The following is a 57,671-nucleotide window of genomic DNA, read 5'->3' as shown; positions in this document are numbered from 1 at the left end:
GAATCACATAGATAAAGTCCTCGACATGGTTTTTGACCCAGCGACCCGATTCCTTACCGGCCTTTTGCACTTGCTGCAGACCGCCGATGAGGGAGCGGTTCGTCACCAGCAGAGCTCCGCTAAGAGCGGTGACAATGAGTACCACATAGCCCCCGGAAATACCCACTGAGCTTTTCAGAGCCATAGTCAGGAGGGCACCGATTGCTCCTCCTCCATGTCCCAGCAATCCTTCATCGAGGATCGTTTCATTAGAATAATCACTAAGGCCCGGGAGCTGGAAATGCAATAGCCCTTCAAAAGCCAGCCATAGTAAAAGAACTCCCACCGTTCTCCACTGGTTATTGATATGTTTACGATTCATATAAGCGATTCCCCAGGCACCCAGCATAAGCAGCAGCCAGACCCGGCCGTTGCCGGCCAGTATGGTTAAGCCTTCTTTGATCTTGCCGCCTACCACACCATTGCTGCCGGAATATAGGGCCACAATGCCCAATACCGCCAATCCCAAGGCCACAATGCCGATCAGTTCATGGCGGACATTATCTTTAAGAAAACCTTTTTTCTTTACCGTCATCCTCTTTTTCTTCCTAGCCAAAAAACATCCCTCACATCATTCTTTACTCAACCGCTTCTTGCCAAGCCTTATGTAGTGTCTATTTCTACACAAAGGAAATTTTTCCCTTCTAAATCACTTGCAATTTTCCTTCGGTTCCAATAGGCTTGCCGCTCCCATTTGGCTGTTTCTCCGAACCTTTGACTCATCCACACTGTGGGTAAAAATTAATTCTTCTGATAGTATAGCAAAAAATCGGCTCTTCAGCCGATTTTATTGTAAATTTAACTTTCACGCTTTGCCGCGATCAGGCGCTTTAGTTCTCCATAGGCTTCCTTCAAGCCTCCGACAGCGTCAATCAGCCCTATATCCACCGCATCCTGTCCGATTAAAACAGTCCCGATATCCTGGGCCAGTTCACCGGTGGCAAACATGAGCTTTTTCAGCTGATCCTCTGTGATCTGGGAATGTTGGATAATAAAGCTATTGATTCTCTCCTGCATTTTTTGTAAATAGTCAAACTGCTGATGGCCGTTGATCACCAACCCTGTATAGCGTATGGGGTGCAAGGTCATGGTCCCCGTTGGCGCAATAAAGCTGCGCTCGCAGCTCACAGCGATGGGAATGCCAATGCTGTGCCCGCCTCCCAGAACGATGGAGACACTGGGTTTGCTTAGGCTGCTTACCAGCTCGGATATGGCTAAACCCGCCTCCACATCCCCTCCGGCCGTATTTAAAATCAACAATATCCCTTCTACTTTAGGGTTTTGCTCGACGGCAAATAATTGCGGAATGACATGTTCATATTTGGTGGCCTTCGTTTGCGCGGAAAGGACTTGATGTCCTTCGATTTGTCCGACAACAGTCAGACAATAGATGCTCTCCGAAGGCTCAGGGATACGAATCTGGCCCAGCTCTTTTAAGGTTTGGACCTCCGGATTTATGGGTTCATTTTGATTTTCATTTTCACTTCTCACAAGGTGCACTCCTTCCGATAACGTCTGCATTTCTTAGCCGATTCCTGAAAACTGAGCGACACATCTTCTACTATTATGGGGATTTGCCCATAAAAAAATGCAGGTCACTCTTCCTGCACAAAGTTATCTTCCGAAAATGATAAAAGACCATCTAATATTGACGGCCTTTTATCGGTACTTAACCGGAGACTACTTGCTTTCATATTCTCACTTGTTGTCAAATTCCGGGGGACGTTTGGCAATAAAAGCACTTGATGCCTCCTTGAAGTCGTGGTAGGGATGGTACGCCACAGTTGCATTTAAGTTATTGTTAAACTTTTTGGGTAGATCATGCTCATAGTTCTGATTCAAGCACAGCTTCCACTGAATAAGCGCACGGCGAGCATTCTGGGCAAGCTCATTCGCAAGTTTATAGGCTGCGTTCATAAGCTCCCCTTTAGGAACGACCTGATGAATCCCTCCATGTCTGTAAATCTCCTCGGCGGTAAGCGGATTGCCGGAAAGTGCCATATAACGAAGTACCTTCTCAGGCACCATCAGGGAGGCAAAGCCGTCAGCCCCTATAATGCCGACCTTGATTTCCGAAAGGGCGAATTTTGCCCCCTCCACTGCCACAAGTAAATCACAGCAACCCGCAAACGCACAGCCCGAGCCCACCGCCGCACCGTTTATAGCACCGATTACCGGATATTTACAGTTCTTGACCGAAAGGTATCCGTTGCGGATGATGTCGTAATACGTTGTGCAAGCTTTTCTCTCCATCATTTCAGGGAATTCGTCAAACTCATTGCCCGCCATAAATATTTTGCCCGCCCCAGTCAGGACGACCACCTTCACATCGTCCCGCTCCTCCAAGCTGTAAAATGTGTCGCGAATTGCAATATAAGTCTCTTTGTTTAAAGCATTGGCCGGAGGTCTGTTCACGGTTACTGTCGCTATGTAATTTTCTATCTTTAATTCGATTCCTGACATTTTCATTTCTCCTTTTTCAAACCTGCTGTACGTTCATTTATTTCGCAGAAATCATCACTCTGTGGTACGATCACATGACATGAACTTCCAGTCCATAGGACCCTAATATTTTGACCGCCCTGCTGATACTATCCTTTGCCAAATTGGGCAGATCCCCAAGTGAATAGTTCATCCCAAGAGCATCATATTTATTTTCGCCCAACCGGTGATAAGGGAGTATATCGATTCTGTCCATACCCCATGATTCCATAAACCAGCCCATAACCTTAATATTATTTTCATCATCATTGTAACCGGGAATTAAAGGCAATCGAATAATCATTCTGGTCCCCATTTGTTTTATCTTTACCGCATTCTCTAAAATCAGTTCATTCCCCACTCCTGTGAGTTCTTTATGCTTCTCTGTATCCATGTGTTTTATATCGAATAAAACCAGTTCTACCTTGGGCAGGATTTTCTCCAATACACTCCAGGGAGTATACCCGCAAGTATCAATACAGGTGTGAATGGCCCTGTCATAACATCTGTCCAATAACTCCCCTACAAATTCCGGTTCGGTTGTGCACTCTCCGCCACCGAGCGTTACACCGCCACCCGAATTGATGTAATACAGAGAATCCTTTTGAATGATGTCAAAAACCTCATCTACCGTCATCTTTTTCCCAGACATCGACCGGGCATCAGCCAGGCACACCTTTACGCAAACACCACAATTCGTGCACACACTGCGGTCCACCCATACAGAACCATCGTCTTTAATTTTATTAGCGCCATTAGGGCAAGCCTTCACACAAGCATAACATTGCACACATGTTTTGCTGAAATACATCATCTGGGGCTTAGCTTGCTGTGATTCCGGATTACTGCACCACAGGCAGCTGAGGGGGCATCCTTTAAAAAATACGGTCGTTCTTACCCCTGGCCCGTCTTCAGTTGAATATCTTTGTACATTAAAAATAACTGCTTTTTTCCCGGAATTCGCCTCTGCGTTAGTCATTCATTATTTTCCCCCTTTGGGCCAGAACCCCCCTCATTAACCACGGAGGGAGGTTCTGGTTAGGCCCAGGTTAATCCATGCTCAAATTCAGTTGAAACTCAATTCTGTTCTCTTGATAATCTCAGCCTGCACACCAGGATCCAGTCTGGTAAAGTAGGCACTGAATCCGGCCACTCTGACGACCAGGTCTTTATATTTATCAGGCTGTACCTGAGCATCCTTCAGGGTCTTGCTGCTGACGACGTTAAACTGAATGTGGGAGCCGCCCTGATCCATATAGGTTTTGACCAGGGATAGTAAGTTCCTCACACCTCGTGGACCATCAAGGGCTGCGGGATGGAACTTCATGTTAAAGTGATTAGAGTTGAACCGTACTGTGTCAAGGGCCTTAGCCGCCGAATTAACAAGGGCTGTGGGTCCGTTGACATCGCTGCCCGGCATAGCCGATACACTGCCGTCCGTCAGCGCCAGGCCGGCTTCTCTGCCTGTAGGCAGTGCACCCATGACGGCGCCAAACAGATTGTGCAGACTATTTGAGTAAGCTTCCGGTTTGCCTTTTTTACCGCAATAGTTGCGGCCGGCTTTGTAATAAGCTTCCCATACAACGTCATAGCACTTGTGAACAAATTCATTCATCACTTCATCGTCGTTCCCGTGTTTGGGAGCGTCCAGGCACATCTTCTGAATATCCTCATGGCCCCCAAAATTCGCGGCAAGAGCTTCCTTAAGCTGGGCCATGGTCAGTTTTTTATCATCATAGACCAGGGTTTTAACAGCCATCAAAGAATTGGCGGCATCAATGGTGCCCACATTGATCAGCAGGTCAGCGGTATATTTTGCCCCATCATCCCAGCAATCTCTTCCTGTTTCCAGGCATCCATCGGTAAGAATGGAACGCATCGGCAAGGGGAGAGTTTCCGCGCACAATTGGTTGCCCACCCGGCCATGGCCACGAACTGTCTTCAAGGCGAAATCGGTCTGGGTCCGGAAGGCTTCAAACAGGTCATCAAAGGTCTTGAAGCTTTCAGGATCTCCGGTCTTCGGACCTACCTGCATGCCTGTAAGAGGGTCCACGCCGTCGTTGAAGGCCAGTTCAAAGGCTTTGCCGATGCAAACTTCCCCTTCCACAGGGTGGGACGTCTTATTGGCAATATCTGTACCAACGCAGCCGAAGATAGCCACACGCCTTGCTTCTTCCAGAGTAACCCCTTCTTCTCTGAATCTATCCATCTCTCTGGTGATGGCCGCCGGGGTATTCATGATCTGGGGATGTCCGACACCGGTTTTAATAACTTCCACCGCTTTGAACAGGAAGTCTTCCTTTAACCCGGGATGCCAGAATAAAGCCAGAGGAGGTTGAATATTTTTCAGATCGATATGGGCATCGCAGCAAATATAATCCATTTCGCAGGTAGCGTCTCTGCCCTCTTCGGTAAGACCGCCAATGCACAGGGTTTGGCCAACATGGGATGACCAGGCTTTAGCGAATTTAGGTCCGTGATAATATCCGATCTCCTGAAGTTTGATAAAGATCAACTTTGTCAGGTAAAGGGCTTCTTTCCTGGTAATTCTTCCCTCAGCTAAATCCTTTTGATAGAAGGGGTCCATGTACTGTCCCCAATAGCCAAGAGAATATCCGCAACCGGTTACTTCGATTTCCAGGACCAGGTGTGTCAGCAGGAAACTTTGCAGGGCTTCTTTAAATGTGCGTGCCGGGTATTCGGGTACAACTTCACATATTTCAGCGATCTCCAACAATTCCTGGCGCCGTTCGTAACTCTTCTCTTCTGCCGCTTTCTTGCGTGCCAGTTCCGCATAGCGATGGGACAGATTGATCATCGCGTTCATGGTGATAATCACGGCTTCGTAAAAACTTCTCTTCGGAGTGTTGGCAGCATTAACTTCCAGCTTGCTCATCCGTTCCCTGGCTTCATCAATAATGCCACGGGCGCCTTGGGTGAGAATCCGGTTGTAATTCATGGTCCCGCCTCCGGCCGGCCAGGAGTTGCCATCATAAAACAGACCGGTATCCTGAGCCGGCAGGGAACTGTAGCCGTAAACTTCCTCAAAAAGCCTGTTGGCATTGGGGTAGATGCTACGCTCGTCCCAATATTTAACGATTTCTTCAAAAATCACCCGGTCTTCAGCAGTGATTTCCATTTCACCCAAATGGCTTACGGCTTTCCCTTCTTTATCCTTCATCCAATCGCAATTCCACTCAGGATAGGGATACACTCCGCAAACATATTGGGTTACGCTGCCGACGAAAAAGTTATCATCAATATAAAGTGTCTTATTCTTCAAAATGTAGTCCAGCAGCTTGGCTCTTCTGACAATGGCGGTATGACCATCTAATTTGGGGTAAATTTCCGCCAACAGCTTAAGCCGCTCAGTATCTACCTTTTGTGGTGCATCCAGTAAATAACTTTTAAGTCTTTGCACCCTCTCTTCATCCACTGTGCGTGAGTTTAATTTAGTCGCTAATTCCATTTTTTCTTCCTCCTTTTTAATGGTTAATTAGATTTTTAACCAACCCTTATCAGGGATTTAAACATTTCAAGCGTTCTCTCCATAAGTGATAACAAAACCTCTTCCGGTTATTTTGATCTTATAGTCAACCTTAATCGGAGTTACCACTCTCATAAACTTCTTATCAACCACAAAGGTAATCCCGCCGATTTCCAAAATCTCATCATTCTCTTTTACTTCGCTTAAGATCAACCTGATCTCTGGAGCTACTGATCAGCACCCACTTATGGCTCTTTCCAGCCTGATCGGCTGATTGCTGTCACCTTTAAACTCGCTTAACTTCTTTAAAGCAAATTCGGTTACTGTCAGCATTCCACCACCTCCCTATCTCCTCATGCAGCTCTAGCGAAACTATCAGTCAAACTGTCCACTTCGCAATCTGTTGATCAACTATATAGCAAATTGCATGCCAACTGACGCTACATTTTTTATATAATGGGGTTTTAAGCCGGCTCTATAGCTCTTCCACCAGCCCCCCATGCTCCAGAGGGTATGGATAAAAATTTTTCCAAGTTGATGATCTTCAGGTGAAACGGCAGACCTCCTCCCTTAAAATGAGGTATTTTGGTCTATTGAACAAGCAATTCCTGGTTCCCATATATAGTTTGTATACACACAACAATGAGCCTGTTTAGTTTATAGCCACACGTCCGGAATCTTACACCAGACCAAAGTATTTCTCCCTGATTGCGGAATCATCAGCCATAGAATCCTTGCTTTGCTCATTCACGATGGTGCCGTTTTCAAGAATATAAAACCGATCCGAATATTTCAAACTCATAGTCGTATTTTGTTCCGCCAGCAAAATTGTGATCCCATCATCATTGATCTTCTTGATGGTTTCAAATACCGTCTTAACCAGTTTCGGAGCCAGACCAAGGCTGGGTTCATCCAGCAAAAGCAGCTTGGGCAGTCCCATCATCCCTCTGCCGATAGCGCACATCTGCTGTTCACCGCCGCTCATCGACCCTGCCAGCTGATGCTTCCTTTCCTCTAAACGCGGGAAGAGCTCAAACACTCTTTTGATCGTATTCTTGGCTTCTTTTCTCGCGCATTTCGAATAGGCACCCATTTGCAGGTTTTCCATCACGGTCAGCTTGGGAAAAAGCTTTCTGCCTTCGGGAACATGAACGATTCCCCGGCTGATCTTTTCATGGCATTTACAGCATCTCATCTTCTCATCTTTAAACACAATTTCACCATTGAGGTCAGTGCACAACCCGGATATTGATTTTAATAAGGTACTTTTTCCGGCTCCATTTGAACCGATCAAAGCCACGATCTCCCCTTCGTTCACCCGCATCGATACATTTTTCACCGCTACAAATTTTCCGTACATGACGTCAACATTTGATAGATTAAGCATCGTCTTCCCTCCCTAAATAAGCATCGATTACCTCATGGTCAGACATAACTTCAGCAGCTGTGCCTTCCGCAATCAATTTGCCTTGATTCATCACAACCACTCGATCGCACAAGGACACCACAGCGCTAATCACATGTTCGATCAAAAATACCGTGACTCCCTGCTGCCTTATTTCTTTTAATAAGGCAACCGTTTCCTCAACTTCATTGACATGAAGACCGCCCATGATCTCGTCCAGCAAGATCAGATCAGGCTGTGTTGCCAAGGCCCTGGCCAACTCCAGGCTTTTTCTCTGGCCTATGGTCAACACATCAGGATAAAGATCGGCCAGTTTCTCAATTTTTACCGAACGCAATACTCTTTCCGTAACCGCCAGGGCTTCTGACATCTGTGATTCCTTGCACAGGGCGCCAATCAAGACATTTTCTCTAACCGATAAATTTTCGAAAAGCTGGGGGATTTGAAACGTGCGGGCTATACCTTGCCGGCATCTTAAATCCTTGGTCAGGTTTGACAGGCTCTTCCCTTCAAAAATTATTTCTCCCCCGGCATTTCTGACATCTCCGCAAATGGCATTAAATAAAGTCGTCTTGCCGGCACCGTTAGGTCCGATCATACCCAGAATCTCATTCTTTTTGACATTAAAACTGACATCATCGACTGCTTTTAAGCCGCCAAATGAAACTGAAACACTGCTACACTTCAGCATTGCAAATCGCTTCCTCCTTCACTTCCTTTTGGGAACGCTTTTTGAAGATCTTCAAAATCAGTGGAAGCAATCCATCGGGAAGGAATATCACCACAAAAATGAGAACCAACCCGTAGATCAGGGTGTCCAGACCTGATATCGTGTTGAGCTGTGCTCTGAGAACCATGCTGAGGGGTATTAAGACAGAGGCTCCCAACAATGGCCCTACATAGGTTCCTGTTCCGCCGATGATGGCGATGGTCGCAATCTGAACCGCTACAGCCATCACCATCGTGCTGTCAGGTTCAATAAAGAGAATATACTGGGCATAGAAAGAGCCGGCGATGGCTGTGAAAAAAGCACTTATGGCAAAACTGGCGATTTTCAATTGCTGTCCTCTGACCCCTAAAGAAAGAGCAGCCCGTTCATTGTCCCGTATGGCATATAAAAAGTATCCGTATCTGCTTTTTTGCATGGAGTAGGTAAACAGCGTTAAAAACAGTAACATGATCAAAATGATAATCCCATAGGTTGCGCGGTTTGAGAAAATCATGTTCGCCATGCTCTCCTGAAAGGGAATGATGATCCCCATGGAGCCTTTGGTAATAGATTTCAACTGAATGGAAGCGATATACAGAATTTGACCCATAGCGAGAGTTGCCAAACTAAAGAAGTGCCCGGATAACTTATTGCATATTCCTGAATAGAGGCCCCCCAAAACTCCCGCAAGCAAACCTCCGATGATCAACCCGATCCAAGGAGACAAGCCAAAATTCATATATAAAATGGTTGATGCGTAAGCCCCTATACCAAAAAAACCACAATGCCCCAGCGAAAACTGCCCTGAATAACCACCGGCAATATTCCAGGCCTGTGAGGCAAATGCCCATATACAGGTCATCACAATAATGTCCAGCAAAAACATATTTTTGATGGATCCTGTTATCAGACATAGAGCAGCAAATACCAAAATCATGATCCCTATTTTTTTATCTCGCAAAGTTATCCCTCCATCACCTTAATCCATCGTTTTCTATGTCCGGTCACCAAAAATACCCTGAGGCCTGACAATAAGGAGAATGATCAGAATCAGGAAAGGCACCGCATCTTTCCACCCAATGCTGACATAATAGCCGCACATGGCTTCAAACACGCCTACGATCATTCCGCCGATCAGAGCTCCCGGCAAACTGCCCATTCCTCCCAAAACGACAACCACAAAACAGAGGACAACAAAGTGACTGCCTATGGTGGGGCTAACCGGATACATAATTGACAAGAGGCTCCCCGAAATTGCCACCATCACCATGCCCAAACCAAAGGCCACCGAATACAGCACCTTGGTGTTTACACCCATCAATTGGGCCGTATTCCGGTCCTGGGAAACAGAGCGGATGGCCTTCCCGATGAGGGTATATCTGAGCAAAAGCGATACCAGCCCAAAGGTGGCGATTGTAATCACAAAGGTCAGCACATTGGCTTTGGCAAACATTAAGTTCCCTAACTTAAAGGATTCCGAGGCGTAGGCTACGGTAGTTGACAGATAATTACCGCCAATCGTAACCAAGGCCAGATTGGTTAAGACCATTCCCAGCCCTACCGTAAGAAATATTTGCGCCATGTTGCTGCTGTTGATAATACGGGCAATGAGAACGCGTTCAATAAACAATCCGAAGAGCACCATGATGGGGATCGAAATAAGGATCGAAAGCAGTGGATCAATGCCCAAATAAGTTGTGGCGAAGTAGGTAATATACATGGCCAGCATGAGAAATTCGCCGTGAGCAAAATTAACAATGTTCATCACACCGAAAATCAAGGAAAGCCCGCATGCAGCTAACCCATACATGCCGCCAATAAGAATCCCGTTAACCAAGTTCTGCAAGAACAAAGTCGTTCCCCCTTTCACAAATAAAACGGTAATATAGTTGCTTGTCCGATATTGCCGTGGAATTTACAGGCGATCACTTTTTTAGTGACCACCTGTAACCTTCTCACTCAAACCAAAAGTACTTATTTATACGCTGGCAAGGGAATGCTATTGGGCTGCTTTGTCGCAATATTTTCCGGCCAAACAGCTTCCAGAGCGCCACCTTGCCATTGCTCAATGGCAATATAGGCCCGTTCGTTTTGACCTGTTGAATCATATTTCACGCCCATTCCGTCAGACATACTGCCTGTGGGTTTATCCAAATTAAAATAAATACCGCGTATTTCTTCGGCATCAAAAGTTTTACACTGGGGTAAAACATCATTGAAGAACGCCCAGGCTCCGGTAAATGCTCCCATACTTAGCCCTGTGACAGCTTTGTTATGACTACTGTTCCATTCCGCTAAGAAGTCATTCTTAAGTTTAATGGCATCCTCATCCAAAGCTTTGTCATTAACAATTCCCGGAAGATCGGCCACAAATATTCCTTCGCTGGCGGCACCTAAACTTGCACCATAATCACTCAGGGCATGCCCTGCACTGGTACCGACCCAAGCTTTAGGCCGGAAGTTAAACTGTTGAGCCTGCTTTTGCAGAAGCATTGCATCGGCAATATAGGAAGAAGCGATCACTACATCCGGTTTGGCATCAATTAATTTCAGGATAATTGGGGACAGGTCATTGGATTTCGCGCTATAGCCTTCATCGCAGACAATATTCAACCCATTAGCCTTAGCCGTCTCCCGCACTCCATTGCTGACCGATGTTCCCCATGATGAATCTTCATGGATAATCGCAACTCTAAGTTCTTCCTTGGTGGTGTTCAACTGAGGAACCAAATACTCAGCAGCGAATTTGGACGCCGTGGAACCCATCATATTGGCCGTAGCCACACTCCGCCAAATGTATTTATAACCTTGCTCCGTAATTTCGTCCGCCACGGCATTTACCTCAATATAAGAAGCATTGGCGCGCATGGCAACCGGGATGGCGGCGGCGGCAATACCGCTTGAATAGGTTCCGACAATCAGTTTGATATTTTCTGTATTCACAAGACGGTTCGCCTGAGTTGAACCGGCACTGGCATCAGGTGCATCAGACTTGGCGAGCACAATCTTTTTACCATTGACTCCGCCCTGTTTATTCTTCATCTCAGCGGCAATGTTGATGGCATCATAAATTTCGTTTCCCAGCAAAGCCATATTGCCGCTCATGGGTAAAATAACGCCAACCTTTAATTCACCGCCCTGTTGCTCTACTGCATCTTTTGGTGCATCTTTTGCCGTATTTGTTGTCCCGCATCCTACTAAACTGACAATCAACATCATCACCAAAACCATTGACCAAAGCTTTTTCATAGATGTTCCTCCCTATTCAATTTGCACCTATTCCGTTCTTCTCGGCACCCAGATTTAATCAAAAGAATTTCCATCAAACCTTCATCAACGAGGTATAAGCAAGGCGTCGCCGCAAATAACGCCTTGGCCTTCAGGCATCACAAAAACCGGGTTAATATCCATTTCCTTAAAATTATCCTGTTGCTCTATGGCGAAGCGGGATAAATTTAAAATCATGTCCACTAAGGCGTCAAGATTACCTTGCGGCTTTCCTCTGTAGCCGTTGAGCAAGGGATAGGCCTTGATCGAAGCAAGCATTGCCAAAGCTTCCTCTCTTGTTAAGGGCAGCACCCGCCTGGCCACATCACCCAAAACCTCAACGAAAATTCCACCCAGACCAAAGATGATCACCGGGCCAAAGGTAATGTCGTATTTAATGCCCAATATCACTTCGGCTACCGGCTTCTCCACCATTTTCTCAACCAGCACTCCTTCAATTGCCGCCGTGGGAAAGCTTTTCTTGGCGCGTTCCAAAATCGTGTTGTAGTTATCCGTTAGTTCCTGCTCATTCTTTATGCCCAGAATTACCAACCCCGCGTCGGTTTTATGGGCAATTTGCGGGGACATCACTTTCAAAACAACCGGATAATCAATCTGAGACCCTAAGTTTACAGCTTCTTCCAAGGACGTCGCTAAACCGCCTCGGAGCACTGCTATGCCATATTCGCCAAGCATTTTTTTGGTTTGATACTCAGTCAGAGACAGAACCTCAGCGTCTCCGTGCTTCTTATCCGCCGTGGCTTTCTTCTCAGCTGCTTTAACCGGTATTTCCTGCCTGACTATGTGCTCCAGCGCCCGAATACATCTGTAAGGGGTGGGGTAGAGGGGAACATTTGCTTCTCTAAGCTTGTTAAAGAATGGCTGTTCAGGAGTTAACCAGGAGATAAAAATCGATTTGTTTAATTCTTTGCTGATTTCGATAATATCGTCCGCCATCTTTTCAGCCAGCTTGCCGCGGGTTGGGCCAAAAGAGAACAGCAGCACATCGATATTACTGTCTTTTACCACCTCCACTAAACAATTGCGGAACAAATCCTCTTGATTAAATATATGGGCTGTAAAATCAACCGGGTTCTGCGCCGATGCAAAATCCGGAAGTATTGCGTTGAGAGAGTTGATGGTTTCTTCGGTCAGTCTGGGGGTTTGTATATGGAAATCTTCACATATGTCAGCGGCAAGAATCCCCGACCCACCGGTTTCAGTCACTACAGCCACACGGTCGCCTCCCGGCTTTTTCCCTTGCAGCCCAATCAACACATCAATCAGATCTTCCATATCCTTAACCGAGATGATCCCGGCCTGCTTGCAGAAAGCCTCAAAAATGTCGGAGTCCCCGGCTAATGAGCCGCTGTGTGACATGGAAGCTTTTTTACCTACGGCTGTTCTCCCTAATTTCAGAAAGACTAAAGATTTCCCCTTTTGTTTCGCCAGCTTCGCCAATTCCGGCAAGTTTGAAGAAGGCTTTAACCCTTCCACAATACAGGTGATGATGGAGGTATGTTCATCCTCGATCATGAACTGGATCAGTTCCATGATATTGATGTCGGCCTGGTTGCCCACCGTAGCGATATGGGAAATTCCCAATCTCTGCTGAATAGCGAAACCTATGGCGGCGAAGCCTAAACCACTGCTTTGGGCGACAATACCGATATTTCCTTTAGGAATCACTTCAGCATCAAGCAGCGGATTAAATCCGGCGGGAATGCCGTCGATAAAGTTTACTATACCCTGATTGTTCGGACCCAGGATTCTGGTTCCGGTACCGGCTACCGCATCGATCAGCTCCTGCTGCCCTTGATGATTGCCCATTTCCGCAAATCCCGAACTGAAAATAACAACAAAATGTGCCTTTTTCTCGACACATTCTTTAACAATAGGCAACACCCTGCTCGCCGCCACCGATACCAGCACAACGTCAATTTCCTCAGTTATGGATGAAACGGAAGGATAACACTTAAGTCCGGCAATTTCACTATATTTAGGATTAACCGGCATGACCGTTCCCTGGAAATTATATTTTTTCAAAAACTTGATGGGCTGACCACCGATGCTGTCTAAATTTTGCGATGCTCCAACAATGGCGATTGTCTTGGGGTAAAATAACTTTTTCAAGCTCATTTTGAATCCTCCAATTTGTTTTATAAAAGTTAAGCTTCGCATTATCTGTTTACACAGTAAATGCAAACTGTGACAACTCATGCCTAAAAATAAATCCCTTGCACCTCCCCTCACCTGACCTTATAGATGCAGAAAAATTTCAAAAAACGCCCCTTGGTTTTACAAGATACCTCCTTATGCAGTTTGTATTATTTTTAATTGTTATACATAAAATAAGCAATTACTATGCCAACAATCCTTTATTTATCGCTTTTTGACTTTTCTGCGTCATATTTTTTATACTTGTACCTAACAATCCAGTCAAAACGGCGCATAATTCAGCTATTATTATTAATAAAATTATTGAAATTTCATAATTATTCTAAAATACAGGCTTCTTGGTTTGCTCTTTTAAGTTTGCTTATGATCTCCCCCCCAAATTTAGATACAAACTATACAATTACGGGGATAAATTATTTACTTTATATACATGCCTGAAACTATTTGAGCCTGAGGCCAGGGCAACAGATCCGATACTCATAGTGTAAATTTACCTGTCAGCGCGGTTAATTCTTCAGCCGTCTTCGCCAAAACATCTACGGAAGTGCTGATATCCGTCATAGAAACAGTAGCCGTTTCGATACTTGACGCTACTTGCTGTGAGCTTTCCGCACTTTGGCCTACGCTTTGGGTGATTTCAGTCATAGCCCTGCTGACTTCGCTAACCGTCAGCAATACTTGTTGACACATTTCTGAAGCCGACCGGGTAATCCGCCCGAAGGTTGCGGTATCCTCGCGGTACTGTTCGGCGGTATTCATAAACTCCACATAGTCGTCCTTGATCTTGGTATTCATAAAGGCTAATAATTCCTGGGCTTGTTTGACCAGGTCATCGATGCTCTCCCGCACTTTATTCGTAACCTCTTGGATATTCTCCACCGTATTCGCTGATTGTTCGGCAAGCTTTCTGACCTCTTCGGCAACCACCGCAAAGCCCCTGCCCTGTTCTCCGGCCCGGGCAGCTTCAATGGCCGCGTTGAGGGCCAGGAGATTGGTCTGACCGGCAATATTGGCAATAAGATCTGCCATATTGGTTATTTCGTCAACTATCCCGGCTTTTTCGATGGTAACCTTTATCCGTTCTTCTAATGTTGAGTAGGTTTGCTCCGTTATCTGCTTGGAAGCCGTCACTGACTGATAGACCGTTCCCACACGGTTTTCAATGGTGCGGGAATTCTCTCCCCCATCGACCATTGCCTTGTTTAAGGTTTCCGTAGAAGCGTTCATTTCCTGACCGGAAGCCGCTACTTCCTGGCTGGAAGCGCTTACTTCCTCAAGGGAGGCGAATATTTCTTCAGTCGCGGCGGCAATCGTTTCCATATTGGCGGAAGCATTCTGAGTCACCCTTGATAACTGCCTGCTGGCTGTTGCCAGGTTAGCGGCAGATATGGAGATTTTCCCCACCGTCTCATTCAGAACATCCTGCATTTTCTGAAAAGATTGGGACAGCCGCCCGATCTCATCTCGGCGGGCCAGGCTTACCTGGCTTAGTTTTTGGGTAAGATCCCCCTCCGCGATCATTTCGGCATAAGCGGCCGCTTCGTTTACCGGACGGGCAATCCTCCTTCCTGCAGCGATGGCCACAATTGTTCCGAATACCAGGAAAAATAAAGCAATGATGAGGGCACTTCTTTTCAAGCCGTCCAGGGCGGAAAGGATCTCGCTCATCGGTGCTGTCAGGGCCAAGCTCCATTTGGTGTTTTCTACCGGTGCAAAGCCCATCATTTTTTCCTGACCTTGAAAAACGTACTGACTTGAACCATTTTCCCCCGCCAGCATTCTTTTCTGAATAACATCGGCTAATTCAGCAACACCCGGATCTTCCTGGGCCGCTGCAATGGGATTATATAATCCTTCCACAAGCTCTTTATCCGGGTGGGCTATCACCGTGCCTTGTTCATTAACGATAAAAACATACCCAGTTTGCCCAATGGTCAGCTCCTCAGCCAATTTTGTCAGATCCATAACATCCAGTACCCCATCGATTGTCCCAATCACTTGATCGCCGGATTTTATGGGTACAGTAAAGGTTATATAAAATGCAGTTATATAAAACGTATCCGTAGCGCTGCTTTTTTGTACCGGGGAAATCGCCCTTTTCCCCTGCATAGCCTCAAGAAAACACTCGCTTTGGCTGTTATCCAGGGACAGATTATTTGAAGTATGCGACTTCCCGGTGGCATCGGTTATGGACATGAGCAGGAATCCGGAACGGGCAGCTTCTTCCTTCAAAGCTGCCACCTGCTGTTGAATTGTTGCCGGAGAGGCCTCCCCTACTTTGCGCATAACCTCACTGTTGGCTAATACTTCCAGGTTGCTGTAAACTTTCTCAATGGCAGTTTCAATAGTGTTCGCCGCTTCCTCCGCCAGTTTGGCGGTTGCGCTGCTCACTTCCCGGGTAATGACCTGAGAAGCCTGCACATAGGCCAGCAGGCTTAAGGCAGTGGTTGAGACAATAAGCACACCAGCAAAAATGAGAGCAATCCTGTTCCCGATACTTTTCATTTCTCCCGCTCCTTCATCATAATTCTTGGTTGGCATGAGATAATCTGGCATAAATCAAAAAAACACTTGCCTTATCTAGCAAAAGTTGTGGAGTAGTCGGGAAATAATCCCCATATATCCATCCCAGACTGATAAGAACAAGTGCTTTTAAAATTTCAGACTTCTTTATTTCAGGATTATGCCGACAAGCTGTCCATTGGCTAAACCAAAGGCATTGGCCTCATCTGTATCAATGTGCATCTCAGTGACAAAGCTATCGCTCACCCGAATCAAGACTTCATCAAACACGCCACCCCTGGGACCATTGACCTGAACTTTCGCCCGATCGCCATTCTTCAGGCTAAGACCCTCCGCATCTGCAGAATGCATATGGATATGGCGCGCCGCGATAATCGCCCCTTCAGCAAGGGTTACCGCCCCACAAGGGCCGGTGATTGTCAACCCGGGGGAACCTTTAAGGTCGCCGGAATCTCTGACGGGAGGCTTAAGCCCTAATTTATAGCTATCTGTAACCGCTAACTCTACCTGGGTATCTTTCCGGGCGGGTCCCAAAACCCTTACCCCTTCAATGGTTCCTTTCGATCCTACTAAATTTACAAATTCACCGCTTGCGAATTGACCGGGCTGGGCAAGCATTTTGGCCTGGGTCAGATTATACCCTTCGCCAAATAATACCTGAATATGTTCTTGTGACAAATGCACATGACGGTTCGATACTCCTACTGGAACTGTTTTCATTTCAACGGCCTCCCTCGTCATTTAATGAATCATTAAACAGCATAATTATGAAAGATATCCTGGGCAATCCCTTCTTCTTCGTTGGTGGGAATGATGCAGACCTTAACTTTGGATGTATCGGCAGAGATCACCCGCTCTTTTGGCCCTTCAACATTGCCGGCCTCATCAAGTTCAACTCCCAGATGGGTGAGCCTTGAGCAGATCTTCTGCCTGATGACAGAGGAATTTTCTCCTATACCGCCTGTAAACACAAGATAATCCAGCCCACCCAAAACCGCATAGAAGGAACCGATGTATTTGATAATGCTGTCAGCGTACACATCGATGGCCAGCTTAGCCCGCTCATTGCCTTGAGCCGCTGCTTCTTCGATATCACGCAAATCGTTGCTTACTCCCGAAATACCCAGCAGTCCTCCGTTTTTGTCAATGCCCTTGAATATTTCCTCAACCGTCAGGCCCTGTCCCAAGAGAAAAGGAATAATATTGGCGTCAATGTCCCCGGCCCGGTTGGCATGGGGGATACCGGTCTGTGGCGAAAATCCGAAACTTGAGTCCACGGATTTGCCGTCCAACACAGCGCACAGTGAACCACTGCCCCCTAAATGACAGGAGATCAGTTTATACTGCTTGCCTATGCGCTTCTCCACCTGCCGGGAAATATAGCCGTGGGATGCACCGTGATAGCCCAGACGCTGAATGTCATAGTTCTCATACCATTCATAAGGGATGGAATACATTCTTCGTTCCTGGGGTATGGTTTTGTGAAATGCTGTCTCAAATACGCCGACGAATAGTTTATCCGGAAGGATCTCTTTAAACTTTCTGATGGCTTCAATGTAGGGGGGATTATGGGCGGGAGCGACCTTGATGTATGCTTCCATCGCCGCGATCACCTCATCCGAAAGCTCATGAACACCATAATAGCCTTTCGCGATAACCGTCTTGAAGCCAATGGCATCCACCTGGTCGATGGTTCGGATTGCTCCTTTCCCGGAGTCAACCAGATCCTTCAAAAACAAATTGATTCCTTCACTATAACCGGGAATATTCAGACCTTCCCTGCTTTCTTCAGCGCCATTTAAATTGTTCCGGAAGGAATATATCCCATTGGCACTGCCCACCCGCTCAATCTTAGCTTCACATAAAATATGGGTGTCCGGCATCGTATACAGCTTGAATTTGAGTGATGTGCTCCCCACATTGCAAATTAAAATCAACATAAGCATCACCTTCTTTTACTTTATTGGGACCTGAAATGCCTACAGCATCTCGCGGAAACTCTGCACCCGCGTCTTGATCTGCTCAAATGAAGTGGATTCCTGATCGATATCAAGGTATAAGCTCCTTATGCCCTTTTCCTCCAACTGCGCATAGTAAATCGGATAATCAAATTCCTCCGGATCGCAGAACTTCATCATGCATACCACAACAGCATCTGCCTGATGTTTTTCGACCATATCGATGAGCATTTTACCGCGGGGTTTTTCAGGGTTGACTGCCAAAGAGCACCCGTCAAAATCCTGCCACCATTTGGCCAGCCTGGACAAGGGCTCTTCCCCCGCCGGTACATCGAGCCTGAATTGCCTTGATTCCTGAGCAAGGTCGTCGGCCACTACGGCAAATCCGTTTTCTTTAAGAACATCCAGAACTTCATCCGGTTCCGCTGTGATCCCGGTTAAGATAACTTTCTTGCCCTGCCATGGCTCACTTGGCAGAGCTTTAACTTCATCCATCAACTCTTTCACCAAGGCCGTATGCTGTGATTTTTCCATGAAGTGCCTGGCTTTCATGACCCCATGGCGTTTAACCGGATCGATACTATGGGGATATTGGGCAGCGAGCTCTGAAAATTCCCGCATAATTTTCCTGTTTTCATTATAAATATCAATGCTTCTCCCAAGAGCCTCGTCGGTGATCTTCACACCAAGAGTTTTTTCCAGTTTTTCCCTTAGGCGTTTGTATTCCTCGACTAAAAAACCATGGGCAGCCGCCAGTTTTCTGTTTTGGGGATGTGTGAAGACAATAACGGGAGCTGTCCCTTTCCATTTCTGGCTCATACACTTTAACGTATCGCAGGGCACTGAGAACAACACGGCCTGTAAATTATCGTATACTCCCTCAATCTGCATCTCCATAACCGATTGCATGATGGAACAGGCATACGGAGGCAGATAGGCGCGGGCTTTGGTAATGGTTTTTTGCCCCCCCCAAATACCAACCGGAAGATAGCCTGCTGCGTGAATGATCTCCTCCGGAGCATATACGGGCATCACACCTACTGCGCCTTTACCTGTCTGCGCTTTATGGCCGGCGATAGCTTGGGCCGGCTTCCTGGCAACCGCCATAAGCTGATCGATGATTGTTTCCATTCTATTCATTAGTTTTTGTCCCCCTTACCCTGACTCATCATTTCATCAAGTGCCTGTACTCTCGTCTCATATTGTGCCGGAGCATAATTGCGCGGATCGGTCTGGTCTCCGTCAAAGCTGACGTAGGGCAATTGATTCTGTGCATTTAAGCGTTCAGCCGTCTCCACATTCAATAGGCTCATGAGTTTGCAGCTTCTGTTCTGGTGGTAGAGAATGCCGTCACATTGCCCTTTATCTATGATGTCGCTCAGCACTTTAATCTTATTGTCCAGGCATGTATTGATATAAATCCTGGTATAGGCTTCCGCCATGGAGCTCATATCACCCGGCGTATAAGTCAGATTCCAAAGCCCGGGATAGGCCGAGCCTGTCATAAGGTTCCCTGCATTTTTCAATGTTTTGAACGTATGCCCCAAATGCGGCCAGACAGCAATGCCTTCCCAAGTAATACGTTTCTTTTCGTTGTCTCCAAAGGCATAGACGCCATTTTTCAGTTTTTCCTTCAATTCATCGGCAAAGGTTTTGAAGGTAATCTCCGCATACTCTTTACTCCTGGCACAAACAATCAGAGCCATGAAGTTGAAGAGATCAAAGCCGTTCAGCGGACTGGGTTTATAATGAAGAAATTCAGCGACTCTGTTCCATTGAGCTACAGAACGCTGGGTCTGTTCCTGCACTTTAAAGAATTTGTCATAATCAAATTTTTTGCCACAAATTTCTTCCAGTTGGGCAATGGCATCTTTAAATTGTTCAGCAATGTAATCTTTTGAATATTGGGGAATGGGCATAGTGTGATTGAAGGGCACATCAATGATGATGCAAGGAATATTCAGCTCCGCAGCCAGATTTTCATACCACTTCAGCAATGTATTGCATATGTTGTTGCATGTGATAACCAGGTCTGGAAGGGGTACTTCTGCTGCCGGAGAATTTTTGAGTTCCTCGCTGGTTACACCTGTAAGGGCTTGCTCTTTGAGCAGTTCCATATACCCAAGATTGACTCTGGCATATGAGCAGATATCTATGGAGTACCCCTTCCGTTCCGCAACTTTCAGCATATCAAGGGCGCCTTTTTTCGCGCCGATACCGGCGGCATGGGTTTCAGGGTATACCATGGCAATATCCATCGCAACACAGAATTCCGAGGGGGCCACCGAGGCCGACCAGCAAACGAGCCGGCCCTCTTTTTTGGCCTGCCTCGCTTCTTCATCCAATTGCGCTTGATAATGACCCAATAATTGCTTTGCATTCATCTCTAATACATCAGACATTTATCTTCCTTCTTTCATCTTTTTATAGAGGTTCTGCCTTAATTCCAAAGGCTCTGTCTTAATTCTCCATATCCTGATAAGCATGAATGGCCGCTCCCAGCGCTGCGGTGATTTGCGGATTGGGGGTTACGATCACTTTTCTGTTCAGCTCTCTGATCAGAGCTCTGACAACCCCACCATTCTGAGCAACACCGCCACACATGACAACGTCATCTTCAACTACACCTCTACCGGCTAATCCGGCCGCTTTGCTGGCAATGGATTGATGAATCCCGGCAATAATATTTTCTAGGGCAACTCCTTGTGATAGCTGAGAGATCACCTCGGATTCCGCAAACACTGTGCAAGTACTGCTGACTGTCGCCGGTTCCGTGGCCTTTGCATCGTATTCTGCCATTTCTGTGAGCCCAACCTCGAGGACTCTGGACATTACGTCAAGAAAGCGTCCTGTGCCGGCTGCACATTTATCATTCATAAAGAATTGCTTGACATAGCCTTTGTCGTCGAGTCTGATCGCTTTAGCATCCTGTCCTCCAATATCAATGATTGTTCTGGCTGTTGGTATTAAGAAAAAGTTTCCAATCGCCTGACATCGGATCTCTGTAACCTGTTTATGTGCTTCTTCAAACGCAAAACGCCCATATCCGGTGGCAACGATCCTTGCCATATCCCCCAAGGTAAGCCCCCCTTTGAAAAGAGCGCTGTTCAAGGCTCTTTTAGGGCCGGAGGAGCCTGTCCCGACTTGAACTGTTTCTGCAGCCACAATATCTTTCCCGTCTTTCAGGATGACGACCTTTGAGGAAGCCGAGCCGATATCAATCCCCATTGTATACATGACAGCATCTCCTCTCTGTGGTTTTGCGCTTATCTCCTGTTTTTGATCCGTACTTTTTTAAACACAATTTTTCCGGGAAATCTGACATCCAGTAAGTGTGTTAATCTCCACATTATCCCCCCTATCCCCATATAATCCATACATAGCTGAATTTTAAAAAGTGAACCTATTTTTCATCGCCAAGCTATCTCAGCTAAACAAACCCAGGCTTATACCGCCTTATCGTTGCTCCCCTTTTTTATGCACCATTTAAAACAAGCAATTACTATGCCAACAATTCAATATTAATTTTTACAGACTAGAATTCTTCATATCTTTGCACTATAATCTGTTAATACTGAGAGTAGTTTACTATTACCCTTGCAATCTAATTATTTTTAAATCAGATCAATCCCATAGTTTAGTTGGTTAATTTATAAATTTTAAGGGTAATTGTTATATATAAGTTATACAATTACAGGATTGATTGTTTACTTTATAGCCAGCTGTAAGGATTAAGCTCAGTTATAACAAGGGTTGGGAATAAAAAAAGGGGCATTCAGTCAGCTCAACATGAGCTGACTGAATGCCTCCTCCTCAAGCCCATGATTATCCATCAACATGAGCTTGATTGCCTGCTTAATTTTAATATCTCGAAAATTCCATCTATTTTACTTATTCATATATATTATATTTTTTCAGCTTTGCATAAAAGGTTCTGCGGCTAATGCCCAGAGCTTTAATAGCATCGCTCTTATTTTCATAGTTTTTTAAGGCCTTGGTGATGATTTGCTTTTCCAGCAATTCCACCTGTTCGGGTATTGCTTCCCCATTCCCTATTGGCGGGGCTATACTATCATTGTTTTTCTTGAAGAGTATTGGCAGATCCTTTGTTTTGATCATCCCCCCTTCCGATAATATCACTGCATGCTCGATCACATTCTTCAATTCCCGGATGTTGCCAGGCCAATTGTGGGAAATCAGCATATTCATCACTTCTGATGAAATGAACAAATCACCTTTATCGTGCTCTTTACTGTAGATCTTCAGAAAATGCTCCACTAACAAGGGAATATCGTCCTTACGTCTTACTAAAGGGGGTAAAAAGATGGGAATAACATTGAGCCGATAATACAAGTCATCCCGAAATTCTTTATTCATCACCATGGTTTCTAAATCTCTGTTCGTAGCCGAAATCAGTCTTACATCCACTTTTATGGATTGACTGCCGCCTATCCTTTCTATTTCTTTTTCCTGCAATACACGCAAGAGTTTAGCTTGCATGGTCAGACTCATGTCTCCCACTTCATCCAAAAAAAGTGTTCCCTTATGCGCAAATTCGAACTTCCCTCTTTTTCCGCCTTTTTTAGCACCGGTAAAGGCTCCTTCCTCGTATCCAAAAAGTTCACTTTCCAGCAGATTTTCCGGAATGGATGCACAATTCACCTTGATAAAAGGGCCATCTTTTCTCGAACTGCATTTTTGTATGGCTTCCGCCACGACTTCCTTTCCAGTGCCACTATCCCCCCGGATCATGACGGTTGCGTCAGTAGTGCAGACATGGGCGGCCAAAACCAAAGCCTGCCGAAAATATTTGTTTTTTCCTATGATATCATTAAAAGCCTGGGGCAAAGCTTTGCTGCCATTAAAATGATTATGCAGGGTGGTTGCCGCATCACGCATCTTTTCCAATTCACTGCCTAAACTTATAGTCTCGTGAATATTTCTAAAGATGTTAATAACCCCTTGTATTTTCCCGTTAACATAGAAAGGAGTAATATTAGCCAGCACTTCCACCTGGAGGGATTGAATCGTATACATTTTATTAATCACAGGGGGATGGCCCATCAACACTTTTAAGCATAAAGAGGTAGGTTCAACCTCTTCCATCTTTCGGCCTATAAGTTTTGCTCCCGAAGCCCCCACTATGCTGTTATAAGCATGATTGATGTAAACGATGGTACCGCTGTGATCGATGATCAAGACAGCTTCATGCAAGGCATCAAATATGCTGGGAAAAAAAACAAAATCTTTCATTTTAAACAGCATGTCCATAACCCTGCTGTTGCAGGATATAGCACCAATTAATCTATTATCCTTGTCAGTTACATAGACAATCTTATTTTTGTTTTTATGACCATTGAAGTTTTCAATCAAATCAAGGGCACTGGCATCTTTCAGGATAGTCTCTTTACACGGTTCAATCTGTGAACGCAATTCACGAATTGGGATATCTTTGTCTAACAAAGCCAATAGTATTTTTCCCAGAAGGGAACCTTTTTCATCGGTAACCAAGGCATTTTCATCGTAGTATAATGTTTCACAATTAGTCGTTAAAATATATTCACCGGGAAGAAGCTTTAAAACCGGCAAGGAGTTCAAGGGAATATCTATCATATCCTGCGCTAACATCTGTCATCAGCTCCTCAGTTCAATATTCATAACCAATTAAAGATTCTTAAATCAGGCTTACTAATGGTGCTAATCTTGAGGCGATACTGGCGAATCGGCCGTAACCGCCAAACTTTGGTATACTGAAAAAGCACACCATACGGCTCAGCGGCCCAAAACTGGTGCGCCTCCGAGCGATGTTTTGGAAAAGTAGCGAATATCCTGGAACGAATGAACGCCAAGATGCACGCTGCTGTAGAAGAAAAAGTTCGGTAAAAGGAAAAATATCGCTTGAGCGCATTTATGCTAAATGAAATGAAGAGAAAACATAACTGAATATATGATCAGCATTTAATTCTTTGTCATGAACTTGGAGCGATCTAAGGTCCTTTTTGTTCATTTTCTGAAAAGATACCTTTACAGATATCCGTTTACTTTAAATGAACTAAAATGTGGGTTTTGTTGACAAGTCTAGTATAACATAACTACCATTTGCTTCGAATAAACAAACATCACATTTTTAAATAGTATATCTTTTCTAAAAACACATTAAACTGGTATGAAGTGGCAGGTCAGCAGCCTAAGGATTGATTTAAATCATATAAACATTCTTTTCTTACCGATTTCATTTACGATGTCTTATTTACATCATCGTTATCCTTGATACGGACCATAGGACATTTCTTGCAGACATCGAGGCCAGGCCACTCATTCCCAGCACTAAGCAAAGAAGCGCCGCCTGAATACTCTGTGCGCGCAACCAATTGTTTGGTTAAATTAATAATCTGGTCCCCCGGTATAAAGACATTAACCTCACCCTTTTCAGTTTTACCCGAAGTATAGCTGCCAGCACACATGGTATTCATATTAGGCTTATGATTCAAGTAACTCCATACTGCTCCGCCGCATACAGCGGAATTCAATGTGTGGTTGAACTGTAAGGGATGTACATCAAAGGCACCGACATAATCATTGAGAATATGATAGGCTTGGAAAGGGTTACATACAAACAAGACAATGTCCGGATCAACCGGTGTTTTTGCCAGGGGAGCCGTCATAAAGGAATGAATTTCACCGAAGGGCAAGCTCGGTTTGCTGGCAACAATCCTCTTTGCTTTCTCCGGATCGATAACAAATAACCTATGCGCCATAATATCTTCTTCCGTGGGCTCGTTATAGCCAAATGAAATCAAGCAGTTCTCGCATAAGAGATTATCCTTTGTACCCTTCAGCACGTAATTTGCCATACGGGAAGCGGCCGTATACTGACAAAACGTAACTTTGGCTGCCATCTTCTTTTCCACCCTATAATGATTCGCTTCCTCCTGAGTTTTAAAAAACTTTAGCGCGACGGGATGATAATCCAGCCTTAGTAATCGTTCCAACACCTCCTGGGCACCCGCGTAATCCATCTCAGCCACTATAACTGTTTTTCGGTTCATTTCGTCTCCTCCTTAAAAAAGCAACTCTTGTGAACATCATACCCTTCAATATAAATATGCAATTTTCATACCAATGAAAAATATAAATTTTCTCCTGCATTTTTTATAAATAATCAAACTGCTGATGGCCACTAATGACCTGTTCTGTATAGCGTGCTATTATGCGGATTTGCCCATAAAAAAATGCAGGTCACTCTTCCTGCACAAGGTTATCTTCCTATTTGTCTGCCAATGATTATAATCCAGGAGCGGCGGACTAAGTCATGAATCAGGGATGAGCTGACTTTTCCATAGGGCTGCAACGCCCTGGATAATCTGCTGCCCAGATATTGTCCTAGGAAATAAGCCGCCAGAAAAGCCAGGAGTGTTACCCCGGGTAATTCCAAATAATGTCTCAGCAGGGCGGCAAACGGCACCGGCAGATGAATGGCCATAAACCAAGGCAGGGAAAGCTTCCGGACATTTTCCCGCCAATATCCAAAAGGAATATTAAGCAAACAGACCAGCATTAAACTCCAAATGAGCATACCACTCCCACTCCCCCTCTACTCATCCCTATGTCCTTTTAACCCCATCTATAACACTCCAAAACCTGTCCGCTTATAAATATCCTTTGACAACTCTATAAGCTTTTTTTAAGATAGATAAGTATGAAAGTAAAGGGAGTTTTATCATGAGCATATTAAATGTTGAAAATGTAAATCACGGCTTCGGTGGTCGTAAAATTCTGGAAAATACAACCTTCCGTCTCCTCAAAGGTGAACATGTGGGTTTAGTGGGGGCCAACGGAGAAGGGAAATCAACCTTTCTCGATATTATCACCGGCAAACTCATTCCCGATGAAGGGAAGGTGGAATGGTCCAACCGGGTGTCCGTAGGCTACCTGGATCAACATACTGTGTTGACCCAAGGTAAATCCATTCGCGATGTTCTCCGGGAAGCCTTTCAGAAGATGTTCGAGCTGGAAGCTGAGATGCTGGAGCTCTACAACCGCATGGCTGAGGCTACGGAAGCGCAGATGAACAAAATGATGGAGGATGTCGGGGAAATTCAGACCATTCTGGAGAGCAATGGTTTCTATATGATCGATGCCAAAGTGGAAGAAGTGGCCAACGGCTTAGGCCTCGGTGAAATCGGTCTGGATAAAGATGTCACCGATTTGAGCGGCGGTCAAAGGACAAAAGTTCTGCTGACCAAGCTTCTACTGCAAAAACCTACTATATTAATACTGGACGAGCCCACCAACTATTTAGATGCTGAACATATCATTTGGTTAAGCAATTATTTGAAGGATTACGAGAACGCCTTTATCCTGGTATCCCATGATATCCCCTTTCTCAACGATGTGGTCAATGTGATCTATCATGTGGAAAATGCCGACTTAACCCGTTATACCGGGAACTACGAGCAATTTATGCAGCTCTATCACATCAAAAAAGAGCAAGAGCTGAAGGCTTATGAAAAACAACAAAAAGAAGTGGACCGCCTGGAAGATTTTATCGCCCGCAACAAAGCCCGCATTTCCACCACCGGCCGGGCGAAAAGTCGTCAGAAACAGCTGGATAGAATGGAGATTCTGGAAAAACCCAAAGAGAAAATCAAGCCCCAATTCCGGTTTAAGGAGGCCAGAAGTCCTGGCCGGGTCATCTTTGAAGCCAAGGATTTGGTTCTTGGTTATAATGAGCCTTTAACCCGCCCCCTCAGTCTGCACCTGGAAAGAGGACAAAAAGTGGCCATCCGCGGAGTCAATGGTCTGGGTAAGACCACCCTGCTGAAAACCTTGCTGGGGATCATTCCCTCCCTTAGCGGCGAAGTCATCTTAGGGGATTATCTTTACCCCGGTTATTTCGAACAGGAATCCAACCGCGGCAACACCAATACCCCTATCGAGGAGATCTGGCAGGAGTTTCCCGGACTGACCAATTATGAAGTCCGTCAAGCCCTGGCCAAGTGCGGGCTGACCAATGAGCATATCTCCAATAAAATGATGGTCCTGAGCGGCGGCGAAAGCGCCAAAGTACGCCTTTGCAAGCTCATGCTCAAAGACATCAATTTCCTCGTCCTGGACGAGCCCACCAACCATCTCGATGTGGATGCCAAGGATGAATTGAAAAAGGCTATTCGGGAGTTCAAGGGAACGGTTCTTTTAGTATCCCATGATCCTGACTTCTACAGCGATTGGGTCAGCGATATTTGGAATTTGGAGCAATGGACCACGAAAATTGTCTAAAGCGATATTGCCCAATTGCGGGCAGCCGTTAAAGAAAAGAACCGGGCTGAGGAAAAGAACCTGTGCAACCTTCTGCTCATGACACAGCCCCCGGATGAGTTATTTTCCTACATCCGGGGGCTGCCTGCAATGTTCGTTTTTGGGGTTCCGGGCATTTATATTTTGAATTCTCCTATAACCTTCTGCAGATTGCCCGCCATTTCTGAAAGTCTTTGGCTGTAGTTGGCAACTTCCTGCATGGCCGCCAACTGTTCTTCCGTTGCGGCGGAGACATTCTGAGTCTCACCTGAAGTTCTCTCGCTCATTTCATTAATCTTATCCAACTGTCCGTAGAAGCTTCTGCCAATCTCCGTCAAATGATCAACGGCTGCCGACACCTGACCAATGTCTTGGGACAGGTTTTCGATAGACGTCTTGATCCCTTTAAAGCTTTCTCCGGTCGAAAAAACGTGGCTAATCCCCAGGTCAATGCTTTCTGCACTTTCATGGGAAACCTGAACGGTCATTTCAACATTTTCCTGATTGTCCTTCACCAGCAATCTGATCCGGTCCGCCGCCGTCCGGGATTCTTCCGCCAACTTGCGCACTTCCTCAGACACCACGGCAAAGCCCCGTCCATGTTCTCCGGCACGGGCCGCCTCTATGGCGGCATTTAAGGCCAGCAAATTGGTTTGCTCGGCAATAGCAGTAATGATATCCACAATTTGCGAGATCTCCCCAAATCCGTTCTGCAGTTTAGTGACGGTCTCCTGCATTTCTGCGGACCCTTGACCCACTTTCTGCATCTGGTCAATAGCTTCCTCCACTTTAAGCAGGCCATGATCGGCGCTCTGCCTGGCATCCAGGGACAGCCTCTCCACATTTGCGGTAGAGCTATCTATTTTTTCCAGACCCTCGATGATCCGTTGGGATTCTTCTTCCAAATGCTTGATAGCGACGGCCTGAGTTTCTGCACCGCAGGCAATCTCACCCACGGATTGGGCCACTTGATCGGCGGCGCTGGCCGATTGTTCTGATACCGCCGTCAACTCCTGGCTGGAAGCGGCCACCTGTTCAATGCCGGCCATGGCTTTTGCTATCAGCGCCCTGACATTGGACCGCATCTTCACTAATCCTGCCGAAGCCTGCCCTACCTCGTCGTATGCTTCAGCTTCCTCATCCCGCTGACGGAAGTCCCCCTCGGCCATGACCAGGCATTCATCCCTTAAGCGAATGAAAACCCTGCTCATCCTGCCGCTGAATATAACTGTAACGGCGATGGAAATAAGGATGCACAGGAAAGACGTCACGACCATGGACCTGGCCAGATTGCTTATGGGCTCATACTCCTCCGTCACAGGCGCAGCAATCAAAACATTCCACTGACGGTCTCCGGCCAAGGTAATCGGCGTAAAGGTGCCAATCACTTCAACACCCCGAATGGAAGTGTATCTCCCGACAAGCTGTTCCTTCTCCTGCGTGCTTTGGCTGAATAATTCCATCAGTTTTTTGTCCAACTTAGCTTCCTTTGTCTTAAGGGACTCATCGATATCTTCTTTGGAGAAATCCAATTTTCCCACGACTTCCTCCGCTTGGGGAAAAGCAATCACAAGGCCCGAACCATCCACAATCAGGCCATAGCCGGTAGACAGAAACTTCAAATCCTTCATCAGTCCGCCCAATTTTTCCATGGCGAAAGACCCTGTCAGTACGCCCAAAACCTGATCACCGTCCATGACAGGAACAGCAACATTAAAGGCTGTTTTCCCCGTAGTTCTTGAAGTAACCAGCTCTGAGACCACCGGGCTCTTCGTTTCCAGAACTTTTTTAAAGTAGTCCCGGTCCCCCAATTCAACCGTCGTTCCATCGGAGCGGACCGCAGCGCCGGAAGGAGCAATAAAAACAGCGCTTTCCAGCACCTTGCTTCTTGATTTACCCCATTCCAGCGTTTTTACCAGCTGCTGCTGATCCTCAAGGGCACCCATATAAATTATTTCCGCCGCAAAAGCTTCCTGCTGAATGACAGCCTGTTCTATGTAACCCGCTACCCTTGCCGCATACTCCCTTCCCACAGCCATACCGGTCTCCTCAACGCTTTTGGACAGGGCACTGCTTGACAAATAATAACTGATTACCGAAAGCGCAATAAAAGACAGCAAAAAGATCGGCATAAACACCAGCAGCAGCTTATATTTGATTTTCTTCAGCTTCATCTCGTTCGTCTCCTTCATAAACTTTTATATATTTAAATCAACCTCTATAAAATAATCTGCCGTAAAAACCCTACAACAGATTGTTTCTTTATTCACATCCTATCCTACCGAAATTTGGCTAACCTTCTTGCAAATCGGAGCTTTCAATATGTATTATCTTAATTTTACTTAAAAATAAGATATATTTCAAGAAAAATAGTACAAAAATCGACATAAATTGACCTGACCTTAGCGGTTTCTTTTACCGAAGAAACAGCAAAGAGCCGCAGCAAATCATAAGATTTCCACGGCCCTCATATATGCTCTTAAATAGGCATAAATAGTTTCATTCTGAGATAATATACTTCACTTCCCACTGCCCTCGATGATTCTGGTTCAAAAGAATCAAGCATCCATAACTCTGTTTAAAACTAAAGAGTTCCTGAAGGGGCAATCCCAGGGCATGGCATAAAATCACCCGGTTGACCCCGGCGTGCCCGGTAATAAGACTGGTTTCCGCATCAGAGCGGACAATGCTTTCGAATAGGGGGATAATGCGCCGGGAGCACTGGAGGAAACTTTCCCCTCCGGGAGGACGGTGATGGACAACATCCTCACCTCGCTGCCGGTATTCTGCCGGAAACCGCTCCCGTATCTCGCTGAAAAGCTTTCCCTCCCATTCTCCCATCTCGATCTCATACAGCTCGGGAAGCACGGTCAAGGATAAAGAATGGGCTTCGGCTATGATCGCGGCAGTCTCCCGGGAGCGGCTTAAAGCACTGCAATAGATCCTGTCCAAAGGAACCTCCCGCAGGCGCTTTTTTAAGGAAAAGGCCTGCTCCCTGCCTTCGGCACTCAGGGGAAGATCCTGAATCCCTATATACCGTTTATTCCTGCCCAATCCGATATCACCATGGCGTGCAAGATACACTTTTTTCATACGAGCATTTTCTGGGGTTCTTCATTGTTCCTAACACTGGCTGCCGGTTCTTCCTGCAGTTTTACATTATCTTGTTGCCTGCTACTGTCTTGTTGCTTTACAATATCTTGCTGCCTTACACCGTCTTGCTGTTTTACCCTGTCCTTATGCTCCCTCTGAACCTTGATGATCTCACCCAGAATGCAGACGGCAATTTCTTCAGGAGTTTCCGCGCCGATCTTCAAGCCGATGGGGGAGTACAATTTCTCTAAGGCTGCGGCCGGAATCCCTTCTTCCTGCAATTCGGCCAACATCGCCTTCACTCTGCGGCGGCTGCCAATCATCCCGATATAGCCTGCCGGTTGATGAATTACCGTTTTCAAACAAACCTTATCATGACGATGACCCCGGGTTACGATAACCACATAGGTCTGGGAGTCGATGACCAGGTCTGCTAAAGCTTTTTCAAAATCATTGCAGATCACCCGGTCAGCCGTTCGAAACCGGCCGGAATTGGCAAAGGAGGGCCGGTCATCCACGACGGTCACCTCATAACCCAGCATTTTTCCCATACCGGCCAAAGGCAGGCCAATATGTCCAGCTCCTAAAATTACCAGCTTCGTTTCTGAGACCGGTGGCTCAAGAAGCATCTGGTAGGCGACTTCAGTGGTTGTGTCACAGGGATTGAACCTCTCGTCCAGATTGAGCACGGCAAAATGGCCATGACCCCTTCCCGCCCAAACCTCCTCAAGGGCTATCCGGTTCAGTATGGGTAAGCCTAAATCCCCTGTAACCTGACCATTTTTTTGAATGACAAGCTTTTGACCGACCTTCTCCTGTTTGGACTCCGTTAGGGTAATCAAGACAGGAGTTTCGCCGTGATGGAAGGAAAGCACATAGTTTTCCAGGAGATTCAGCTGTTCCGCCCCATTGTGCCGGCCCAGGTAATCAATAAATAATTCCATAATACCGCCACAAACCATACCTTCATCCTCGGCAATGTCCGCCGTCATATTCAAACAATGCTTCCTTGGCTTTCCCGCGGCCAGAACTTGAAGGGCTGCCTGCCTGGCATCAGCCTCACCGCAGCCGCCGCCAATGGTCCCTGTAGTGGTTCCATCTGCCAAAACCAGCATTTGTGCTCCCGGTTTTCTGGGGGCGGATCCCAACACTTTGGTGACGGTAATCAAAGCTGCCTCCAGTTTTTCTTCAAGAGCATGCTGCAACCCCATTTTAATCTCTTTATCCATGAACATCACTCCCCAGATTTGAATTGATTAAGGTTTGGACAGATTCTCCCAGGATTTCTTCGACACGGCTATGGATTCTATAGGCCTGACCAAGGCGCCGATAGACATGTTCAAGAACTTCCGGTTCATTTTCATGCCGTTCCACACTCCCCTTAAATCGCTCCTGGAGTGAAACAATCCGTTCCTTGGCCACCAGTTTATCCGCCAGATAGACGATTTCTTGCTCGGTCAGCGGTTGGGAAGGCTCCCAGGGACAGTCCATATGAGCGGCAATAATAGCGGAAACCTCCGGGTAGGCAGCAGTAAGTTTGGCTCCTTCTTGGGGATGATTAGGTTTAAGCCTGGCTATATCATGCAATAAAGCAGAGGTTCTTAATAATTCCCGATTTAAATGCAGCCCTGCTTCGCCTAATTGCTCGCCCAAAAAAACACTTAAACGGGCCACCGTTTCGCAGTGTTTGATGACCTGGTCCGGGGTGTTGTTCCCTTGAAGCAATTCATAACACTCGAATTCTGTGGGAGTAGGGGCACAGCCATAATGCTTTAACAGGGTCCTGTAGTCCTCAGGGGTATCCATATCCAGCAGCACTCCTTGATCCTCCGTGCCCACCTCAAGGGCATCAGACTGGTAATGTTCCAGAAGGGCTCTAAGTCCGCCTTCACCTCTCCAGCTGAGAATGCTGTTTCTATAGGATCGGGAAATCAAAGGAGGATGACCTCTTTTTCCCTGGCAGACCGGATAAACGATACCTCCCGGCCCCAGGTTGAACCCTTCATATAGCCTCTGTAAGGTGTCCGCCTGGATGAGGGGATTATCAGCGGGCAAGAGAAAAAATCCGTCCACTTCCCGACCTAAGCTCTTCACTCCGGCCTTGACCGAGGAAAACATGCCTTCAGCATACTCTTCATTCAAGATAGGCTGAACACCCAATGAATCACATATCGGCAAAAGCTCCCCGGCTTTATGCCCGAGAACAACCCGAATATCCATGAAGCCCGCCTTCTGGAATGATTGGATCGCTGTTTCTATGACACTGGCTGAACCCAGGGGCAGGAGGGGTTTAAAACTTTTCATCCGGGAGGAAAAGCCGGCTGCCAAAATGACGGCGGCAATATGAAATTTTTGGGATTCGCTGTATGTTGTTGCTCCTATGCCATTCATCCCCTTTGGTCACAAATCATCCTTTTCCCTGTTCCATTGCCACCGCCGTAGGCGGCGGTATCAACATTAAAGTTTAGGTTCACTTGGAGCTGCCCCTCCTCCAAAAGAGCTTGAAACGCCGGATGTGTTTCAAACTCTTGACGGATAGTTTGCTCTATCCTTTCCGGATTGGGGCCGTTCATAAGAATCTCAAAGGTTAGTACCATTTTTCCATACTCCTCAGCCATCCTTGCCGAAAAATCAAGCACCCCGTCCCAAGGGAAGATCACTTCATCCAAATCAGCCATACTTAACAGTTTACCGGCACCGAGATCCATTCGATCCCTGGAACCTACCCGCTCTAAACTGCGCAGAACAGTCCCGCAAGGACAGGCTTCAACTATGAAGCGGGAATAGTCTCCGGTCCGATAACGGATCAGGGGCATCCCTGTGCGAGTCAATGTGGTAAAAACAATTTCACCCAATTCTCCTGCCCGAACCGGCCGGCCTGTCAAGGGATCGATGATCTCAAAGTAGAGATCGGCCTCCCGCAAATGGTAACCACTCAACCCCTGGCAATCAACGCCGCCGCCCAGGCCCATTTCCGTCATGCCATAGTGATTAAAAACCCGGCATCCCCAGACTTTAACCAATTCCCTGACGATGCTGCGGGGAACATGATCCGTAGTCAGCAAAACACTGTGCAAAGGCGAGAGCGGAACCTGAGCCTTTTTCTGCACTCTGGCTAAAGTCAGGACTTGGGTGGGTATGCCTACCAGCACATTCACTTTGTCCCGGCTCATTTGTTCCAGAGCGGCCTGGGGACTGCTGACCGGTCCATGAACAAACCCCTCGGCTCCGGCACGGGCCAGCCCCCGCTGCAAAAGCTCACCCACACTGCCCGGCACTTTTCCCGGCAGAAGGATCAGTACCCGATCCCCGGGCTTAACCATGGTCAGCATGCCTTGGTGAAAAAAATCAAGAGTCAATTCCTGATCCTCTTCGGTGAAGAATACTCTTTTCGGGGGCCCTGTGGTTCCAGAGGTTTGGAGAGTGACAATCCGGTGAATATCGCTTGCTTTAACACAGAGCATCTCCTGTCCGAATCGGCGCAGATCAGCAGCGGTAGTAAAAGGCAGCGCCCCTATATCCTCAAGCTGAACCAAGGGGCAATCAGCCTTGGCCCCATGCCTTGTCAAGTGCCTCCGGTAGAAAGAGCTTTTTGCCCTTACATAGTCTAAGGTCTCCCCCAGTTTGTTCAACTGATAATCTCTCAGCTTTTTTGTGGTAAGCATCTCCGAACTGCTGCCCATAACCTTCCGGGCAATCCAGGCTTCCAGAGGGGTTTTCTCCGGCACCACGGCTAGGACTCCTTCCGGTAGAGGGATTTCCCTCGACAGTCGGTAAGATTATAGGCGCAGAAGGGAATCATTTTCTCTTCAGGGCTCAGAACATGGATGCAGCAGTTCTGCAGACGCTCTAAGTCAAGATTCCAGGCATCCTGGAAGGCCATGCCGGTAAGGGCAAAACCGGCGCTTTTAATCTGCCTGAGCTGGAGATCCCAGGAATTCCCGCTGCAGCAGGTACCGGCTGTTTGTTCTATCCCACCCCACTGCCGGGCGACAAAAGACCGGGTTTTGCGGACCAAATCCTCGGCACGTTCCGGCTCACCACAACAATTTTTAGTCTGGACACTTCTTAAAGAACCGTCACTTTGTTTGACAAAACTGCTGCTGAAGGAGCATTTCCCGTTATTGGGCTTAATATCGGAAGCCTTGATGAGCCCCTGGGTCTGCTCTTCGATGGCCTGAATGACCTCCGGCAAGGTAAAGCGATCCTCATCCCGGGGCTCCTGGGGGATCCGTCCGAAATAACTGACCGGCTGAAAGTGAATCCCCCGCACCCCGGGATGATACTCCAGGGCAAACCTTACCATATCCCCAATCTGCTGAGTATTAATACCTGGCACCAATGTTGGCACAAGAACGACTCCCACGCCAAGCTCTGCACAATTTTCAATGGCTTTTATCTTTGTGGACAACAACTTTCGTCCCCGCAAAGCACTGTAAACAGTGTCATCCACTCCGTCAAATTGCAGGAATAGGGAATCCAGCCCCGCTTCCTGTAACCGCCGTACATAGTCCTTTTCAGCGGCTAAACGCAGCCCATTGGAGTTAACCTGGATAAAATCAAACCCCTCCGACTTACCCAAAGCAACAATCTCAGGCAAATCATCCCTTAAGGTCGGTTCGCCGCCGGATAACTGGATATTCGTGGGGCCGCTGGCTTCCATCACCTTTCGGAACCACCGGGTCAAAACTTCCAGGGATGGATCCTGGGCGCTGCCCCCTGCGTCGGCAAAGCAGAAACGGCAGTTCAGGTTACAGCGCTGAGTGACTTCCAACAACGCCGCACAGGTCTGCTTCCAATGGTCGGCGCATAAGCCGCAATCATAAGGGCAACCCTTTGCCACTTCTGTAAAACAAGCCAAGGGCTGACTGGGAAGTGTGGGCCTCACCCAAGATTCCCAACCGGGATTTCCCCTCCAGAGGAGGGCCCTGTATTCACCATGCTCCGGGCATTGTTTTACCATATAAACCCGATCTTCTTCCGCTATCCGCCGGGCAGGAATCCGCTTCAGACATTCCGGGCAAATGCTGCGTGTCTCAGAGATCATCGTACTGGACAATGTTCAGCCTCCTTTTCTGCTTCTTTTTCGGCGATCAACTGGAAGTACCCTACTTTAGCCTTCTTAAGTGCAGCCTGCACTCTGTTGGGATCCGCTGAACAATCGGTTGATTTCAGCCAGAAAGCACTCATGGAGCCATGGGTCATGATCAGTTCCATCATCAGTCGGTTTAAGAGGGGGGAATGATCCTGCCAATGAATAGTCCGCAGTCCCTTGCTTCCCAGGCCATGCTCCAGTTCTTCCTTAACCAAGGCATTTCTGATACAGGAACCTATGCTGAGTTCCCGGAGGTCGGGAGCGCCTTGGGGATTGCGGGCATAGACATCATGGATAATCAGCTTCCCTTTGACCTTAAGTACCCGCCGGATTTCGCTCAAGGCTTGATCGGGATCGGTCATTAAAGAGAGACTGCATTCCACAAATACGCCGTCGAAGCAGCTGTTTGTAAAAGGGATATCCTCTCCCCGGCCTTTGCTTAGCGGCAAATCCGGATGGGTTTTCTGACCCAGAGTCAGTAAGATTGCCGAGGGGTCGATACCATAGGCTTCCAAATGATAATGGGATCTCAGCCTATCTACAGTAGCCCCCCGGCCACAGCCCACATCGAGAATCCTGTCTCCCGCCTGAAACCGGCAATGCTCCACTGCCCAATCCGTCAGCTCAAACCCGCCGGGACGCAAAGCAGGGCCGGTTGTTCTGTACAACAGATCATTCTCATATAAATTCTTCATACTCATTTTCCGGTTCCATATGGGCAGCCAGAAGTTCCTGAACCTTATCATAGGCAGCGGAGATGGTGCTGCCGCATTTCACCGGATAATCCGTACCCTCTTCCAGCTTGTAATGCAGAATATCCTCACAAAGAAGGCTGCCATAGGTTTCCTCGAACCACTCCAGGAATTCCTGCACCATCCGATGGATGCGGGGATGGGCTTGCTCGGACACGGTTCCTTTGCCGGCGGCCAGCCCAATCAGGCAGGCTCCCCCGGTCAGCACACCACAGGTAGCGCCGGAACGCCCCATGCCGCCGCATAAGCCATGCATTGCCCGGATAAGTTCCGGCGCTTCTTTCCCTTGGTCCTCCAAACCAATCATTAAGAGGATTTGACTGCAGCAAAATCCCTGAGCCGCTAATTGGAATAAACGAAAACCATCGACCGGCATCTTGATCACCTCTATTTATCCTCCAGGCTTTGCTCCACCTCGAACATTTTGCCCAGGGCCAGATCCTCCGTAATCAAGACCAGGCCGCATTGGGCGCACTTCAGTTCTTCCACCCGGATTTCATTACCCAGGTAAGCAACAACGATCGTACCCCGGCTGAGTTCGACATTGCACTTACCGCATTTCCAGACTGTTTGGGGTTGATTTTCCGTCTTACTCATGGCTTCACTTCCTCGATCACTTCCATCCGGTGGCTGTAGGCATTATGAACACAATAGACACCGCTTTCCTGAGTCTCGTATTCCACCCAGTAAGTCACCCGGCTCGGGCGGTGGTGAGCCAAACTATGACCATTTTCAGGATTAATGAACTTGCGGCCGCTTTGTTCAGCAGCCTGGATGACCTGCTCAATATCCTCAAGCAGGATGAGCCGCTCTTCCATACTTTTTCTGATCTCCGGGCTGATTACCAGTTCGATGGCCCGCTCCCCCCCTTCTGATTCCAGACCTTCCTGCCAGGTCTCCCGCAGCATTTTTCTTTTTAACCTGGCCCGGTTTTCGTGGCGGTGTGAAAAGCCCGGATCCTCCCGAGTCGCCGCCTCCCCTTCCACCCTGGGGAAAATCAGGTCGAGAATATGGACGATCCTCTTGCCATAAGCGGAGAAACGATCACGGCACATGGCACAATAGGCCAGATAGTCCAGAGAGCTTTCCTGACTTCTGGCCACCGTGACCTCCTGGGCTAAGGCCCGGTTGGCAAAGGACATCAAGCCCCCGAAACCGCAGCACTTGGTTAGCTCCCTGCTGAAAGGCAGTTCTTCCACCTGACAGTTGAGCTTGGTCAGAAGTTCCCGGACAGCCTTGTGAATACTCCCTTCATGACGGGTGGTGCAGGGGTCCTGCACCGCCAATGGATAAGGTGTGCTGTAGGCAGGAAGGGAAATTTCCAGATCATTCAACACTTCCCACAGGGATACCACAGGCAGTGTCTCTTTAAACATGCTGTAGCAGGAGGAACAGGCTGCAATGACCTGGGGCCGCCCCAAGCCTTCCCATTCCTTGACCAGATCCACCATGGCTCCCTGAAACAGTTCCCCTTCCCCAGCCCATTGGGCGGGAGCACCACAGCAGCGCAGCATCAAGCCCACTCCTCCCGGCAGCTTGGCCGTTAATAAGGCGTACACATTCTTCACATGCTCCGGTGAGGAACCGCTGAGCTGACAGCCTGGGAAAAAGACAAACCGGCTCTCACTGAATCCGGGCTGATGACGAGTCAGTACAAATTGCCCGCTATTGCTGAAAGCCATATCCCGCAGGGCAAAATCATGAGCCGAAGGGGGCATCCGCTTGTTTCTGACCATCCCTTCCCGGGAGCTTAGACAGACATCTCCCATATTCAGATCATGGGGACAGACTTCCGCACATAACCCGCAGAGGCTGCAGGAATTAATCATTTTATTGGCATAACGGGTCCCTTTGACAATGGCATCGTTATTATAGATCTCCCGCAGATATTTTTTGGGATAACGGCCATAGGACTCCAGGTATTTGCAGGCTTTGACACATTCCAAACACTGACAATTCAAGCAGCGCCCAGCCTCCGCTAAGGCTTCCTCTTCACTGTATCCCAGGTCCTTATCTTTCCTGACTACCGCGGCCAGGGGAGCAATTCTCTCCAAATTGACAAAGAGGTTGCTGTGCGATTCACCCTCCCACTCCCGAGAGGCGGTTAAAGAAGCCCCTTGCAGATAGCGGTCTATGGACAAGGCAGCCCTTCTGCCTTCGGCAACCTCTTGAATCGGCGAAGGCTCACCGCCATAGGACCCGGCAAACACTCCAAGCCGGCCGGTGGCACAGGTCTGTGCATCCACGGCATAGCCCTCCCCCAACATATCCGTGGCGGGAGTGGTTCCGGCCGCCAAGGCGATATACAAAGCAGGGAACTCCTCCTGCAAGCGAGGGAGATCCTGCTGTGTGATTGGAGCATTCAACCGCACCTCCACGTTGGGACGGTTGAGAAGCTTTAAATCCTCGGTTATAACACCAGTTGGCAATTGCTGCCGGGAATAAGTCCAAAGTTTTCCCCCCAACCGGTCCCCGGCCTCGAAGAGGATGACCTGAAATCCTTTTTTCGCCAGATCCAGGGCAGCTGTTAATCCCCTCAGCCCCCCGCCAATCACAGCAATCTTTTGATTTTTATAAGCGATAGGTTTGGCCTTAGGAGCTTTATAACTATGGTTTTCCACGCAATATTTCTCCAGGGCGGAGATAGAGACGGCCTCACCAACTTCTCCCCGCCGGCAAACCCCTTGGCAGGGATGATCACAAATCCGGGAGATGATCCCCGGAAAAGGCTGTTTTTGCCACAAAGTCCCCAGGGCCCTCTGCCAGTCCTGTTTCTGAATCGCCTGCAGCATTTGTCTGGCATCAACATGGATGGGACATCCTGCCGTACAGGCCGGGGGATTTTCCTGAATACATTTGCTCTCCAATCGTCTCAGTTCATCCTGTTCCATTTTCATACCCACTTTTTGACTTATTCCGACCGTGTGAAGAAGGGGCCGCTGCAAACCTTACCGGCCTGAACCGGCCAGGCTTGCAGCAGCATCAAAAACTAACGGGATGTCAAAAACCAAACAGGGTTATTGTTTGGCCTTTAATCCGGCCAGGACCTTTTCCGGAAGAGCGGGCAGTCTGGTGATGCGTACGCCGCAAGCATCGGTGATCCCATTGATAATGGAGGCATGGGGAGAGGTCAGGGGTGCCTCACCCACACCGGAGGCGCCAAAGGGTCCATGTTCACGGGGTGTCATCACATAGTCAACCACCAGTTTCTCGGGAATATCTTTAGGGTAAGGCAAGCCGCAGCTGATCAGGTCGATATGTTTATTCAGGTCTTCAAAGTCCTCGCTTAAGGCCAGGCCCAGTCCCTGGATCATGCCGCCGTACATTTGGCCGTCCACCACCAGCTTGTTGGCCAGGGTTCCTACATCAAAGATGCCTGTCATGCCGAGAACTTTTGTTTTTCCGGTCTGCACATCCACTTCCACTTCAGACATAAAGGCCGCATACATATAGGTGGTAAAAGGAGCGCCTTGTCCGGTTTCCAGATCGCAGCCGTTATAACCGGCGGGGGTGCCGTACTTGCCGATAAAGTGGGTGGGCAGACCTGCTTCAACCTGTTCGGCATAGGTCCGGTAAGTGCCGTCGGGCTTCTGAATGCCTTTCAGCAATTCTTCGCAGGCAATTTTAATGGCATTGCCCACCATCACTTGGGAGCGGCTCCCCCCGGCAGGACCGCTGGCCGGGGTTTTGGACGTATCATTCATCACCAGCTTGATCTGTTCCGGTTTGATTCCCAAAGGCAGGAGGGCTTGGTGGGCAGTGGCCACAGTCCCCATATCCGCCCCTTGGCCGTGGTCTTCCCAGGCGTTGAAGATGGTTACCCCGGTTTCCGTATAATCAGCCCAGGCTTCTGAGCCATCCGGATTATCCAGACCCGCTCCGTAGGCACCGAGTGAAATACCCACACCCCGTTTCTTATCCGCTGTCGATTCTGCTTTGGCCTTTTCCTTGGCGGCATCATACAGAGGCCGCAATTTATCCATCATTTCCACCAGACTGTAGACATCGGGCTGACAACCGGTGGGGGTGGTATCGCCGGGCCGGTAGATATTCTTATAGCGAAGCTCAAAGGGATCCATGCCCAGCTTCTCAGCCAGTTCATCCATCAGCACTTCCGTGGCAAAGAGGCTTTGGGGAGAGCCATAGGCACGGAAGGCGGAACCCCAGGCATGGTTGGTGCAGACGGTACGGCCGTTGCTGCGGATATTGGGAATCATATAGCTGGCACCGATAAACTGACTGCCCCGCAGGGTGACCAAATCACCGAATTCGGAATAAGGACCGTGGTCAACGCTCCAGTCCGCTTCCATAGCCAGCAGTTTCCCTTCCTTGGTCGCTCCGTACTTGAGGTTGATAAAGAAGGGGGAACGCTTGCCGGTATAGGTTATTTGCTGATAGTAGTCAAAGTTCAGGAAGACCGGCTTGCCGGTAGCCATGGCCGCCACTCCCAGCAGAGCTTCAATAGTGGGGCTGAATTTGTAGCCGAAAGTTCCGCCGGAGGGATTCTGGACCAGCACTAATTTATCCGGCTCCAAGCCCAAGCCCGGAGCGATCATGGCGTGGTGGAGATGGATGCCGATACTCTTGGAGTGGACCACCACCCGCTCCTGATCATCGATATAGGCAAAGCCTACATCCGGCTCCATGGGAAGATGAGGCTGACGCCCGACATAGAAATCATCCTGAACTACCACAACCTCAGAGTCTTCCATGATGGGAGCGGTCTCTTCCCCTTTAATGACCTTGGTTTCCCAGTATATATTGGGTGTTCCGGAATGGATTTCAATGGCATCATCAGCCATAGCCGCCGGTGCGCTCATATAAGCAGGCAGGATCTCCAGTTCAACCTTGACTTTTTCCACAGCGGCCTGAGCATGTTCTTCCGTATCAGCAGCCACAATAGCGATGGCATCCCCGAATTGGAAGACTTTTTCATCGCAAAGAATAGGACGATCCCAACCGTCACCCTTATTGTTAGGGAAGGTGATCAAGCCGGTAATACGGTTTTTCCCTTTCACATCCTTATGGGTAATTACCTTATAAACTCCCGGCATTTTCTCTGCTTCACTGGTGTCGATAGAAAGGATATTGGCATGGGAAACCTTAGCTTGAACCAATTTCAACTGCAAGGTCCCGCAGGGCATTTTGATCCCCAGATCCGCGCCGTAATCGCAGGTTCCAGTGACCTTAGCCAGAGCGGAGGGACGGATATAATTGCTGCCCCAAATGGAACCGTCCTGAGGGAGTTTTTCCCACAGTTCCTCCACTTTGACCTCGTCGCGGATTAAGCGGGCTGCGGTCATGACCGCATCGATCAAGGGCTTATACCCTGTACAGCGGCAGGCATTGCGGTGTCTTTGGAACCAGTCCCGCACCTCTTCCCGGGTAGGATTGGTGTTCTCATCCAGCAACCCTTTGGCAGAAACGATGAAGCCCGGACTGCAGAAACCGCATTGGGCTCCGCCATGGATCATCCAGGCCAGCTGCAGGGGATGGAGCTCCTTCTGGGTGCCGACACCCTCAATGGTGGTGATCTGTGCTTCGTCGGGAACCCGTTTCATTTTGGTCACACAGGAACGAATCACCTTGCCGTCCATGATGACGGAGCAGGCACCACATTGAGCTTTGCCACAGCCAATTTTGGTCCCGGTCAGATGCAGTTGTCCCCGCAGCACATTAGCCAGGGTTACTTCCTCATCGACGATGAGGGTTTGGCGTACTCCGTTGATGATGATGCTCTTGTTGATCAAAGAAACCACTCCTTTTTTATCAGAATATTTTTAACTTTGAACTATATATTGCAAGTTCCATGCCAAGTTATGGACTTGCTGATTTTTTTATGAAGCCGGGAAATAATCTGAGAAATCAAGGAGTTTAATCTCCACTATTCGTTCTTTGGAAACTGCCCCTCTGCCCAATGTTTCAAAAATGGACACTTTGGGCAGAAACACTGTAACTAAGCTGAACAGCACCTGGCTCTTAAAAGGATTTGAGCCTTGGCTGCGGTAGGTATTGAACAGTAGCGATAGATGTGCTAACCTTAATATTGGGAACTAATGGTAGCATGGGGACTCCTATTATGATTTGGAGTGATTGATGATGCCACAGGAGAATTGGCTGAGGTTTGTTAATGGAGAACCGACAGTTCAGAATATTGCGCCTTTGATTTACCGCTCTTGGCAACGAAGTCTGGCCTACAATATTGATCCTGCTGTTATTTCAAACAATAAGTTTCTTAACGACTCCGGCTTACGGGAATTGCGGGAATCACGGGAAGATCTGATCCGTGCTGCCGGCTCTGTCCTGCCTTTTCTGTTCCAGCTCCTCAACAGCTCTAATTTCTCCATTCTGCTTGGGGATAAGGATGCTTTTATTCTGGAATCCCTGGGGGATGGTCCTTTCTTAAGCAAAGCCCAGCGGATTTTCCTTTCTCCGGGGGGCAATTGGGGGGAAGATGTCAAAGGAACCAATGCCATCGGCACAGCACTTATCGAAGGCATGCCCGTTACCATACAGGGAATGGATCATTATGTCCAGGAGAACCACTTCTTGACCTGTTCAGCCGCACCCATCCACGGACTTCAAGGTGAAATCATTGGTGTGATCGACATCAGCGCCGAAATAGGGAATCAGCATTGCACTTTGGACATAGCCCTGGTCGGGGCCCGTTTAATTGAGCAGAACCTGCGGCATTTAACGATTGAAAGAGAGTTGAAATTCTATCAACAGGGGAGTAAGCTGGCTGTTGATCTTTTAAAGGACGGATGCCTTTCCATCGACCGGCATGGCATGATTACTCAAGTCAATGCCACGGGTGCTTCTCTGATTGGTCGAAAAAAAGACGACCTGATCGGCCGGCATGTTACCGATGTTTTAGGTGCTCCGAAAGGCTGGGTGCTGAATCAGGATACTCTTGATTTAAGACATAAGGATGGCAAAGGCCATGAACTGGTGACCCACTTTCAACGGATATCCGACAACTCGGGAAGCTCCTTGGGGGCTGTGGGGGTCATACAAATTACCGGCCAGAACCTTGATAACTTGAGCTGGGTAGGGAGAACCAGCCTTAAATCACGTGAGATTCTGGAAAAAGCCCACAAGGCGTCTCAAACCGATTTCTCCATCCTCCTGCAAGGGCAGACCGGAACGGGAAAAGAGATTATTGCCCGTATGATCCATGAAATAAGCCCGCGCCGCAACGGACCTTTTATTGCGCTTAACTGTGCCGCCATTCCCAACACCCTTCTGGAAAGTGAATTGTTCGGCTACGCCGACGGCGCTTTTACAGGTGCCCGCCGCGGGGGACAACCGGGAAAATTTGAACTTGCTCATGGAGGCACCATTTTCCTGGATGAGATCGGGGATATGCCGCTCAATGCCCAGGTGGCCCTTTTGCGTTTGCTTCAGGAAAAAGCACTGGTGCGCATCGGGGGCAAAACCTTGCAGAAAATTGATGTGCGTGTGATCACGGCTTCCCACAAAGATTTAAAGGCCCTTGTGGATGCCCATGCCTTTCGCCATGATTTGTTCTATCGGCTTAAGGTGGTATCCATCGAGCTGCCGCCGCTCAAGGAGCGGCTGGAAGATTTGCCTGAGCTGGTCACTCATTTTATACATAAAGCCTGTGCCGCTGTCAGCCGGCCCATAATCGACATGGCTGAGAGCGTCTATCCGTATTTTTATTCCTATAGCTGGCCGGGAAATGTTCGCGAATTGGAAAATTGCCTGGCCGGGATGGTCGCTATGTGTGACGATTCTCTGCTCACCGTCCGGGATCTGCCTCCGGAAGTGAGAGAATCCCTAAGTGAGAAAGATGAAGATGAATCTGTTTCTATGCTTGATTACCAAACCCGTCAGATCATTCTCCAGGCCCTGGTTAAAACTGACGGTAAAATTCTGCCTGCTTCCCGGCTCTTAGGCATCAGCCGTACGACCCTATACCGAAAGATGAAAGAGCTGAAGATCAGCCTGCCCAAAGCTTAAATACCCCAAGTATCATTGCCCGGGAAAACAAAAAGACCGTCATCACAACGGTCTCTTTGCTTTTCCGGGCAAGAGGATGTCGGACGATATCCGTCAACTATCTTCCCGGGAACAAAGTTAACACCATATTTTGATTATCGAGCCCCTCAACTTGTGCTTTATAGCCTTTTTTCTCCGCTGCAATTTCTCTTTCCCCGGCAAGCTTAGCCACCTTTTCTTTGGTGTCGAATACCCTGGCACTGGTGGGGCAAAGGTCGACACAGGCCGGGGATAAGCCGGAGCTTATGCGCTCTTGACACAGAGTGCATTTACCGACAAGGCCGTTATTCATGATGCGCATGGCTGCATAAGGGCAAACCGCTGCACATACCTGACAGCCCATGCATAACAATTCATTATGAAGGACGACACCGTCTTCAGTGCGTTTAATTGCTCCCACCGGGCAAACCGCCGCACATTGCGGCTCACTGCAATGACGGCAGGATACATGGGCGTAATACCTTACATAATGATCGTTCAGAAATTCAACCGGGTGCATTTTCAGGTAGTTATTATCTGTGGCCAGGCCATTCTCCTGCTTGCAGGCCGCTAAACAGGCTTTGCACCCAATGCAGGAGGTGCTGTCGATCAACATCGCCATATCGCTCATTTTTTACATCCCCCTTCGGAATAGGCCCGGCAGAGTACGTTTTTATGAGGGAAATTCCCGCCGGGCTGATCCAGCACGCTGGGCAATAGGGTATTGATCGAGTCTGAATTATATCGTTTGCTGAAGTAAGGTTGAGTAAAGAAATGATTTTGCGGCACGGAGTAAGTTAACTTAGCCGGCAGGGAAATGGCCCCTGACGGCGTCTCAATCCGGATCGCCTCGCCATCCTTAACGCCAAGCTTAAGTGCCGTCTGGGGATGAACCTCCACATAGGGCTTTTCGAATTCCCGCGCCAATCTGCTGTATTGACATTGGGTATGATAATGGGCAGCCACCTTAACTGAGCTGATGAAGTAAGGATAGTCTTCAATACTCAACGCTTCATTTCCCGGGGATTTCAAGGGATCTTTGTAGTGAAGCACACTCCCTTTCCCCCTCAATAATTCAACCTTCTTGGAGGGGGTATTGAAGCCTTTGCTGTACAGCCTGTGGCTTTCTTCGCCGCCCTCAGGATAAGGATAATGGACGCCGCCCGGCTTTTCCTGCATTTTTTCCACGGTAATGGCGCTGATACCGGCAATATGCCGCCGCTCCATATCCCAGGCTTCTTCAGGGGTGTCGGTAAAATACTCTGTGGGGAGACCCATTTTTGCCGCAAGCAATTTAAAGACTTCGGCCGCCGGTTTTGATTCGCCATAAGGCTCCACGGCTTTATCCCGCCATTGCATGACTCTGTGAATTCCCGGCTGCATGCCCGCTTCTTCCAGCCAATGGGTTGCCGGGATGACGATATGGGCTAAACAGGCGGAGTCATCAAGGGTTAAGGTATGGGATACAACGAAATCAAGCTTCTCTAAGGCCTTTTTCATACGAGCGCTTTCCGGCCAGTTAGCACAAGGGTTGCCCGCAATATAGATCATTTTGATCTGACCGGTCTCCATCCCTGCGATGACCTTGTCAGCCGGAAGTTTAAAGCTGGGCTTGACGACATGTTCCGGTTTGATCAAATCAGCCGGCTGTCCATACCCATTAATATGGGAAACCACTCCTGCACCCGGTTTGCCTACATTGCCGAGAATGGCAAATAAGGATTCAAAAGCCATCAAGGCCTGCTCTCCATTGTTGACCATGACAATGCCTCGTCCCGGCCACATAATGGCAGGTTTTTGGGTGCCCAGCTCATAGGCCAGCTCCTCAATGACCTTTTGCGGTACCCCGGTGATCGCCGCCGCCTTCTCTGCTGTAAAATCTTCAACCGCTTGAGCCAGTTCCGCAAAGCCATTCACTTGATCGCGGACAAATGCTTCGTCATAGTGCTTATGCTTAATGACCAGATGCAGAAGGGCCATACCTAAAGCAGCATCGGTGCCTGGGTTAACTTGAATAAATTGATCGCTGAGCTGGGCGGTTTCCGTATAACGGGTATCGATAGTGATGATTTTAGCGCCATGTTTTTGGCCTTCCTGCAGCCAATGAAATTGTCCGGCTTTTGTTTGGGCACAGTTATTGCCCACGTTTAAAACAAGCTTTGAGTAAATGACATCATGAAGGGGCGCTGAAGCCGCAGCCTTGCCGAACATTTCTTTTCTGACTTTTTCCTCTGAGCTGAAACAAATGGGTCCAGTGCCATAGTTGGCAAAACCGGCTATTTCGCCAAAAATCTTCAGGGCGAACTTGCTGAAGGAGCCGCCAATTTTAGAGGTAATGCCGATCACAGAACCTGTGCCGAAGTTGTCTGAGAACCCCTTATACTTCTTGGCAATGGTATCGATGGCTTCCTCCCAGCTGATCCGCACAAATTCACCGTTGACTTTCTTCAAAGGATAGCGAACCCGTTCCGGTCCCCGCAGGTTTTCAATAATCTCGATGGGTTTTGGGCATATTTTGCCTTTATTATAGGGATTATCCGGATCGCCATAAATAGCTTTTATAGTTCCCTCAGGGCCTATATGAACTTTCAGCCCGCACCCACCGTTGCAAAGGCAGCAAATTGAGGTTTTAACCTTGTCACTGTCCGGCATAACGGTTCTATTTCTATGAAGTCCCTGGACTCTAACAAATGCCACAGACAATTCCCCCTTTTGCTTCTGCTCCGCAATATCCCTGAAACCGGACCGGATGATTGAGCCAATAGTTTAAGGTCTCCAGGCTTACTTTGGTTTTTTGCTTGATCATAGCGGTCAGAATACCGGCGCCATCAATATCGCCGACCATGATCATCCCCACCAGAATGTCATCCTTGACAATAAACTTGCGATAACGTTTGGTTACTTTATCATAAGTGCTCAGCTCTTGCCCTTCTCCGGTGGGCAAATAAGGAATTCCCGCCGAAACGACGCCAACGCCGCAAAATACTGCTGAATTAGAGCCGACTGATCCCTCATAAATTCTCTCCACTCCGACCATATTGCTGCCGGCCACGGTTCCTTGCGCTGTCGCCACAGGCCAGATGGAAATAACCCTTTTTTCATCCCAAACAGCGTGATACGCTTCGGCAACATCTCCTGCTGCATAGATATCGGGAACTGTCGTTTGCATATGCTTATCGACGATAATCCCGTTATTAACCTCGATACCGGTGTTTTTTACCAGATCGACATTGGGGCTGACTCCAGCGGCCATCAGCACCAATTGACAAGGAATTTCCTTTCCGGAGCTAAGACGTACTCCTTCTACCTTGCCTTGGCCCAAAATCTTGCTTAATTTAGTGTTGTAAATGATTTCATAGCCATCCTGCTCCAATAACTCGGTGATAATTTGCCCGGTATGAGGATCGACTGAGCGGGACATGATCCGGGAATTAACGATGAGCGAAACCTTAATCCCCAGTTCATGGAGCCCATGGGCTCCCTTAAGCCCTACTAATCCGGCTCCCATGACCACTGCTTCCTTAACATGGGGGGCAAAATCCATGATCCTGCGGGCATCTTCCAGAGTGCGGAGCTCGAATACCCCTTCCAAATCAAGTCCCTCAACCGGTAAGGAGTAGGGAGAAGCACCTGTGGCAATCAAGAGCTTATCATAGCCGACGATTTCCCCTGATTGCAAGGTAAGGCTTTTCTCAGTATCATTGACCTGTTCAACCTTTTGCGGAATAAAGTCAATGCCTGTCGCCGCATAGAAATTGGCATCACGAATATAAATGCGGTCTTGATCGATTTCTTCACCAATATAATAGGAAGTCAGGCAGCGTGAGTAAGGCCGGTTGTTCTCTTCGGAGATCATGGTTATTTTTCCCGATGAGTCAAGTCCCCGGATCGCCTCCGCTGCAAAAACTCCCGCGGCGCTGTTGCCAATAATTACATAATGCATAGCCGATCACCTTCAATCTCTTTTTCATACTCGGCGGCAGTACCAAAAAAGAGCGCCTTCCTCGAACAAGCTAAAATACAAGGCGGTTGTTCTTCATCCAGGCATAATTGACATTTTCCGGCTTTGCCGGTTGTCAGCTGAGGAGCGATGGCGGCGAACGGACACACCATGACACACATATAGCAGCTCACACATTGCCTGGCATCATGGCTCACATGTCCTGACACAGAATAACTCAGGGCACCGGCCATGCAAGCTTCCACACAGGAAGCGTGGACACAGTTTTGACAAACAGATACTGAATAACGGCCATCTGCTCCGGATACTCTGATGTGAGGCTTTGCTAAAGGTGTCTCAGTTTTAGAGTTAAACAGGCTTTGGGTTTGGGATTGCTTTTGGCGGCAAACCTGCTCACAAGCTAGGCATCCGTTACATCGTTCAGGTATAAAGTAAATTTTTCGCATGTGTCTCTCCTTCCTAATTCGTGTTCTGCGAAACGGCTTGTCGTGATGAATCAAATTGATCATTGAATACAAAGGCGCTATTGCTGAACATTTCTTTAACTTTGCTGATATCGTAATCCAGAAAATACTTTGCTCTGTTTAAGGCTTGGTTGGATGATGCGAATAAATCTTCCTGAGAAATAAAAATATTCTCATCACCTATTTCCTGGGCAAGCTTTGATTCGGTCAGCAATTTATCGACATTTGAACTCACACCGGATATGATAACTTTTCCTCCCGTTTCTTTGATCTTCTGGACAAACAGCTTGAGGGTATCCAGGGAGGTCACATCAATACTATTCACTCTTTTCATGCGAATGATCACAATACTGGCTTTGCCAACGAGCAAATCCAACTTCTTTTCCAGTTCATCGGCACAGCCGAAGTAAAGATTGCCTTGGATATGCACGATGAGCGTATCTGCTTTTTCCTCAACCGATTGGATCTCTTTTTCGAGGAAGGCATTCTCCTTTCCCTGAGCAGGAGTAAGGATTTTGATATGCACTTTGCTGCCTTCCCGCAGATAGATCATAATTGAGACGGCAATCCCTAAATAAACCGCCGTATCCAAATGGGGCAAGAGCACTGCCGCAATGGCTGTGGTGCCCATGACTAAGGCGTCTGCTTTGTTTAACTTAAATATTCTTTTAATCTCGGCTCTATTCACCATATTATAGGCAATGTTTAATATGACGCCGGCCAAACTGGCCATGGGAATATATTTGGCATAGGAGCCCAGGAAAAGAAGCACAATGGCCACAAAAACCCCTGAAAGAATACCTGCTATACGTGTGGCAGCGCCGCTTTGGAAATTGATGGCAGAGCGGCTGAACGAGCCGGTTCCCGGAAAACATTGAAAGAAGGGGGCAACCACGTTGGTGATTCCTTGCCCGATGATCTCCTGATTGGCATCAATTTTTTGTCTGGATTGGGAGGCAATCGCCTTGGAAATTGAAATAGCCTCTACCAAAGCAATAATGGCAATTGCGAAAGCACCGCTCAGTAATTCGCCGGCCATTCCCCAATCAAAATGGATCATTCTAAAAGGCGGCAGCTGGGATGGAATCGTTCCGGTGAGCTTTACTCCAAATTGCTCCAAGGAGAACATGGCTACCAGAGCCGAGGAGAGGCAGACTCCCAGTAAGGCGCCGGGCAGATTTCTGTTTATTTTTTTACAAATCATAATGACAAGGATCGAGAGCAGGCCTAACCCAAGGGCGTAATAATTAACCGTTTCCAAATGAGTCAGGATATAGACTAATTTATTAAGGGTCGACATTTCCGAAGAATTCGGGATGGAAATACCCAGAAATGAGTTCAATTGACCTAATCCGATCAGTACGGCCGCACCGGCAGTAAAACCGACAATCACCGAATGGGAGACAAAGTTGATTAATTTGCCAAGTCTTAATACCCCAAACAGCAATTGCAGCGCACCAACCAAAAAAGTCAAGAGAAAGAGTATTTCATAAGCGTTTTCCAAACCCATATAATTTTTCATACTGCTGGCGACCAGGAGGGCGATCGCATTGGTCGGTCCCCCGATCAAGTGATTGGAGCTGGAAAAGAGCGAGCAGAAAATGGTTGACACAATTGCCGTATAAAGACCATAAACCGGGTTGACCCCTGCAATCAGTGCATACGCCATCGATTGAGGAACAGCAATCACCGCCACCGTCAAGGCGGCAGTTATATCCTTCTTGATATACTCCTTCTTATAGGTTCTAAGAGTATCAATCAAAGGGAGATGTTTCTCAAGTTTTAATACCGCTGTATTCATACCCCTTACCTTTCTTTCTTCAAAAAAGTAATCAAAGTAAACGAAAAAGTAATCTGATTGAAAACTTACAATTCGGATATAAGCGGGACATAGCTTTGTCACTGATTCCAGGGCCAGCCCCGCCTCGAACTTCTCATCACTTTCTTTCTCTGTATCCTCTGCCAAGTTCTCTGTTAATCTGCTGAACATCATGCTTAAAACTGATTTCCTGCACAACGATCGCCGGCAGTTCCCTGACCTCTGCTTCAGATTGAATAATCTTGCCCACAGGAACTGAACTATCATCGGGCAACTCTACATTCAGGACCATGGCGCCATGGGATATAAATGAATTTCTACCAAGTGTGGCATTGTGAACTATCGCTCTAAAACCCACAAACGTTTCCCTGCCGATAACGGCCGGTCCATGCACCAGGGCGCAATGAGCTATGCTGCAGTCCTGGCCAATCTCGATAGAGCCACCCTTCAGACAGTGCATGATCACTCCGTCTTGTATATTGACTCCTGCACCAATGATAATAGTCAATCCCTCATCTGCCCGAAGCACTACATTGGGGCAAATCATTACATTCTCACAAACTCTGACATCACCGATCAACACAGCCGTTGGATGAACATAAGCCGTATGATGAACTTTAGGGTGCTTTGAAGTCCTATTCCACGATGTCTTTGGAGAATTCTCTAATATCATTACTACAGGCCTCCTCGAACCACTGATGCTCAGACATTCACGTACGCCTCAATACGCTAAAAACCACTATCACAAATAATTAGACTAACTATCTCTTAGATGTTAATGCCAAACACCGGCAAGAAATATTTTAGGCCAATATAGAATAAAAGAACTCCTAAGAACATTTTCATATAGCGGGCATTGATATACTTGGATAGTCTGGCCGCTACAACTGTTCCGATGGCAACACCAGCCAATTCGAAGGCCAAAAAGGTAAGGTCCAAGGAACTGCCCATAGAAAGGTAATTCAGAATACTGGTTGATGAAGATACCAGGATGGATAGAGTTGAAGTTCCGGCCACAATATACATTGGGAATCCCAGGATGCTGGTCATAAAAGGAACAAGTAAAAATCCGCCGCCTACTCCCAAGGAAGCAGACAGAATAGCAACTAGTAACCCTGCAATAAAGACAACTATGGCATTATACGTGAATTCTTCGCCAGAAAAAGTAAAGCTGTTCTTGATGCCGGTTTTTTGGAATTTAACGCCGATTTCCTTGATCTCGTTTAATTTTCCTTGTTCACTAAGTTCTTTAACTTTTTTAGCAAAATTATCATTGGCCTGCTTTACTTTCTTTTGGCTATTGATAAATTTATTAGTACATTCATAGGCGATTCGGAAGGAAATACCCAGGGTCACTATACCAAAAAAAGGTTTAAAGGTAGCCATATCCTTTAATAAAGAATGGGAGAGCGTGGAACCAATCAAGGCACCGATGATTCCGCCTAAGCCCAAAACGATTGCGGTGGGAATAACAACCCTGCGCTCTCTGAAATAGAGGGGGGTTCCTACGATAGGGGTGACAAGGGTTAAAATCTGGTTCATGGGTTTTACCATATTGGCATTTTTAAGTCCGAAAATACTCATATGACCTACACCAGCCAGGATACCTCCGGCTGCTCCAACGGATGTAAAGACATATCCGATAAAAACACCCCAAAGGACTAAAAAAATGGGATTTGCATCAACGCCGGCTAATGGAAAATGCATAATAGACGCCTCCTGTTTTTTATTTTTCAGTGATTACCTGGAAACATTCCCGGGCTGCCTTAGCATGTCGTGACATAATCAACTTGAACAACGGTTTTAATACTAAATGAAATAAAAAGTACATACCTAGATAAGCGAATACTGTGTTTATTGACCAGTCAAAAAGAGGAATTGTGATGGTTTTAAATTTCAGACTAATTAAACATGCCAGGACAAGGTGGGGAGAAAACTTATACAGGGAGTCAATGCCTAAAGCTGTCAGATACTCGAAAAATACTTCCCTCATCTCCGCCTCAACCGATTTATAGGCTGCTGCATCCTGGATATCTGCCGCGACTTTTAACAGTTGATCCAATTCCTGATACCTTTGCTTATGCTGCTGAATTTTTTGGGAGTGAGGATCCTTTAGAAAATTTAGAAATCTGAGAATATTTATCAACATAAAACCCCTTTCTAAATTTACTGAGTCCAGCCCGCTGCTTGTTCCAGTTCCCCCTTTCACTTTGTTGGGCTATAGAAAAAATTTATCATAACTATAAAAAAATGCATGCTAGAAAAACGACATTATTTGTGTCATTTATCCAACACCTTTTATGTCGCAAAAATGACATTTGCCAATAAAAAAAAGATGCCTCCCGACTCAGTCCCTGCCACAGACTGACCGGAGGCATCCCCTCTCCTCTTTAAGTTAAACTATCCAATTATTCAGCTTATCAAAATCCAATATATATAATTCCTTATCCTCAATAGCAATACTATTCTCTTCCTTAAAGACATTAAGCAGGGAAGTCACATTCTGCCTGGTGGTACCTATCATATAAGCAATCTCTTCGTGAGTTAAACGAAAGTTTATTTTCGTACCTCTGGGAGTTTCTACTCCCATGCGTTTGGCCATTTTTACTAAAAACATCGCCAGTCTTCCGGAGACCTGGAAGCAGGCTATTTCTTCGATAATCTGTTCCGCCTCCCGCATCCGAATCGCCAGAGTGATTGAAGCCTTAATGGCAATTGCCGGATATTTCACAAGTAAATCCATAAATTGAGGATTCCGCACTACCACCAGTGTGACCTCATTAATAGCACTGGCAAAACAGGTCCGATCCCCTCTGTACAGCGTTTCTGCAAGCCCCATCAATTGTCCGGGGGATCTTATGCTTCCCACCGTAACCTTTTTACCATAGGGAGTCACCCGGAAGATTCTTACATAGCCCTCCTTGATATAGTAGATACGATCAGCCGTATCACTTTCCGAAAAAATGACCTGGCCGCGGTGATAACGCATGATAGTTCCAAATTGCAGGATGCAGCTCTCTTCTTCTTTACTCAACAATGTTTTAGCAAAGTTAGCATTTTCTATCATAGGCTTTACCTCATGCTTTACAAACTTGGCATTAAAAGTCATTGTGTCATCCATCACGATTCTATCATGATTCACAGATAACTACTATATTTGCCGACATTCATTTTCTTAATGATGAAAATAGTATTTATTTATATTTATTCTAAGGATCTACCATTCAGGCAGGAGGGCCTGCCGCCAAACGTTTAGCCAAACGCAGGCGCAGGCCCTATTTGTTTAGTATAAGCCAAGCAGCTTTAGTTTAGTTCTATTTCCTGATTGACAACTAAGTGTGCTTCAGGCTGATTAATGGTTATGGTGATTTTTTTACTGGTCTTCCACAATTCATCTTCACTATCCATTTCGAAACCTACACCCATTCTATCTCCATTATGAAAACTTCCACTGCCCCCTACCTCAAGCACTTCTCCATGCTCATTGGTGATTCTCAGTCCTGTGGAATAGTTGTTAAATCGTTCAACAAAAACTGGGTCCGGGGCCATTATAATATAGGGCTGCTTCTTAAGGAGCTTTTGGGGAGGCTCCACGATCTCCAGCTCCAGCCAGCTCTTTGGATCAATACTCGATAATCTGACCATGCCGTCATAGAAGGATACTGCCGGGACCTGCTCCTCAGAAACTTCGCTTGGTCCTTCTTTACTTACATAAAACGACCAATCTACAGGTATATTTATAGCCTCGGAAGTTTTGAATTGGATAGCCCCAATATCCAGGGATACCTTACCTGGCCATCGGTTCAAGGGTTGCGCAGAGAAGATAAACTTGAAGGAATTCGGAGCATCGCCAGGAACAATGGATTCGTAGCTAAGTCCTGCCGATTGCCCGCCAGACTTTATTGAACCCTGAAGGTGACTTAGGGTTTCTCCCTCCTGCAGCTTTGCTTCGCCATAGAGCAAGGTTTGCGAGGACTTTACCTCCAGGCCTGTTAAGCGAAGGCTTCTCCCCTCCCATTCATAACTCTTATCAAGGGTCACTATTTCCGAGGACTCCTTTAGAAATTCATCCCTGAGAGGAAGGTTCACTGAGATTTCACCCTTAATGGCTGCAACTGGCTCAGGCTTCATAGAACCTTCAGGGATGATCCAATTGGAAACCGTTAAGGTAAGCTCCTCTGCCGGAACCGGAGGATGATAGCCCATAAACACCATGATCTGATGATACCCTTCCGGAGAGATGCCACCCCACCTTTTACCTAAAGGCTCCATGGAAGAATTGTCTCTCATATAGTCTTCCGGGGGTATATCAATCACCCTCTGGGACGCCATCAGATAATTTTGGTTCGGTTCCGTGACCGTATAGAGCACATAGGTATAAGACGGGGTATACCACACCTTTTCAAAAGTCACTACAGCCTCTGTGTCGGGAATAGGCTTGGTTATATTAATATCTACAATTTGCCCTGACTGTTGAGCCCTCTGCCAGCCTGGGACAAGGCTATTGGCAAAGTCTTCTGCTGAATTCACTTTAACCGGCACTTCATTGTTAAAACTCCTGCCATAGAAAAAGCTGCCTGCACTGGCTAAAAGCATTATGATCAGAACGAGGGTTCCTGCGGCAAACATACGTTTCCTAACTTTAAGCAGAAATATTTTCGCCGATCGAAATTTATCTTCCTCCTCAGTATTTACTCGATCAGGATAAGGTATCTCTATCCGAACATCCGGTACTTGGTCACCGCTATCCCGGTACTTTTCCCGGCATTCAGAACACTGCTCCAAATGCCATTCGATAAAATCCTTCGTTTCTTGTGATACGAGTTCGTCATTATATAGGGGCATAAGATCCTCGGTGAGCCTGCAGTAATCAATCTTCACTTTCCATCCTCCTTTCCAGGTCTGCATAGGCCTCTTTGAGCTTCTGTTTCGCTCTATAGAAGGTTACCCGAACCCAATTTTCCGTCTTCCCCAATATCTTCGCGATCTCTCCATAGCTCAGTTCTTCAAACTCCCTGAGAATAATCACTGTCCGATAAGTTTCCGGCAGATTGTAGATTGTTCTTTTGATGCTCAGGCTTTGCTCTTTGCGCAGGAGCTGTTCCGCCGGATCCATATGACTCTCTCCTGACTCCATAAATACTTCAGCAAAGGAGGTCAGAACGATGCCCTTAGGACGCTCCTTACTCATCTTGCTAAGATAGGTATTGCGGGCAATGGCATAGAGCCATGTTTTTAGCGAAGATTCATTGCGAAATTTTGGCAGTGCCTGTAACGCCCGTAAAAATGTTTCTTGGGTTAATTCCTCTGCCAGGTCATATTCACCCGATAGTCGCAAAAGATAGCCAAAGATCGGCTCCCTAAGTTCTATATACATTTCTTTTAGGTTTCTCATCGCAGCATCACCCAGACACCGCCTTTCACTTGCTTCTACCTACTTAGTAAGAAAGCGTTGCCGTTTATTACAGAAAAAAATAAAAAAATAGACAAAACGGCGATAAACTTTAAAGGTTAACCGCCGATAAAATCTGTACATCCTGATGCCTATAAAAAATCCTCTAATAGCCGGCCTCCACAGCCTTTATTTGATCGTAAAGGCACTGATTCACCGGTGTGGCAATCCCATGCTTTTTCCCCAGTTCTATGACTGTACCGGCAAAAAGCTCCACTTCGCTATAACGTCCGGCTTCAACATCCTGACGCATTGAAGGTTTTCCTTGCGGGCTTAATTGGCTGAGGACCTCTAACCAATAATCCAAATCAGCTTCGCTTAAGTCAACGCCCTCTTTTTCCGCTAAGACAATTACCTCTTTCATCGCTGCAATCATCGTATCCCTGGCCTGTCCTTCTCTTTGGATAACACCATAATTGCTGCCATAGACAGCCACCGCCTGGTTGACACCCACATTGAGCATCAATTTACCCCACAGGCGCTTCGGCATATCAGTATCAACGAGATAAGGGAATTCCATCTTCGCGAAAAAGTCTGCCACTCTCTTAACCTTAGATGAGCTGCTTCCAGGCTCCCGATCTCCAAAACAAAGAAAACCCATATGGGCATAAGTCAGTCTATTCCCTTCTTTGACCGCATCCATTCCCTGGGCAACAGCGTATAAGACTTTGTCGTGGCCATAAACCTGACCAATCCTGGCTTCACTGGTAATCCCATTCAAAGCAGACAAAATAAGCGTATTCTCCCCCACTTGATTCCTGACGGCCCGGACAGCCTCTTCTAAGCCGCTGTATTTTACCGTAAAAAGTATAAGATCGGCGGGTGAAGCTTTTTCCTTCGGTGTCATATAGTGGAACTCACACCGCTGCCCATTACAAAAAATCGAATCCTTTATATATCTATCTACTCTCTGTCGATCAGCAATGATCCTTAAATCAGCCTGTGGCATTCTCTTTGCCAGATGATTTCCATACAATATTCCCATAGCACCTAAGCCGATAATTGCTACCGTTTTAATCTCCATATCCGACTCAATCCCCCGCCAACTATTCTAAGGGTCCCTATTTCTTATATAGATAAACCTCAAATACAGTATACCATTTGTACCCTGAGTAGTTGTAGCCGATTAGTCGCTTTGAAATAGGCGCAAGGGCGGGACTCCCTCCAGAGCTTTTGCCTAAACTGTTTTTCACAAGGATGAAATCGGACACGAATCCGATTTTGCTGTTCACAGAGTATTGTATTCAGAACGTACGTTCCATGCGCCTTAGTTAAGGTAGTAAAGGCATACTGTGTCTTTACGTATCAGCCCTGGAGGTCTTAACTGACCTGTTCGGGATACGAAATGATGTAGTACATCATTTCGGCCAAGCCACACGGCCCCATAAACCCGCTGCGTGGCGCCGGCGTACGGGTGGTACCGACCCCAAAGCCTCTTGCACACACCTTGTTTTTTCCGCAAGGAAAAAAGCTAACACCCCCACCCACGAGATCTTAAATGCTTGTCTCCAAATTGGTCACCAGTGACCAATTTGGAGACAAGCAAAAAGACCATCATGATGATGGTCTCTTCACTCTACTTACCTGGCAACGACTTACTTTCCCAGGACCCTGCGGTCCAAGTATCATCAGCCCTGGAGGTCTTAACTTCCGTGTTCGGGATGGGAACGGGTGGGACCCCTCCGGTATA

46 protein-coding genes and 1 rRNA gene (1 of these 47 running past the window's edge) are annotated in these 57,671 nt (G+C 47.3%); 2 read left to right on the top strand and 45 right to left on the bottom strand.

Going from position 1 to position 57,671, the window contains the following annotated elements; all coding sequences use genetic code 11:
- The 21 genes from BUA14_RS18510 to BUA14_RS18415 all read right to left on the bottom strand — a co-directional run.
- A protein-coding gene (locus BUA14_RS18510) for an FtsK/SpoIIIE family DNA translocase (RefSeq protein ID WP_072773948.1) crosses the window boundary here: on the bottom strand, positions 1–574 show its start. Its footprint begins 1,766 nt before the window's first position; only the first 574 of its 2,340 coding nucleotides appear in the window; the start codon lies at positions 572–574; the stop codon falls past the left edge of the window.
- A gap of 263 nt (positions 575–837) precedes the next feature.
- Positions 838–1,530: a ClpP family protease gene (locus tag BUA14_RS18505; RefSeq protein ID WP_072773947.1), complete on the bottom strand. Its 693-nt coding sequence runs from the start codon at positions 1,528–1,530 to the stop codon at positions 838–840.
- Positions 1,531–1,737: 207 nt separating this feature from the next.
- Complete coding sequence (locus BUA14_RS18500; RefSeq protein WP_072773946.1) at positions 1,738–2,502, bottom strand: enoyl-CoA hydratase/isomerase family protein; 765 nt, start codon at positions 2,500–2,502, stop codon at positions 1,738–1,740.
- Between the two features lie 70 nt (positions 2,503–2,572).
- Positions 2,573–3,499 (bottom strand): glycyl-radical enzyme activating protein, encoded by a 927-nt coding sequence (locus BUA14_RS18495; protein ID WP_072773945.1) that lies wholly within the window; start codon positions 3,497–3,499, stop codon positions 2,573–2,575.
- An 87-nt stretch (positions 3,500–3,586) separates the two neighbouring features.
- Entirely contained in the window at positions 3,587–5,989 is a 2,403-nt protein-coding gene (locus BUA14_RS18490) for a glycyl radical protein (protein ID WP_072773944.1), read from the bottom strand.
- Between the two features lie 66 nt (positions 5,990–6,055).
- The gene (locus BUA14_RS28035) at positions 6,056–6,220 is read right to left on the bottom strand and encodes a hypothetical protein (RefSeq protein WP_178371736.1); all 165 of its coding nucleotides are present in this window, start codon (positions 6,218–6,220) and stop codon (positions 6,056–6,058) included.
- 466 nt (positions 6,221–6,686) lie between these two features.
- On the bottom strand, positions 6,687–7,394 hold the full coding sequence (locus BUA14_RS18485) for an ABC transporter ATP-binding protein (protein WP_072773943.1): 708 nt from the start codon (positions 7,392–7,394) through the stop codon (positions 6,687–6,689).
- Positions 7,387–8,103 (bottom strand): ABC transporter ATP-binding protein, encoded by a 717-nt coding sequence (locus BUA14_RS18480; RefSeq protein WP_072773942.1) that lies wholly within the window; start codon positions 8,101–8,103, stop codon positions 7,387–7,389. Before BUA14_RS18480 ends, BUA14_RS18485 begins: the two co-directional genes overlap by 8 nt.
- Positions 8,090–9,082 (bottom strand): branched-chain amino acid ABC transporter permease, encoded by a 993-nt coding sequence (locus BUA14_RS18475; protein ID WP_072773941.1) that lies wholly within the window; start codon positions 9,080–9,082, stop codon positions 8,090–8,092. Before BUA14_RS18475 ends, BUA14_RS18480 begins: the two co-directional genes overlap by 14 nt.
- A 33-nt stretch (positions 9,083–9,115) precedes the next feature.
- A complete protein-coding gene (locus tag BUA14_RS18470; RefSeq protein ID WP_084078711.1) occupies positions 9,116–9,973 on the bottom strand; it encodes a branched-chain amino acid ABC transporter permease in 858 nt (285 codons plus the stop codon).
- A 122-nt stretch (positions 9,974–10,095) separates the two neighbouring features.
- On the bottom strand, positions 10,096–11,370 hold the full coding sequence (locus BUA14_RS18465; RefSeq protein ID WP_072773940.1) for an ABC transporter substrate-binding protein: 1,275 nt from the start codon (positions 11,368–11,370) through the stop codon (positions 10,096–10,098).
- 84 nt (positions 11,371–11,454) lie between these two features.
- Positions 11,455–13,527 (bottom strand): acetate--CoA ligase family protein, encoded by a 2,073-nt coding sequence (locus BUA14_RS18460; protein ID WP_072773939.1) that lies wholly within the window; start codon positions 13,525–13,527, stop codon positions 11,455–11,457.
- 516 nt (positions 13,528–14,043) lie between these two features.
- Positions 14,044–16,071 (bottom strand): methyl-accepting chemotaxis protein, encoded by a 2,028-nt coding sequence (locus tag BUA14_RS18455; RefSeq protein ID WP_072773938.1) that lies wholly within the window; start codon positions 16,069–16,071, stop codon positions 14,044–14,046.
- A 165-nt stretch (positions 16,072–16,236) separates the two neighbouring features.
- The gene (gene pduL, locus BUA14_RS18450) at positions 16,237–16,809 is read right to left on the bottom strand and encodes a phosphate propanoyltransferase (RefSeq protein ID WP_072773937.1); all 573 of its coding nucleotides are present in this window, start codon (positions 16,807–16,809) and stop codon (positions 16,237–16,239) included.
- A gap of 32 nt (positions 16,810–16,841) precedes the next feature.
- Positions 16,842–18,029, bottom strand: coding sequence for an acetate/propionate family kinase (locus BUA14_RS18445; protein ID WP_072773936.1), 1,188 nt, complete (start codon positions 18,027–18,029; stop codon positions 16,842–16,844).
- A gap of 39 nt (positions 18,030–18,068) precedes the next feature.
- Positions 18,069–19,187 carry a 2-hydroxyacyl-CoA dehydratase subunit D gene (locus tag BUA14_RS18440; protein ID WP_072773935.1) on the bottom strand — a complete coding sequence of 373 codons (1,119 nt, stop codon included), beginning with the start codon at positions 19,185–19,187 and terminating at the stop codon, positions 18,069–18,071.
- Positions 19,187–20,449, bottom strand: coding sequence for a 2-hydroxyacyl-CoA dehydratase subunit D (locus tag BUA14_RS18435; protein ID WP_072773934.1), 1,263 nt, complete (start codon positions 20,447–20,449; stop codon positions 19,187–19,189). Before BUA14_RS18435 ends, BUA14_RS18440 begins: the two co-directional genes overlap by 1 nt.
- Before the next feature lie 58 nt (positions 20,450–20,507).
- Positions 20,508–21,284: an acyl-CoA dehydratase activase gene (locus BUA14_RS18430; protein WP_072773933.1), complete on the bottom strand. Its 777-nt coding sequence runs from the start codon at positions 21,282–21,284 to the stop codon at positions 20,508–20,510.
- 654 nt (positions 21,285–21,938) lie between these two features.
- A complete protein-coding gene (locus BUA14_RS18425) occupies positions 21,939–23,675 on the bottom strand; it encodes a sigma-54 interaction domain-containing protein (protein WP_242954687.1) in 1,737 nt (578 codons plus the stop codon).
- A gap of 608 nt (positions 23,676–24,283) precedes the next feature.
- Entirely contained in the window at positions 24,284–25,096 is an 813-nt protein-coding gene (locus BUA14_RS18420) for a DUF169 domain-containing protein (protein WP_072773932.1), read from the bottom strand.
- A gap of 209 nt (positions 25,097–25,305) precedes the next feature.
- Positions 25,306–25,623, bottom strand: a complete 318-nt coding sequence (locus BUA14_RS18415) for a hypothetical protein (RefSeq protein WP_072773931.1) — start codon at positions 25,621–25,623, stop codon at positions 25,306–25,308.
- 146 nt (positions 25,624–25,769) lie between these two features.
- On the opposite strand from BUA14_RS18415, the gene BUA14_RS18410 reads away from it, so the two are divergent.
- On the top strand, positions 25,770–27,326 hold the full coding sequence (locus tag BUA14_RS18410) for an ABC-F family ATP-binding cassette domain-containing protein (RefSeq protein WP_072773930.1): 1,557 nt from the start codon (positions 25,770–25,772) through the stop codon (positions 27,324–27,326).
- Positions 27,327–27,481: 155 nt separating this feature from the next.
- Here the strand turns inward: BUA14_RS18410 and BUA14_RS18405 are convergent, their stop codons facing one another.
- From BUA14_RS18405 to BUA14_RS18355, 11 genes are all read right to left on the bottom strand, one after another.
- Entirely contained in the window at positions 27,482–29,518 is a 2,037-nt protein-coding gene (locus BUA14_RS18405) for a methyl-accepting chemotaxis protein (protein WP_072773929.1), read from the bottom strand.
- A gap of 325 nt (positions 29,519–29,843) precedes the next feature.
- Entirely contained in the window at positions 29,844–30,437 is a 594-nt protein-coding gene (gene cobC / locus BUA14_RS18400) for an alpha-ribazole phosphatase (protein ID WP_072773928.1), read from the bottom strand.
- A complete protein-coding gene (locus BUA14_RS18395; RefSeq protein WP_072773927.1) occupies positions 30,434–31,666 on the bottom strand; it encodes an XdhC family protein in 1,233 nt (410 codons plus the stop codon). The genes cobC and BUA14_RS18395 overlap by 4 nt, the downstream gene beginning before the upstream one ends.
- Entirely contained in the window at positions 31,659–32,828 is a 1,170-nt protein-coding gene (locus tag BUA14_RS18390; protein WP_072773926.1) for a DVU_1551 family NTP transferase, read from the bottom strand. Before BUA14_RS18390 ends, BUA14_RS18395 begins: the two co-directional genes overlap by 8 nt.
- Positions 32,825–34,168, bottom strand: a complete 1,344-nt coding sequence (locus BUA14_RS18385; protein WP_072773925.1) for a DVU_1553 family AMP-dependent CoA ligase — start codon at positions 34,166–34,168, stop codon at positions 32,825–32,827. Before BUA14_RS18385 ends, BUA14_RS18390 begins: the two co-directional genes overlap by 4 nt.
- Positions 34,169–34,170: 2 nt before the next feature.
- Positions 34,171–35,484 carry a radical SAM (seleno)protein TrsS gene (gene trsS / locus BUA14_RS18380; protein WP_072774087.1) on the bottom strand — a complete coding sequence of 438 codons (1,314 nt, stop codon included), beginning with the start codon at positions 35,482–35,484 and terminating at the stop codon, positions 34,171–34,173.
- On the bottom strand, positions 35,481–36,227 hold the full coding sequence (trsM, locus tag BUA14_RS18375) for a DVU_1556 family methyltransferase (protein WP_072773924.1): 747 nt from the start codon (positions 36,225–36,227) through the stop codon (positions 35,481–35,483). Before trsM ends, trsS begins: the two co-directional genes overlap by 4 nt.
- Positions 36,211–36,660 carry a DVU_1555 family C-GCAxxG-C-C protein gene (locus tag BUA14_RS18370; protein WP_005812862.1) on the bottom strand — a complete coding sequence of 150 codons (450 nt, stop codon included), beginning with the start codon at positions 36,658–36,660 and terminating at the stop codon, positions 36,211–36,213. The genes trsM and BUA14_RS18370 overlap by 17 nt, the downstream gene beginning before the upstream one ends.
- Positions 36,661–36,671: 11 nt before the next feature.
- Complete coding sequence (locus tag BUA14_RS18365) at positions 36,672–36,881, bottom strand: DVU_1557 family redox protein (protein WP_005812860.1); 210 nt, start codon at positions 36,879–36,881, stop codon at positions 36,672–36,674.
- Positions 36,878–39,175 (bottom strand): pyridine nucleotide-disulfide oxidoreductase/dicluster-binding protein, encoded by a 2,298-nt coding sequence (locus tag BUA14_RS18360; protein WP_072773923.1) that lies wholly within the window; start codon positions 39,173–39,175, stop codon positions 36,878–36,880. Before BUA14_RS18360 ends, BUA14_RS18365 begins: the two co-directional genes overlap by 4 nt.
- 126 nt (positions 39,176–39,301) lie before the next feature.
- On the bottom strand, positions 39,302–42,034 hold the full coding sequence (locus tag BUA14_RS18355) for a molybdopterin-dependent aldehyde oxidoreductase (RefSeq protein WP_072773922.1): 2,733 nt from the start codon (positions 42,032–42,034) through the stop codon (positions 39,302–39,304).
- 349 nt (positions 42,035–42,383) lie between these two features.
- On the opposite strand from BUA14_RS18355, the gene BUA14_RS18350 reads away from it, so the two are divergent.
- Positions 42,384–44,267, top strand: a complete 1,884-nt coding sequence (locus tag BUA14_RS18350; protein WP_072773921.1) for a sigma-54-dependent Fis family transcriptional regulator — start codon at positions 42,384–42,386, stop codon at positions 44,265–44,267.
- 97 nt (positions 44,268–44,364) lie between these two features.
- On the opposite strand, the gene BUA14_RS18345 is transcribed toward BUA14_RS18350, so the two are convergent.
- From BUA14_RS18345 to rrf, 13 genes are all read right to left on the bottom strand, one after another.
- The gene (locus BUA14_RS18345; protein ID WP_072773920.1) at positions 44,365–44,916 is read right to left on the bottom strand and encodes a 4Fe-4S dicluster domain-containing protein; all 552 of its coding nucleotides are present in this window, start codon (positions 44,914–44,916) and stop codon (positions 44,365–44,367) included.
- The gene (locus BUA14_RS18340; RefSeq protein WP_072773919.1) at positions 44,913–46,982 is read right to left on the bottom strand and encodes a molybdopterin-containing oxidoreductase family protein; all 2,070 of its coding nucleotides are present in this window, start codon (positions 46,980–46,982) and stop codon (positions 44,913–44,915) included. Before BUA14_RS18340 ends, BUA14_RS18345 begins: the two co-directional genes overlap by 4 nt.
- Positions 46,969–48,228, bottom strand: a complete 1,260-nt coding sequence (locus BUA14_RS18335) for an NAD(P)/FAD-dependent oxidoreductase (protein ID WP_072773918.1) — start codon at positions 48,226–48,228, stop codon at positions 46,969–46,971. The genes BUA14_RS18340 and BUA14_RS18335 overlap by 14 nt, the downstream gene beginning before the upstream one ends.
- Complete coding sequence (locus tag BUA14_RS18330; RefSeq protein ID WP_072773917.1) at positions 48,216–48,692, bottom strand: 4Fe-4S dicluster domain-containing protein; 477 nt, start codon at positions 48,690–48,692, stop codon at positions 48,216–48,218. The genes BUA14_RS18335 and BUA14_RS18330 overlap by 13 nt, the downstream gene beginning before the upstream one ends.
- A 13-nt stretch (positions 48,693–48,705) precedes the next feature.
- On the bottom strand, positions 48,706–50,511 hold the full coding sequence (locus BUA14_RS18325) for a sulfate permease (protein WP_072774086.1): 1,806 nt from the start codon (positions 50,509–50,511) through the stop codon (positions 48,706–48,708).
- Positions 50,512–50,647: 136 nt separating this feature from the next.
- Positions 50,648–51,202: a gamma carbonic anhydrase family protein gene (locus BUA14_RS18320; protein WP_072773916.1), complete on the bottom strand. Its 555-nt coding sequence runs from the start codon at positions 51,200–51,202 to the stop codon at positions 50,648–50,650.
- 95 nt (positions 51,203–51,297) lie between these two features.
- On the bottom strand, positions 51,298–52,236 hold the full coding sequence (locus BUA14_RS18315; RefSeq protein WP_072773915.1) for a sulfite exporter TauE/SafE family protein: 939 nt from the start codon (positions 52,234–52,236) through the stop codon (positions 51,298–51,300).
- Between the two features lie 19 nt (positions 52,237–52,255).
- Entirely contained in the window at positions 52,256–52,678 is a 423-nt protein-coding gene (locus BUA14_RS18310; protein ID WP_072773914.1) for a hypothetical protein, read from the bottom strand.
- 246 nt (positions 52,679–52,924) lie between these two features.
- Positions 52,925–53,596: a Crp/Fnr family transcriptional regulator gene (locus BUA14_RS18305; RefSeq protein WP_018211429.1), complete on the bottom strand. Its 672-nt coding sequence runs from the start codon at positions 53,594–53,596 to the stop codon at positions 52,925–52,927.
- Between the two features lie 236 nt (positions 53,597–53,832).
- Positions 53,833–55,410, bottom strand: coding sequence for a zf-HC2 domain-containing protein (locus BUA14_RS18300; RefSeq protein WP_178371734.1), 1,578 nt, complete (start codon positions 55,408–55,410; stop codon positions 53,833–53,835).
- On the bottom strand, positions 55,400–55,924 hold the full coding sequence (locus tag BUA14_RS18295; RefSeq protein ID WP_072773912.1) for an RNA polymerase sigma factor: 525 nt from the start codon (positions 55,922–55,924) through the stop codon (positions 55,400–55,402). The genes BUA14_RS18300 and BUA14_RS18295 overlap by 11 nt, the downstream gene beginning before the upstream one ends.
- 163 nt (positions 55,925–56,087) lie before the next feature.
- The gene (locus tag BUA14_RS18290; RefSeq protein WP_072773911.1) at positions 56,088–57,005 is read right to left on the bottom strand and encodes a ketopantoate reductase family protein; all 918 of its coding nucleotides are present in this window, start codon (positions 57,003–57,005) and stop codon (positions 56,088–56,090) included.
- A 558-nt stretch (positions 57,006–57,563) separates the two neighbouring features.
- Positions 57,564–57,671, bottom strand: a 5S ribosomal RNA gene (gene rrf, locus BUA14_RS18285); the annotation flags it as partial.

This window comes from Desulfitobacterium chlororespirans DSM 11544, from assembly GCF_900143285.1.
GTDB lineage: Bacteria > Bacillota > Desulfitobacteriia > Desulfitobacteriales > Desulfitobacteriaceae > Desulfitobacterium > Desulfitobacterium chlororespirans.
Note: the sequence above shows the minus strand (reverse complement) of the source record. Positions and strands in the feature narration are given on the sequence as shown.

What these genes read in the sequence shown, in the direction of transcription:
- BUA14_RS18500 (WP_072773946.1), bottom strand. Translation starts at nt 2,502, where the DNA reads ATGTCAGGAATCGAATTAAAGATAGAAAATTACATAGCGACAGTAACC.
- BUA14_RS18495 (WP_072773945.1), bottom strand. Translation starts at nt 3,499, where the DNA reads ATGACTAACGCAGAGGCGAATTCCGGGAAAAAAGCAGTTATTTTTAAT.
- BUA14_RS18490 (WP_072773944.1), bottom strand. Translation starts at nt 5,989, where the DNA reads ATGGAATTAGCGACTAAATTAAACTCACGCACAGTGGATGAAGAGAGG.
- BUA14_RS18485 (WP_072773943.1), bottom strand. Translation starts at nt 7,394, where the DNA reads ATGCTTAATCTATCAAATGTTGACGTCATGTACGGAAAATTTGTAGCG.
- BUA14_RS18480 (WP_072773942.1), bottom strand. Translation starts at nt 8,103, where the DNA reads ATGCTGAAGTGTAGCAGTGTTTCAGTTTCATTTGGCGGCTTAAAAGCA.
- BUA14_RS18465 (WP_072773940.1), bottom strand. Translation starts at nt 11,370, where the DNA reads ATGAAAAAGCTTTGGTCAATGGTTTTGGTGATGATGTTGATTGTCAGT.
- BUA14_RS18460 (WP_072773939.1), bottom strand. Translation starts at nt 13,527, where the DNA reads ATGAGCTTGAAAAAGTTATTTTACCCCAAGACAATCGCCATTGTTGGA.
- BUA14_RS18455 (WP_072773938.1), bottom strand. Translation starts at nt 16,071, where the DNA reads ATGAAAAGTATCGGGAACAGGATTGCTCTCATTTTTGCTGGTGTGCTT.
- pduL (WP_072773937.1), bottom strand. Translation starts at nt 16,809, where the DNA reads ATGAAAACAGTTCCAGTAGGAGTATCGAACCGTCATGTGCATTTGTCA.
- BUA14_RS18445 (WP_072773936.1), bottom strand. Translation starts at nt 18,029, where the DNA reads ATGTTGATTTTAATTTGCAATGTGGGGAGCACATCACTCAAATTCAAG.
- BUA14_RS18440 (WP_072773935.1), bottom strand. Translation starts at nt 19,187, where the DNA reads ATGAATAGAATGGAAACAATCATCGATCAGCTTATGGCGGTTGCCAGG.
- BUA14_RS18435 (WP_072773934.1), bottom strand. Translation starts at nt 20,449, where the DNA reads ATGTCTGATGTATTAGAGATGAATGCAAAGCAATTATTGGGTCATTAT.
- BUA14_RS18430 (WP_072773933.1), bottom strand. Translation starts at nt 21,284, where the DNA reads ATGTATACAATGGGGATTGATATCGGCTCGGCTTCCTCAAAGGTCGTC.
- BUA14_RS18425 (WP_242954687.1), bottom strand. Translation starts at nt 23,675, where the DNA reads ATGTTAGCGCAGGATATGATAGATATTCCCTTGAACTCCTTGCCGGTT.
- BUA14_RS18420 (WP_072773932.1), bottom strand. Translation starts at nt 25,096, where the DNA reads ATGAACCGAAAAACAGTTATAGTGGCTGAGATGGATTACGCGGGTGCC.
- BUA14_RS18415 (WP_072773931.1), bottom strand. Translation starts at nt 25,623, where the DNA reads ATGCTCATTTGGAGTTTAATGCTGGTCTGTTTGCTTAATATTCCTTTT.
- BUA14_RS18410 (WP_072773930.1), top strand. Translation starts at nt 25,770, where the DNA reads ATGAGCATATTAAATGTTGAAAATGTAAATCACGGCTTCGGTGGTCGT.
- BUA14_RS18405 (WP_072773929.1), bottom strand. Translation starts at nt 29,518, where the DNA reads ATGAAGCTGAAGAAAATCAAATATAAGCTGCTGCTGGTGTTTATGCCG.
- cobC (WP_072773928.1), bottom strand. Translation starts at nt 30,437, where the DNA reads ATGAAAAAAGTGTATCTTGCACGCCATGGTGATATCGGATTGGGCAGG.
- BUA14_RS18395 (WP_072773927.1), bottom strand. Translation starts at nt 31,666, where the DNA reads ATGGATAAAGAGATTAAAATGGGGTTGCAGCATGCTCTTGAAGAAAAA.
- BUA14_RS18390 (WP_072773926.1), bottom strand. Translation starts at nt 32,828, where the DNA reads ATGAATGGCATAGGAGCAACAACATACAGCGAATCCCAAAAATTTCAT.
- trsS (WP_072774087.1), bottom strand. Translation starts at nt 35,484, where the DNA reads ATGATCTCTGAGACACGCAGCATTTGCCCGGAATGTCTGAAGCGGATT.
- trsM (WP_072773924.1), bottom strand. Translation starts at nt 36,227, where the DNA reads ATGAAGAATTTATATGAGAATGATCTGTTGTACAGAACAACCGGCCCT.
- BUA14_RS18370 (WP_005812862.1), bottom strand. Translation starts at nt 36,660, where the DNA reads ATGCCGGTCGATGGTTTTCGTTTATTCCAATTAGCGGCTCAGGGATTT.
- BUA14_RS18365 (WP_005812860.1), bottom strand. Translation starts at nt 36,881, where the DNA reads ATGAGTAAGACGGAAAATCAACCCCAAACAGTCTGGAAATGCGGTAAG.
- BUA14_RS18360 (WP_072773923.1), bottom strand. Translation starts at nt 39,175, where the DNA reads ATGGAACAGGATGAACTGAGACGATTGGAGAGCAAATGTATTCAGGAA.
- BUA14_RS18350 (WP_072773921.1), top strand. Translation starts at nt 42,384, where the DNA reads ATGCCACAGGAGAATTGGCTGAGGTTTGTTAATGGAGAACCGACAGTT.
- BUA14_RS18345 (WP_072773920.1), bottom strand. Translation starts at nt 44,916, where the DNA reads ATGAGCGATATGGCGATGTTGATCGACAGCACCTCCTGCATTGGGTGC.
- BUA14_RS18335 (WP_072773918.1), bottom strand. Translation starts at nt 48,228, where the DNA reads ATGCATTATGTAATTATTGGCAACAGCGCCGCGGGAGTTTTTGCAGCG.
- BUA14_RS18330 (WP_072773917.1), bottom strand. Translation starts at nt 48,692, where the DNA reads ATGCGAAAAATTTACTTTATACCTGAACGATGTAACGGATGCCTAGCT.
- BUA14_RS18325 (WP_072774086.1), bottom strand. Translation starts at nt 50,511, where the DNA reads ATGAATACAGCGGTATTAAAACTTGAGAAACATCTCCCTTTGATTGAT.
- BUA14_RS18320 (WP_072773916.1), bottom strand. Translation starts at nt 51,202, where the DNA reads ATGATATTAGAGAATTCTCCAAAGACATCGTGGAATAGGACTTCAAAG.
- BUA14_RS18315 (WP_072773915.1), bottom strand. Translation starts at nt 52,236, where the DNA reads ATGCATTTTCCATTAGCCGGCGTTGATGCAAATCCCATTTTTTTAGTC.
- BUA14_RS18310 (WP_072773914.1), bottom strand. Translation starts at nt 52,678, where the DNA reads ATGTTGATAAATATTCTCAGATTTCTAAATTTTCTAAAGGATCCTCAC.
- BUA14_RS18305 (WP_018211429.1), bottom strand. Translation starts at nt 53,596, where the DNA reads ATGATAGAAAATGCTAACTTTGCTAAAACATTGTTGAGTAAAGAAGAA.
- BUA14_RS18295 (WP_072773912.1), bottom strand. Translation starts at nt 55,924, where the DNA reads ATGAGAAACCTAAAAGAAATGTATATAGAACTTAGGGAGCCGATCTTT.
- BUA14_RS18290 (WP_072773911.1), bottom strand. Translation starts at nt 57,005, where the DNA reads ATGGAGATTAAAACGGTAGCAATTATCGGCTTAGGTGCTATGGGAATA.